Source organism: Enterobacter sp. P82, assembly GCF_037053385.1.
Lineage (GTDB): Bacteria > Pseudomonadota > Gammaproteobacteria > Enterobacterales > Enterobacteriaceae > Enterobacter.
This window is the reverse complement of record NZ_JBALHX010000001.1, coordinates 2,590,669-2,648,339: the sequence shown is the minus strand read 5'-3', so window position 1 is coordinate 2,648,339 and position 57,671 is coordinate 2,590,669. Positions and strand designations below refer to the sequence as shown.

General features: G+C 51.6%; 52 protein-coding genes, 1 tRNA gene and 3 pseudogenes (2 of these 56 only partly in view). 35 read left to right on the top strand and 21 right to left on the bottom strand.

Annotated elements, in window-relative coordinates; genetic code table 11:
- The 7 genes in view from WB237_RS12680 to WB237_RS12650 are tightly spaced (at most 18 nt apart) and all read left to right on the top strand, a layout consistent with a single transcriptional unit that may run on beyond the window.
- Positions 1-197 carry the end of a FadR/GntR family transcriptional regulator gene (locus tag WB237_RS12680; protein ID WP_108090747.1) on the top strand. 523 nt of this gene lie to the left of the window's left edge, so the window shows 197 of its 720 coding nt (coding positions 524-720); its start codon lies off the left edge, out of view; it ends in the stop codon at positions 195-197.
- A complete protein-coding gene (locus WB237_RS12675; protein WP_336213407.1) occupies positions 194-1,207 on the top strand; it encodes an ABC transporter ATP-binding protein in 1,014 nt (337 codons plus the stop codon). Before WB237_RS12680 ends, WB237_RS12675 begins: the two co-directional genes overlap by 4 nt.
- Positions 1,204-2,286: an ABC transporter ATP-binding protein gene (locus WB237_RS12670; protein ID WP_336213405.1), complete on the top strand. Its 1,083-nt coding sequence runs from the start codon at positions 1,204-1,206 to the stop codon at positions 2,284-2,286. Before WB237_RS12675 ends, WB237_RS12670 begins: the two co-directional genes overlap by 4 nt.
- 2 nt (positions 2,287-2,288) lie before the next feature.
- Positions 2,289-3,803 (top strand): ABC transporter substrate-binding protein, encoded by a 1,515-nt coding sequence (locus WB237_RS12665; RefSeq protein ID WP_336213403.1) that lies wholly within the window; start codon positions 2,289-2,291, stop codon positions 3,801-3,803.
- Positions 3,804-3,821: 18 nt separating this feature from the next.
- On the top strand, positions 3,822-4,763 hold the full coding sequence (locus WB237_RS12660; RefSeq protein ID WP_028017733.1) for an ABC transporter permease: 942 nt from the start codon (positions 3,822-3,824) through the stop codon (positions 4,761-4,763).
- A 2-nt stretch (positions 4,764-4,765) separates the two neighbouring features.
- Complete coding sequence (locus WB237_RS12655; RefSeq protein WP_108090744.1) at positions 4,766-5,641, top strand: ABC transporter permease; 876 nt, start codon at positions 4,766-4,768, stop codon at positions 5,639-5,641.
- A gap of 9 nt (positions 5,642-5,650) precedes the next feature.
- Positions 5,651-7,252: a gamma-glutamyltransferase family protein gene (locus WB237_RS12650; protein ID WP_336213577.1), complete on the top strand. Its 1,602-nt coding sequence runs from the start codon at positions 5,651-5,653 to the stop codon at positions 7,250-7,252.
- Positions 7,253-7,303: 51 nt separating this feature from the next.
- Here the strand turns inward: WB237_RS12650 and WB237_RS12645 are convergent, their stop codons facing one another.
- Together WB237_RS12645 and fadE are read right to left on the bottom strand one after the other, a co-directional pair.
- Positions 7,304-8,074, bottom strand: coding sequence for an amidohydrolase (locus tag WB237_RS12645; protein ID WP_336213400.1), 771 nt, complete (start codon positions 8,072-8,074; stop codon positions 7,304-7,306).
- A gap of 109 nt (positions 8,075-8,183) precedes the next feature.
- Positions 8,184-10,628, bottom strand: a complete 2,445-nt coding sequence (fadE, locus tag WB237_RS12640; RefSeq protein WP_336213398.1) for an acyl-CoA dehydrogenase FadE — start codon at positions 10,626-10,628, stop codon at positions 8,184-8,186.
- Positions 10,629-10,867: 239 nt separating this feature from the next.
- Between fadE and lpcA the strand changes: the two genes are divergently transcribed.
- Both lpcA and WB237_RS12630 read left to right on the top strand, forming a co-directional pair.
- Entirely contained in the window at positions 10,868-11,446 is a 579-nt protein-coding gene (gene lpcA, locus WB237_RS12635; RefSeq protein ID WP_336213395.1) for a D-sedoheptulose 7-phosphate isomerase, read from the top strand.
- 46 nt (positions 11,447-11,492) lie between these two features.
- Complete coding sequence (locus tag WB237_RS12630; protein WP_028017727.1) at positions 11,493-12,260, top strand: class II glutamine amidotransferase; 768 nt, start codon at positions 11,493-11,495, stop codon at positions 12,258-12,260.
- On the opposite strand, the gene dpaA is transcribed toward WB237_RS12630, so the two are convergent.
- Entirely contained in the window at positions 12,231-12,971 is a 741-nt protein-coding gene (gene dpaA, locus WB237_RS12625) for a peptidoglycan meso-diaminopimelic acid protein amidase (protein ID WP_114977838.1), read from the bottom strand. The two genes, WB237_RS12630 and dpaA, sit on opposite strands and share 30 nt — an antisense overlap.
- A gap of 298 nt (positions 12,972-13,269) precedes the next feature.
- Between dpaA and WB237_RS12620 the strand changes: the two genes are divergently transcribed.
- From WB237_RS12620 to dinB, 8 genes are all read left to right on the top strand, one after another.
- Complete coding sequence (locus WB237_RS12620) at positions 13,270-14,613, top strand: Na(+)-translocating NADH-quinone reductase subunit A (protein WP_336213392.1); 1,344 nt, start codon at positions 13,270-13,272, stop codon at positions 14,611-14,613.
- A 3-nt stretch (positions 14,614-14,616) separates the two neighbouring features.
- Positions 14,617-15,852 carry an NADH:ubiquinone reductase (Na(+)-transporting) subunit B gene (locus WB237_RS12615; protein ID WP_114977840.1) on the top strand — a complete coding sequence of 412 codons (1,236 nt, stop codon included), beginning with the start codon at positions 14,617-14,619 and terminating at the stop codon, positions 15,850-15,852.
- Complete coding sequence (locus WB237_RS12610; protein ID WP_336213390.1) at positions 15,845-16,639, top strand: Na(+)-translocating NADH-quinone reductase subunit C; 795 nt, start codon at positions 15,845-15,847, stop codon at positions 16,637-16,639. The genes WB237_RS12615 and WB237_RS12610 overlap by 8 nt, the downstream gene beginning before the upstream one ends.
- Positions 16,632-17,270, top strand: coding sequence for an NADH:ubiquinone reductase (Na(+)-transporting) subunit D (locus WB237_RS12605; protein WP_336213388.1), 639 nt, complete (start codon positions 16,632-16,634; stop codon positions 17,268-17,270). The genes WB237_RS12610 and WB237_RS12605 overlap by 8 nt, the downstream gene beginning before the upstream one ends.
- A 6-nt stretch (positions 17,271-17,276) precedes the next feature.
- Entirely contained in the window at positions 17,277-17,873 is a 597-nt protein-coding gene (nqrE, locus tag WB237_RS12600) for an NADH:ubiquinone reductase (Na(+)-transporting) subunit E (RefSeq protein WP_114977843.1), read from the top strand.
- 10 nt (positions 17,874-17,883) lie between these two features.
- Positions 17,884-19,107 carry an NADH:ubiquinone reductase (Na(+)-transporting) subunit F gene (gene nqrF, locus WB237_RS12595; protein ID WP_114977844.1) on the top strand — a complete coding sequence of 408 codons (1,224 nt, stop codon included), beginning with the start codon at positions 17,884-17,886 and terminating at the stop codon, positions 19,105-19,107.
- Positions 19,108-19,109: 2 nt separating this feature from the next.
- On the top strand, positions 19,110-19,310 hold the full coding sequence (nqrM, locus tag WB237_RS12590; protein WP_072095035.1) for a (Na+)-NQR maturation NqrM: 201 nt from the start codon (positions 19,110-19,112) through the stop codon (positions 19,308-19,310).
- Between the two features lie 109 nt (positions 19,311-19,419).
- Entirely contained in the window at positions 19,420-20,478 is a 1,059-nt protein-coding gene (gene dinB / locus WB237_RS12585) for a DNA polymerase IV (RefSeq protein WP_336213385.1), read from the top strand.
- A gap of 55 nt (positions 20,479-20,533) precedes the next feature.
- Here dinB and pepD read toward each other — a convergent pair whose 3' ends face one another.
- Positions 20,534-21,991, bottom strand: coding sequence for a cytosol nonspecific dipeptidase (gene pepD / locus WB237_RS12580; protein ID WP_114977846.1), 1,458 nt, complete (start codon positions 21,989-21,991; stop codon positions 20,534-20,536).
- 260 nt (positions 21,992-22,251) lie between these two features.
- On the opposite strand from pepD, the gene gpt reads away from it, so the two are divergent.
- The 3 genes from gpt to crl all read left to right on the top strand — a co-directional run bounded on the left by gpt (position 22,252) and on the right by crl (position 24,520).
- Complete coding sequence (gpt, locus tag WB237_RS12575; protein ID WP_003863205.1) at positions 22,252-22,710, top strand: xanthine phosphoribosyltransferase; 459 nt, start codon at positions 22,252-22,254, stop codon at positions 22,708-22,710.
- Between the two features lie 106 nt (positions 22,711-22,816).
- Complete coding sequence (gene frsA, locus WB237_RS12570) at positions 22,817-24,061, top strand: esterase FrsA (protein ID WP_336213383.1); 1,245 nt, start codon at positions 22,817-22,819, stop codon at positions 24,059-24,061.
- A gap of 57 nt (positions 24,062-24,118) precedes the next feature.
- Complete coding sequence (gene crl / locus WB237_RS12565) at positions 24,119-24,520, top strand: sigma factor-binding protein Crl (RefSeq protein WP_114977848.1); 402 nt, start codon at positions 24,119-24,121, stop codon at positions 24,518-24,520.
- Between the two features lie 95 nt (positions 24,521-24,615).
- Here crl and phoE read toward each other — a convergent pair whose 3' ends face one another.
- On the bottom strand, positions 24,616-25,668 hold the full coding sequence (gene phoE / locus WB237_RS12560; protein ID WP_236920951.1) for a phosphoporin PhoE: 1,053 nt from the start codon (positions 25,666-25,668) through the stop codon (positions 24,616-24,618).
- A 304-nt stretch (positions 25,669-25,972) separates the two neighbouring features.
- Here phoE and proB point away from each other — a divergent pair, with 304 nt between their 5' ends.
- The 3 genes from proB (at position 25,973) to WB237_RS12545 (ending at position 28,528) form a co-directional block, all read left to right on the top strand.
- Entirely contained in the window at positions 25,973-27,076 is a 1,104-nt protein-coding gene (gene proB / locus WB237_RS12555; RefSeq protein ID WP_008501877.1) for a glutamate 5-kinase, read from the top strand.
- Between the two features lie 11 nt (positions 27,077-27,087).
- Positions 27,088-28,341, top strand: a complete 1,254-nt coding sequence (gene proA, locus WB237_RS12550; protein WP_336213379.1) for a glutamate-5-semialdehyde dehydrogenase — start codon at positions 27,088-27,090, stop codon at positions 28,339-28,341.
- A gap of 111 nt (positions 28,342-28,452) precedes the next feature.
- Positions 28,453-28,528, top strand: a tRNA-Thr gene (locus WB237_RS12545).
- A gap of 14 nt (positions 28,529-28,542) precedes the next feature.
- Here the strand turns inward: WB237_RS12545 and WB237_RS12540 are convergent.
- Positions 28,543-28,653, bottom strand: a pseudogene (locus WB237_RS12540) (hypothetical protein); the annotation flags it as partial.
- A gap of 596 nt (positions 28,654-29,249) precedes the next feature.
- Here WB237_RS12540 and WB237_RS12535 point away from each other — a divergent pair.
- Positions 29,250-30,605 (top strand): hypothetical protein, encoded by a 1,356-nt coding sequence (locus WB237_RS12535; protein WP_336213376.1) that lies wholly within the window; start codon positions 29,250-29,252, stop codon positions 30,603-30,605.
- 67 nt (positions 30,606-30,672) lie between these two features.
- Positions 30,673-31,572, top strand: coding sequence for a hypothetical protein (locus WB237_RS12530; RefSeq protein WP_336213374.1), 900 nt, complete (start codon positions 30,673-30,675; stop codon positions 31,570-31,572).
- A 434-nt stretch (positions 31,573-32,006) separates the two neighbouring features.
- On the opposite strand, the gene WB237_RS12525 is transcribed toward WB237_RS12530, so the two are convergent.
- Positions 32,007-32,678, bottom strand: a complete 672-nt coding sequence (locus WB237_RS12525) for a hypothetical protein (protein WP_336213372.1) — start codon at positions 32,676-32,678, stop codon at positions 32,007-32,009.
- A 287-nt stretch (positions 32,679-32,965) separates the two neighbouring features.
- On the bottom strand, positions 32,966-33,148 hold the full coding sequence (locus WB237_RS23040; RefSeq protein ID WP_442892509.1) for a hypothetical protein: 183 nt from the start codon (positions 33,146-33,148) through the stop codon (positions 32,966-32,968).
- On the opposite strand from WB237_RS23040, the pseudogene WB237_RS12520 reads away from it, so the two are divergent.
- A pseudogene (locus WB237_RS12520) lies at positions 33,062-33,427 on the top strand (radical SAM family heme chaperone HemW); the annotation flags it as partial. The gene WB237_RS23040 and the pseudogene WB237_RS12520 sit on opposite strands and share 87 nt — an antisense overlap.
- A gap of 105 nt (positions 33,428-33,532) precedes the next feature.
- Here the strand turns inward: WB237_RS12520 and ansB are convergent.
- A complete protein-coding gene (ansB, locus tag WB237_RS12515; RefSeq protein WP_336213370.1) occupies positions 33,533-34,579 on the bottom strand; it encodes an L-asparaginase 2 in 1,047 nt (348 codons plus the stop codon).
- A 176-nt stretch (positions 34,580-34,755) separates the two neighbouring features.
- Between ansB and WB237_RS12510 the strand changes: the two are divergent.
- A pseudogene (locus tag WB237_RS12510) lies at positions 34,756-35,010 on the top strand (antirestriction protein); the annotation flags it as partial.
- 347 nt (positions 35,011-35,357) lie between these two features.
- The gene (locus WB237_RS12505) at positions 35,358-35,672 is read left to right on the top strand and encodes a hypothetical protein (protein WP_336213368.1); all 315 of its coding nucleotides are present in this window, start codon (positions 35,358-35,360) and stop codon (positions 35,670-35,672) included.
- On the opposite strand, the gene WB237_RS12500 is transcribed toward WB237_RS12505, so the two are convergent.
- From WB237_RS12500 to WB237_RS12460, 9 genes are all read right to left on the bottom strand, one after another.
- The gene (locus WB237_RS12500) at positions 35,669-36,475 is read right to left on the bottom strand and encodes a DUF4225 domain-containing protein (protein ID WP_336213366.1); all 807 of its coding nucleotides are present in this window, start codon (positions 36,473-36,475) and stop codon (positions 35,669-35,671) included. The two genes, WB237_RS12505 and WB237_RS12500, sit on opposite strands and share 4 nt — an antisense overlap.
- Before the next feature lie 620 nt (positions 36,476-37,095).
- Positions 37,096-39,027, bottom strand: a complete 1,932-nt coding sequence (locus WB237_RS12495) for a putative bifunctional diguanylate cyclase/phosphodiesterase (RefSeq protein WP_336213364.1) — start codon at positions 39,025-39,027, stop codon at positions 37,096-37,098.
- Between the two features lie 17 nt (positions 39,028-39,044).
- On the bottom strand, positions 39,045-39,539 hold the full coding sequence (locus WB237_RS12490) for a molybdopterin-dependent oxidoreductase (RefSeq protein ID WP_336213362.1): 495 nt from the start codon (positions 39,537-39,539) through the stop codon (positions 39,045-39,047).
- A 397-nt stretch (positions 39,540-39,936) separates the two neighbouring features.
- Entirely contained in the window at positions 39,937-40,524 is a 588-nt protein-coding gene (locus tag WB237_RS12485) for a cytochrome b (protein WP_336213360.1), read from the bottom strand.
- On the bottom strand, positions 40,521-41,594 hold the full coding sequence (locus tag WB237_RS12480; protein WP_336213358.1) for a catalase family peroxidase: 1,074 nt from the start codon (positions 41,592-41,594) through the stop codon (positions 40,521-40,523). Before WB237_RS12480 ends, WB237_RS12485 begins: the two co-directional genes overlap by 4 nt.
- A gap of 162 nt (positions 41,595-41,756) precedes the next feature.
- Positions 41,757-42,368, bottom strand: a complete 612-nt coding sequence (locus tag WB237_RS12475) for a flavin reductase family protein (RefSeq protein WP_336213356.1) — start codon at positions 42,366-42,368, stop codon at positions 41,757-41,759.
- 400 nt (positions 42,369-42,768) lie between these two features.
- Positions 42,769-44,313, bottom strand: a complete 1,545-nt coding sequence (locus tag WB237_RS12470) for a DHA2 family efflux MFS transporter permease subunit (RefSeq protein ID WP_336213353.1) — start codon at positions 44,311-44,313, stop codon at positions 42,769-42,771.
- A 13-nt stretch (positions 44,314-44,326) separates the two neighbouring features.
- Entirely contained in the window at positions 44,327-45,469 is a 1,143-nt protein-coding gene (locus WB237_RS12465) for an HlyD family secretion protein (RefSeq protein WP_336213351.1), read from the bottom strand.
- 48 nt (positions 45,470-45,517) lie between these two features.
- Entirely contained in the window at positions 45,518-47,014 is a 1,497-nt protein-coding gene (locus WB237_RS12460) for an efflux transporter outer membrane subunit (protein ID WP_336213349.1), read from the bottom strand.
- Positions 47,015-47,193: 179 nt separating this feature from the next.
- Here WB237_RS12460 and WB237_RS12455 point away from each other — a divergent pair, with 179 nt between their 5' ends.
- Both WB237_RS12455 and WB237_RS12450 read left to right on the top strand, forming a co-directional pair.
- On the top strand, positions 47,194-47,838 hold the full coding sequence (locus WB237_RS12455; protein ID WP_114977879.1) for a TetR/AcrR family transcriptional regulator: 645 nt from the start codon (positions 47,194-47,196) through the stop codon (positions 47,836-47,838).
- Positions 47,839-47,961: 123 nt separating this feature from the next.
- The gene (locus WB237_RS12450) at positions 47,962-48,366 is read left to right on the top strand and encodes a helix-turn-helix domain-containing protein (protein ID WP_236920301.1); all 405 of its coding nucleotides are present in this window, start codon (positions 47,962-47,964) and stop codon (positions 48,364-48,366) included.
- Here the strand turns inward: WB237_RS12450 and WB237_RS12445 are convergent.
- Positions 48,363-49,568, bottom strand: a complete 1,206-nt coding sequence (locus WB237_RS12445; RefSeq protein WP_336213346.1) for an L-dopachrome tautomerase-related protein — start codon at positions 49,566-49,568, stop codon at positions 48,363-48,365. The two genes, WB237_RS12450 and WB237_RS12445, sit on opposite strands and share 4 nt — an antisense overlap.
- A gap of 109 nt (positions 49,569-49,677) precedes the next feature.
- Here WB237_RS12445 and WB237_RS12440 point away from each other — a divergent pair, with 109 nt between their 5' ends.
- On the top strand, positions 49,678-50,571 hold the full coding sequence (locus WB237_RS12440; protein ID WP_336213344.1) for a LysR family transcriptional regulator: 894 nt from the start codon (positions 49,678-49,680) through the stop codon (positions 50,569-50,571).
- Here the strand turns inward: WB237_RS12440 and WB237_RS12435 are convergent.
- Together WB237_RS12435 and WB237_RS12430 are read right to left on the bottom strand one after the other, a co-directional pair.
- Positions 50,568-52,352, bottom strand: a complete 1,785-nt coding sequence (locus tag WB237_RS12435; protein ID WP_336213341.1) for a diguanylate cyclase — start codon at positions 52,350-52,352, stop codon at positions 50,568-50,570. The two genes, WB237_RS12440 and WB237_RS12435, sit on opposite strands and share 4 nt — an antisense overlap.
- Positions 52,353-52,472: 120 nt before the next feature.
- Positions 52,473-53,582 carry an AI-2E family transporter gene (locus tag WB237_RS12430; RefSeq protein WP_028017702.1) on the bottom strand — a complete coding sequence of 370 codons (1,110 nt, stop codon included), beginning with the start codon at positions 53,580-53,582 and terminating at the stop codon, positions 52,473-52,475.
- A gap of 341 nt (positions 53,583-53,923) precedes the next feature.
- Here WB237_RS12430 and mmuP point away from each other — a divergent pair, with 341 nt between their 5' ends.
- From mmuP to tauB, 4 genes are all read left to right on the top strand, one after another.
- Positions 53,924-55,324 carry an S-methylmethionine permease gene (gene mmuP / locus WB237_RS12425; RefSeq protein WP_128348695.1) on the top strand — a complete coding sequence of 467 codons (1,401 nt, stop codon included), beginning with the start codon at positions 53,924-53,926 and terminating at the stop codon, positions 55,322-55,324.
- The gene (gene mmuM, locus WB237_RS12420) at positions 55,311-56,243 is read left to right on the top strand and encodes a homocysteine S-methyltransferase (RefSeq protein ID WP_028017700.1); all 933 of its coding nucleotides are present in this window, start codon (positions 55,311-55,313) and stop codon (positions 56,241-56,243) included. The genes mmuP and mmuM overlap by 14 nt, the downstream gene beginning before the upstream one ends.
- A 177-nt stretch (positions 56,244-56,420) precedes the next feature.
- Positions 56,421-57,383 carry a taurine ABC transporter substrate-binding protein gene (gene tauA, locus WB237_RS12415; protein ID WP_049007686.1) on the top strand — a complete coding sequence of 321 codons (963 nt, stop codon included), beginning with the start codon at positions 56,421-56,423 and terminating at the stop codon, positions 57,381-57,383.
- Between the two features lie 10 nt (positions 57,384-57,393).
- Positions 57,394-57,671 carry the 5' end (the start) of a taurine ABC transporter ATP-binding subunit gene (gene tauB / locus WB237_RS12410; protein ID WP_336213336.1) on the top strand. It continues 490 nt past the right edge of the window, so the window shows 278 of its 768 coding nt (coding positions 1-278); its start codon is at positions 57,394-57,396; its stop codon lies off the right edge, out of view.

Sequence of the window (57,671 nt, the reverse complement as noted above, 5' to 3'; positions counted from 1 at the left end):
CGGGCTGGCAGCATCTGCGCGAATTAGCCCGCACCCCCGAACGCGTCGATAGCTACAACGACCACCATCACAAGATCATGTCTGCGATTATCCATCGCCAGCCTAATGAGGCCGCGGCCGCCATGCGCGAACACCTGCTCAGCCTGCAAACCGCCCTGATCCATGCTATCCACCTTGAGGACGACTTCACGCTATGACGACGATCCCGTTTAAGGACACTGCGCCTGTACTGAACCTGCATAATCTCAACGTTAAATTCACCGGCTCGCCGGTGAGCGTCCTTGATGGTATTTCACTGATAATTAAAGCGGGCGAAACGCTGGCGCTGGTGGGAGAGTCTGGATGCGGAAAAAGTATCACCTCACTGGCACTAATGGGGTTACTGCCCGCCAGCGCGCAGATCGTCAGCGGTGAGATGCAGTTTCGCCGTCATGATCTCCGCAAGCTTTCGCCACGGGAATACGCCGATCTGCGTGGTAGCGAGCTGGCGATGATTTTCCAGGAGCCAATGACCTCGCTTAATCCGGCGTTTACGCTGGGGGACCAGCTTAGCGAAGCGGTTATGCGACACCAGAGTGTCTCGCGTGCAGAGGCGATGAATGTCGCGCTGCAGATCCTCGAGAAGGTACAGATCCCGGCGGCAGAGATGCGCCTGAAAGCATATCCCCACCAGCTTTCCGGCGGTATGCGCCAGCGCGTGATGATTGCGATGGCGCTGATTAACCACCCGAAACTGTTGATTGCCGATGAACCGACCACAGCCCTTGACGTGACGATCCAGGCGCAAATTCTCACCTTGCTGAACACCCTCAAAGAAGAGACCGGCACGGCGGTCCTGATGATCACTCACGATTTAGGCGTGGTGGCAGAAGTCGCCCAACAGGTGGCGGTGATGTATGCCGGTCAGGTTGTGGAGCAGGGGAGCGTTGAGGCCATCTTTGCCGATCCGCAGCATCCGTACACCATTGGCCTAATGGGGTCGATTCCTTCTCTTGGGGCACGTAAGGGGCAGCTCTCCACCATTCCAGGCTCGGTGCCACTGCCAGAATCTATGCCGAAAGGCTGCCGTTTCGCTACTCGTTGCCCGTTTGCGCAGTCGCGCTGCCATGATGAAAAACCTTCGCTCAATACGCTCGGCGCGGGTCATCAGGTTGCCTGTTTCCGTGCGCCGCTGGAGCAACACATTGCCCTGGGAGAAATTGCATGACTACGCCCATTCTTGAAGCCCGTGACCTGAGCAAGCTTTTCCCCGGCCCGAAAAAACTGTTTACCCCGGCGAAGTTTGTCACGGCAGTCGATCGCGTTTCACTTTCCGTTATGCCGGGGGAAACGCTGGCGATTGTGGGTGAGTCTGGTTCCGGAAAATCCACCCTCGGTCGTCTGCTGCTGCGTTTGCTGGCCGCCAGCGAAGGGCGCGTGTTTTACCAGGGGGAGGAGATCACGCATGCCTCGGGTGCTCGTCTGAATCAGCTTCGGCGCGAGCTGCAGATTATCTTTCAGGATCCCTTCGCTTCGCTGAACCCGCGTATGACGGTGGAGCAGATCGTCGGTGAACCGCTGTGGCTACACCAGAACATGAAGAAAGCGGACCGTCAGTACCGCGTTGCCGAGTTGCTTAAAACCGTTGGCCTCCCTGCCGCCTGGGCCGGGCGCTATCCACATGAGTTTTCGGGAGGACAGCGTCAGCGTATTGGCATTGCTCGCGCGCTGGCCTCGGGGCCGAAACTGCTGTTGGGCGACGAACCCGTCTCGGCGCTGGATGTCTCGGTGCAGGCGCAGGTGGTGAACCTGCTCGAAAGCCTGAAGCACCAGCTGGGGCTGACGATGGTGATTGTCGCCCACGGCCTGGCGGTTATCCGCCACATGAGCGACCGCGTGGCGGTAATGTATCTTGGGCAAATCGTTGAGCTTGCGACTGTTGACGAAATTTTTGATGCGCCGCTGCACCCCTATACCCAGGCACTTATCGCCTCTGCGCCGCAGATGCAGCCAGGCATTGAACGTGACGCGCCGCTGCTGCAGGGGGACTTACCGAACCCGTCCAGCCCACCATCTGGTTGCCGGTTCCACACCCGTTGCCCGTACGTCACCGACGAATGCCGCCAGGTGGAACCGATAAATCAGGTACTGGACGGCGGACGTCAGGTGGCCTGCCATCGCTGGCAGGAGATCAACCGCGATCGCAGCGTTATCCAGATTGCTCCGCCATCTGCTGCCTTTCTGCGCCGCCGCGCGCTGTTTGAACACGCGGCATCTCACTCCTCCCTTCCTTCAAGGAACTCATGATAATGACAATGCGTAATTCTCTTTTGACCGTACTGGGAAGTGTAATGTTGCTCGGCGCGGCGCTGCCCGCCCATTCTGAAAGTGTGCTGCGAATTGGTCTGGGCGCTGATCCGGACATGCTCGACCCGCATCTGGCGCGCACTTACTACGGCCGTTTTGTTTTCGCTTCATTGTGCGACAGGCTGGTGGACGTGGATGAAAATCTGAAGGTTATCCCCGGTCTGGCGAAAGACTGGGCGTGGAGCGACGACGGTAAAACTCTCACCCTGAATTTGCGCGAGGGCGTCACCTTCCACGACGGTGAGAAATTCGATGCTGCCGCCGCAAAATACAACCTCGACCGTGCCCTGACCTTAAAAGGCTCCCTGCGTAAAAGCGAGATTTCCTCCGTGGAGTCCGTTGAAGTCACTGGCCCGATGCAGATTGCCCTGCACCTGAAAACGCCGGACGCCGCGCTGCTGATGCAACTCACCGACCGCGCGGGCGCGATGATGGCACCCGAAGCGGCAAAAAAAACGGATTTTGCCGCGCATCCCGTCTGTTCCGGTCCGTATAAATTCGACAGCCGCGTATCGCAGGACCGCATCGTTCTGACGCGTTTCGACAATTACTGGAACAAAGACGCTTACCACTTCGACAAAATTATCTATCTGCCGATCCCGGATGCCTCCGTGCGTCTGGCGAACCTGCGGGCAGGCGATCTCGATCTGACTGAAGGGATTGCCGCCAGCGACGTGAAGACTGTGGAAGCTGACAGCAAGCTGGCGCTGGCGAAGGTCACCGGTCTGGGTTATCAGGGCATTACCTTCAACATTAATAACGGAAAGGTGCCAGCGAACGATCCGTTCAAGGACGCCCGCGTGCGTGAGGCGTTTTCTCAGGCAATTGACCGCGATGCGCTAAACCAGGTGGTCTTTGAAGGGCTGTATTCGCCAGCCAACCAGGCGTTTTCAACGGTGAGCCCGTATCACGTCAACCTGCCGGTACCACCGCGCGATGTCGACAAAGCCAAAGCGCTGCTGAAAGCGGCAGGCGTCACCACGCCGCTGACCGTCAACCTGCTGGTGCCGAACAACCCAACATCGCAGCAGGTCGGTCAGGTGCTGCAGGCGATGGTCGCTGAGGCGGGCTTTAACCTGAACCTGCAGATGACTGAATTCGCCACGCTGCTGGATCGCCAGCAGAGCGGTGACTATCAGCTGAGCTTCTCCGGCTGGTCTGGTCGTCCCGATCCGGATGGCAGCATCTTTGGCTTCATTAACAGCAAAGGCACTTTAAACGACGGCCGTTACAGTAATGCTCAGGTAGATGAATGGTTGACTCAGGCGCGTCAGAGCACCGATCAGGCCGCACGCCAGCCGTTGTACGAGAAAGTGGTGAAGCAACTGCAAACCGATATGCCGATTGCCTACCTCTACTTCGAGCCGCGCATTTTTGGCCTGAACAAAAGCGTGCAGGGCTTTAAGCCGTACCCGGACGGCATCGTGCGTCTGGCCGGTTTGACGCTGGCGAAATAAACGTCCTGAGGAGAACCCATGCTGGAACTGATTTGCAAACGTCTGCTGCTGGCTATACCAACCCTGCTGCTGGTGAGCATGATGGTCTTCGGGCTACAAAAGCTGCTGCCCGGCGACCCGCTGATTGCCATGGCTGGCGAGGAGCGCGACCCGGCAGTCATCGCCCAGCTGCGTGCGGAGCTGAACCTCGATGCGCCAATCCCCGTGCAGTATTTTAACTGGCTGACGCGTGCGCTGCAGGGCGATCTGGGCGTCTCCTTACGCACGCACGAACCGGTGACGCAGCTGATTGCCAGCAAGCTGCCGGTCACGCTGGAGTTGTCACTACTGGCGATGATTATCGCGCTGGTGTTTGGCATCAGCATGGGGATCCTCGCGGCGGTGAACAAAAACAGCTGGGTCGATCATGGGGCGAACTTTGTGGCGATCTCGGGGATCTCAATACCGCACTTCTGGCTGGGGATCCTGCTGATTCTGGTCTTCTCGGTAAACCTGCAGTGGCTACCCGCGTCCGGCTACGTGCCGTTCAGTGAAGATCCGCTCCAGAACCTGCGCACGTTGCTGCTGCCCGCGTCCGTGCTCGGAACCGGCCTGGCGGCGACGCTGATGCGCCATACCCGTGCGTCGATGATTGCGGTCCTGAAAGCAGATTACATCCGTACTGCACGGGCTAAGGGGCTGCTGCCAAAAGCGGTGATCTTAAAGCACGCGTTTCGCAATGCACTGGTGCCGGTGATCACTCTCACCACGCTGCTGTTTGGTGAGCTGCTGGGTGGCGCGGTGCTGACCGAGCAGGTCTTCACTATTCCGGGCTTCGGCAAAATGATCGTCGATTCGGTGTTTAACCGTGACTACGCGGTGGTGCAGGGCGTGGTGCTGATCGTGGCGATTGGCTTCCTGATGCTCAACCTGCTGGCCGACGTGCTCTACGTTCTTATCAACCCGAAAATGCGAGGTTAACCATGGCGGAACTGTCGACTCAAACCGTTGTGCCTGCACTGCCGCGCGCGCAGAACCGGGTGCTGAAGAAATTCCTCGCGAACAAAAGTGCAGTGATTGGTGCGGTGATTGTGGGCTTCTTTGTGTTGCTCGCGCTGCTGGCGCCGTGGATTGCGCCGTTCGACCCGGTCAAAGCCAACTTCCTGGCGGTGCGTAAAGCGCCGTCGGCGATGTACTGGTTCGGCACAGACGAGCTGGGGCGCGACATTTTATCCCGCATTATCTGGGGAGCACGCACCTCGCTGATGGCAGGCTGTATGTCGGTGGTGATTGCCGTTGTCATCGGCGTTCCGCTGGGGCTGGTGGCGGGTTACTTCCAGAAGATGTGGGATGGGGTGATCTCGCGCGTTATCGAGGCGCTACTGGCCTGTCCGTTCCTGATCATGGCGATCGCGCTGGGGGCGTTTTTGGGCCCGAGCCTGACCAACGCCATGATCGCCATCGGTCTTTCGGCGATGCCGATCTTCGCCCGCCTGACGCGCGGGCAGGTGATCGCGATTCGCAACGAAGAGTACATCGACGGTGCGCGGGCGATTGGCCTGCCGGACCGCTGGATCATCATCAAATACATCCTGCCGAATGTAATGTCACCGATCCTGGTGCAGGCCACGCTGGCGATTGCCTCGGCGATTATCGCCGAAGCCAGCCTGTCGTTTTTGGGGCTGGGACAGCAGCCGCCAAATCCGTCCTGGGGCTCGATGCTCAATACCGCGAAAGGTTTCCTGGAGCAGGCTCCGTGGATGTCCGTTTTCCCCGGCGTAGCGATTTTCCTTGCCGTGCAGGGCTTTAATTTACTCGGCGACGGGCTGCGCGATGCGCTCGATCCGCGCCACGACTAAGGAGTCATGATGACCAAAGCGCTTGATTTCACATCCGGTTATGATTCACGACGCCCACCGATGATGGGGCATAACGCCGTTGCTACCTCGCAGCCGCTGGCGGCACAGGCGGGGATGCGCATGTTACAACTGGGCGGTAACGCCGTCGACGCGGCCGTTGCTACGGCGATGGCGCTGACGGTGGTCGAGCCCACCGGGAATGGTATTGGTAGCGATGCCTTTGCCATTGTCTGGGATGGGGAAAAGCTCCACGGTCTTAATGCATCGGGCCGCTCACCTGCCAGCTGGCATGCCGATCTGTTTGCTGGCAAAACCGCGGTGCCGGAAATTGGCTGGGACGCAGTGACCGTGCCGGGCGCGGTATCCGGCTGGGTCGCACTGGCGGAACGCTTTGGCACGCTGCCGCTGACCACCCTGGCGCAGCCTGCGATTGATTACGCACGTAACGGTTTCCCGGTCTCGCCGCTGATTGGTCATCTGTGGCAACGGGGCTACAACAAGCTGAAAGACCAGCCGGGCTTTAGTGCGTGTTTTGCCCCTGAGGGACGCGCCCCGCGCATTGGCGAAATATTCCGTAACCCGGCGCAGGCAAACTCGCTGGAGCTGATTGCCAAAACCAACGGCGAAGCGTTTTATCGCGGCGAGCTGGCGCAGAAAATTGCCGGCTTTGCCAAAGAACATGGCGCACATCTTACCGCCGACGATCTGGCAAACCATCGTGTAGACTGGGTTGAACTGTTGTCACGTGATTTTGCGGGCGGTTCGGTGCAGGAGTTGCCGCCAAACGGGCAGGGGATCGCCACGCTGATTGCGCTCGGCATTCTGGAGCAGTGCGGTATCGAAAAACACCACCCGGATTCCGTTCAGGCGCTGCACTTGTCTATTGAAGCAATGAAACTGGCGCTGGCCGATCTTGATCGCTACGTGGCGGATGAAGAGCACATGGAATTCGCTGCCAAAGCGCTGCTGAGCGATAGCTATCTGAAATCGCGTGCAGCGCTTATCGATCAGAATAACGCCTCTGATTTCGTCTATGGTTCGCCGACGCAAAGCGGGACGGTCTACATCAGCACAGCGGATGCCAACGGCATGATGGTTTCGTTTATTCAGTCTAACTATATGGGCTTTGGCTCCGGGATTGTGGTGCCGGACACGGGGATCAGCCTGCAAAACCGGGGCTGTGGTTTTTCGCTGGATCCGAATCACCCGAACGCGCTGGCGGGTGGCAAGCGTCCGTTCCACACCATCATTCCTGGCTTTGCGATGGACGGCAACGGCCAGCCGCTGATGTCATTCGGCGTGATGGGCGGGCCAATGCAGGCGCAGGGGCACATGCAAATGGCGTTACGTATCATGCTGCACGGGCAAAACCCGCAGGCGGCGATTGACGCGCCGCGCTGGCGCGTGGTGCAGGGGAGAGAGGTGATCGTTGAGTCGACGTTCGCTCGCAACACGATTGCGGCGCTACGCGAACGCGGGCATCAGATCGTGGTAGAAGATCCGCTTCAGGATTACAACTTTGGCGGTGCGCAGGTGATTTACCGTCTGCCGGAAGGGCACTACGTTGCCGCAACGGAAAGCCGCAAAGACGGGCAGGCATTAGTGAGTTAATGTTTTATCCGCCCTCTCCCAATGGGAGAGGGCGGTGGTGAGAGGAAAATTTCAGCCAATGCTAAACGGATCCGCATCCTGCCATGCCGGAAACTTCTCCCGGTACTCCTGCAACGCCGTCAACGACAGCTCCGCATCAATGCGCGTCGCCTGATGCGGCTCGGCGGTGGCAATGATCTCGCCCTGCGGGTTCACCACCCGGCTGTCGCCGCGATAGTGATGTCCATTGCCGTCAGTCCCCACGCGGTTACAGCCCACCACGTATGCCTGGTTCTCAATCGCGCGCGCCACCAGCAGGGACTGCCAGTGGAGGGAGCGTGGCGCAGGCCAGTTGGCGACATACAGTGCTACGTCGTAATCGTTGCGGTTGCGTGACCACACCGGGAAGCGCAGGTCATAGCAGACCAGCGGCAGAATACGCCAGCCGCGCCATTCAAACACCACGCGCTCATTTCCGGCTTCATAGTGATGATGTTCATCCGCCATACGGAACAGATGGCGTTTGTCGTAAAAATGCACTTTCCCTTCTGGCTCAACCAGCAGGAAGCGGTTTACCGGCCCGCGCTCGGTTTGCAGGGCGGCGCTGCCCGCGATCATCGCGTTGGTCTGCTGCGCTTTGGCATGCATCCAGGTAACCACCTCTTCCTGCGGCATCGACTGTTTAGCCGCTTCCATCGCGAAGCCGGTGGTGAACATCTCCGGCAGGACAATCACATCACGCCCGGTAATACCTTCCAGTTGACGATCAAAGTGACGCAGGTTGGCGGGGCCATCCATCCACACTAACGGTTGCTGCAAAATCGAAATCTTCAGACCAGGCACAATTCAGACTCCTCAAACGACCACTTTTTGACACTGTAGCACGACATAACGAGAAAATGTGGCAATAAAAAAACCCCGCGCATGGCGGGGTTCGTGCAAGCGAAACGCGTTACGCAGCTTCAGGTTTGCGGTGTTTCTCCGGCAACTTTACCGGCTGTGTCGCCAGCTCGTCCGGTTCGAAATCATCCACGTTAATACTGCGCAGACGGCTCTCTTCAGCTTTCACCAGCAGGGCAGCTTCATCTTTATTGATAATGCCACCTGCGAGTGCCTGTTTTGCCAGTTCGTCCAGACGGGTAAACGGCAGGTTTTTGCCCAGCTGTTTGCAGATCTTCTGGTGAATCGGATCGGCAGCCATCACGTCCAGCAGCGCCTCTTCCAGCAGACCCACCGGGTTATGCAGGGTTGGAGCCAGATACTGACCACGACCGATACGTGAACGGGTTGCGCTCGGAACCTGCAGGATCTTCGCTACTTTGTGATCCAGCTTGTCGGATGGTGCCTGGTGATGGCGACCGGTCGGGAAGATCACCACGCGCAGGGCCCCGGCCACAAAACGGTTCGGGAAGTTCGCCAGCAGATCGTCAATGGCCTGTTCTGCCTGATACATCGCATCCTGTACGCCCCAGTGGACCAGCGGCAGATCCGCTTCCTGACGACCTTCATCGTCGTAGCGTTTCAGGACCGCAGAGGCCAGGAACACCTGACTCAGCACATCTCCCAGACGAGCAGAGATACGTTCGCGACGCTTCAGGCTACCACCCAACACCGCCATAGAAACGTCAGACAGCAGAGCCAGGTTAGCGCTCAGACGGTTCAGCTGTTGATAGTAACGTTTCGTCGCATCACCGGTTGGCGTAGCGCTGGTACGGCCATTGGTCAGACCGAGCCAGAAGCTGCGCATCTTATTGCTACCCACATGACCAATATGTTTGAACAGCAGCTTATCGAAGGCATCTACGTCGTTGTTCTGCGCAGCGGCCATCTCTTCCAGCACGTATGGATGGCAGCGAATGGCGCCCTGACCGAAGATCATCATGCTGCGGGTCAGAATATTCGCCCCTTCAACGGTGATCGCGATAGGCGCACCCTGATAACCACGGGCGAGGAAGTTACCTTCGCCGAGCATAATGCCTTTACCGCCCGCGATATCCATCGCGTCAATGATCGACTGCTGCGCACGGTGAGTACAGTGGTACTTCACGATTGCGGACAGTACAGCTGGTTTCTCGCCCAGCATAATGCCGTAGGTAATCAGGGAAGCTGCTGCATCCATCACATAGGCGTTACCCGCGATACGTGCCAGCGGTTCTTCAATACCTTCCATCTTGCCGATGGAGATTTTGAACTGACGGCGGATGTGGGCGTACGCACCAATCCCCATCGCCACAGATTTCAGACCACCAGTGGAGTTTGACGGCAGGGTAATACCGCGACCTACAGACAGACATTCCACCAGCATGCGCCAGCCCTGACCGGCCATTTTCGGGCCACCGATGATGTAATCAATCGGTACAAAGATATCCTGACCACGCGTTGGACCGTTCTGGAACGGCACGTTCAGTGGGAAGTGACGACGACCAATTTCAACGCCCGGGGTAGAAGTTGGGATCAGCGCACAGGTAATGCCCAGATCTTCTTCTCCACCCAGCAGTTTCTGCGGGTCAGAGAGTTTAAACGCCAGGCCGAGCACGGTGGCGATAGGTGCCAGCGTGATGTAGCGCTTGTTCCAGGTCAGGCGCATCCCGAGCACCTGCTCACCCTGCCATTCACCCATGCAAACCACGCCGGTATCCGGGATCGCACCCGCATCGGAGCCCGCTTCCGGGCTGGTCAGTGCGAAGCAAGGGATTTCCAGACCGCGTGCCAGGCGCGGCAGGTAGTGATCTTTCTGCTCTTCCGTACCGTAATGTTGCAGCAGTTCGCCCGGGCCTAAGGAGTTAGGTACGCCGACAGTGATGGCCAGGATCCCAGAGACGCCAGCCAGTTTTTGCAGGACACGGGCCTGAGCGTAAGCGGAGAATTCCAGACCACCGTACTCTTTCTTAATGATCATCGCGAAGAAGCGATGTTCTTTCAGGTACGCCCACAGTTCTGGCGGCAGATCGGCCATTTCATGGGTGATGGCGAAGTCATTTGCCATACGGCACGCTTCTTCCACAGGGCCGTCAATAAAGGCCTGTTCTTCAGCAGTCAGACGTGGCTGTGGGTAGTTATGCAGCTTTTTCCAGTCCGGATTACCCTGGAACAGGTCGCCTTCCCACCAGGTGGTGCCCGCATCAATCGCTTCTTTTTCAGTACGCGACATTGGCGGCATCACTTTGCGGAAACCTTTGAACACCGGTGCAGAGATCATGGATTTACGCATTGGGGCAAAGTTAAACGGCAGAAGAATGATGGCAAGAGGGACTAAAAGCCAGATATTCCAGAGACCTGCGACGCCAAGCGCAGCCGTCCAGGCCAGAAGAATCAGGCTGCTCAGGAATAAACTTACACGGTGATAGAACAACACACCGAGCAGAACAACGGTTGCGAGAATGCTCAAAATCATCATAAAGAAAAGCTCCCTTGCTTGTAGGAGGTCTGACCACTTGTGATGATATGGTTGTAGTTGATGTGAATTCTTTTAGCAATGTGTTTACAAAATAATTACAACCTGGTTCACATTGTTCGTGTTTTAGCCGGCACAAAAAATCAAAACGCCGGGCGATTCGTATGGCTTTAGCTTCTCGCTTTTCCCGCTATCCGGTACACTCCACTGTGTTATTTCATCAATACTGAAGGATTATCCTCATGTACCAGGATCTTATTCGTAACGAACTGAACGAAGCGGCGGAAACGCTGACTAACTTTCTGAAAGATGATGCCAACATTCACGCTATTCAGCGCGCGGCGGTCCTGCTGGCCGACAGTTTCAAAGCCGGGGGCAAAGTGCTCTCTTGCGGTAACGGTGGCTCCCACTGCGACGCCATGCACTTCGCAGAAGAGCTGACCGGGCGTTATCGCGAAAACCGTCCGGGTTACCCGGCGATTGCGATCTCTGATGTGAGCCATATCTCCTGCGTGAGCAACGATTTTGGTTACGACTACGTCTTCTCCCGCTATGTTGAAGCGGTCGGACGTGAAGGCGACGTGCTGCTGGGTATCTCTACCTCTGGTAACTCCGGTAACGTGATCAAAGCGATTGCTGCTGCACGTGAGAAGGGAATGAAGGTCATCACCCTGACCGGTAAAGATGGCGGTAAAATGGCGGGTACCGCGGATATTGAAATTCGTGTTCCGCACTTCGGTTATGCTGACCGCATTCAGGAAATTCACATCAAAGTGATCCATATCCTGATCCAGTTGATCGAAAAAGAGATGGTTAAGTAAGACTTCGCTGGGGGCTGAATTGCCCCCGCTGTTGTGGAGGTGATGTATGTGCGAATTGCTCGGGATGAGCGCCAATGTGCCAACCGATATCTGCTTTAGTTTCACCGGGCTGGTTCAGCGTGGTGGAGGGACCGGGCCGCATAAAGACGGCTGGGGCATCACTTTTTACGAAGGTAAAGGGTGTCGCACGTTCAAAGATCCACAACCCAGCTTTAACTCACCGATAGCTAAACTGGTGCAGGATTATCCCATTAAATCCTGTTCGGTGATTGCCCACATCCGCCAGGCAAACCGCGGCGAAGTGGCGCTGGAAAATACCCATCCGTTTACCCGTGAACTGTGGGGCCGTAACTGGACCTATGCACACAATGGGCAACTCACGGGTTATAAGTCACTGGAGACGGGCAATTTCCGCCCGGTTGGCGAAACCGACAGTGAAAAAGCCTTCTGCTGGTTACTGCACAAGCTGACGGAGCGCTATCCCCGCACGCCCGGTAACATGGCCGCCGTGTTTAAATACATCGCGACGCTGGCGTCGGAGCTACGCGAAAAAGGCGTGTTTAACATGCTGCTCTCTGACGGGCGCTATGTGATGGCGTTCTGCTCGACAAATCTGTTCTGGATCACCCGTCGCGCACCGTTTGGCGTTGCGACCTTGCTCGATCAGGATGTGGAGATTGATTTTCAGAAGGAGACCACACCGAACGATGTGGTCACTGTCATTGCAACGCAGCCGCTGACGGGCAACGAAACCTGGCAAAAGATTATGCCAGGCGAGTGGGTGCTATTTTGTCTCGGGGACCGTGTAATTTGACGCCAGCTGTGGATGGACGACTTCGTGGCTCAGCGGTTTGCTGACCACGTAACGGCCATCTACGATAGAGACCACCGGCGGCTTGTGGGTCTGCTCAAAGTAGTCGTAACCGGGTTTCAGCTGTTTCCAGAAGTCCGCGTAGTAAGAGTACTTGTGGCGTGCCATGTTGGCATCGGTCATGCGGAACGGATAGATGCTGACCTGAACGTTAGGTTGCCCAAAGACCAGCGCACCTGTCACGAACTGGAAAATCTCATCAATGCCGGAATCGGTCATCGCATAACAGCCGATAGACACGCAGGCACCGTGGATCATCAGGTATTTACCTTCATAACCGTGAGCACGGTCATAGGCATTCGGAAAGCCGATGTTAATGGCTTTATAGAAGCGGCTGTCAGGTTTGAGCTGGTTACGCTGAACGCTGTAAAACCCTTCCGGACTTTTGAAATCGCCCTGACGCTGTTTTGGCCCCAGCCCACCGGAGTAGTTACAAATTTTGTAGCTATCAAGCAGCTGATAAGTCTCGCCCATTTTTACAAACAGATCGAGAGTGCGCTCTTCCTTGAAGATCTGAATATAAACCGGCGATCCCATTAACTGCTGTTTATATTCTTTGCTGATCGGCGTCGTTGAGCTATTACTGCTGAGCAGTCCGGCAAACGACATGCACGGCATCAGAAGCATCGCAATGAACAATGCGATTTTACGCATACTACTAGTTCCTTGATAAAACTATGACCAACTTGCCAGGACGGCAAAAGAGACCCGAAATCAGATTATTCTGTTAGGAGCGCTCACATTAGCACCGCCAGAGATTTTCGCAAGAGCCGGGCGGTGAGTTTACAAATTAGTTTTACTTTATAAACCATCACAATCACGTTTGCGCCAGGAACTTTGCGTAATACCTCGCACTTTGGCGTAAGCAAACGCGGATTTCGTCCCCGACAAAAGGCGAAAATGGTACACTCCACCCCTTCTGGATTGTTGTTCATGGAAACCTGCTAACCACATGTTTAAAATCAAAAAAGGACTTGAACTGCCGATTGCAGGCGTGCCAGTGCAGCACGTTTCGACAGGCGCAAGTGTTCGTCATGTCGCCATTTTGGGCGACGACTATCTGGGAATGCGTCCTTCTATGCTGGTACAGGAAGGCGATCGTGTTATCAAAGGCCAGGTGCTCTTTGAGGACAAAAAAAATCCTGGCGTCATGTTCACGGCACCCGCAAGTGGCACCGTGGTGGCGATCAATCGCGGCGAACGCCGTATTCTGCAGTCGGTGGTTATCCGCATTGAAGGCAATGAGCAGTGTGAATTTGCTCATTACGACGCCGCAGACCTCGCATCGCTAAGCCGTGACGCTGTTCAGGCTCAGCTTCTGGCGTCCGGTTTATGGACCGCGCTTCGCACGCGTCCCTTCAGTAAATCACCTGTTCCGGGTACGGAACCGGCCGCTATTTTTGTTACGGCAATCGACACCAACCCGCTCAGCGCAGACCCGCAACCGGTGATTCTGGCTCAGCGAAAAACCTTTGATGCCGGGCTGACCATTTTAACCCGCCTGACGTCAGGGAAGGTCCACGTCTGTCAGTCTGGTGGCGGTAAGCTCGGTGGACACCCGCAGGGGCAGGTGACATTTAATGAGTTTGCTGGCCCGCATCCCGCTGGTCTGGTCGGGACGCATATTCACTTTCTTGAGCCCGTGAGCCTGACGAAACAAGTCTGGCACCTGAATTATCAGGACGTCATTGCCATAGGTAAGCTGTTTACCACGGGTGAACTCAGCGCTGAACGGGTGATCGCCATCGGCGGGCCGCAAGCAGCCAACCCGCGTCTGGTGAAAACGCTGCTGGGCGCAGACATTAATGAACTGCTGGTGGGGGAAATAAAAGAGGGCGAAAACCGCCTGATCTCCGGCTCGGTGCTCAGCGGCCGTCATGCCGTGAATGCGCACGCTTATCTGGGGCGTTTCCATCTGCAGGTCAGCATTGTACAAGAAGGACGTGAGAAAGAGCTGTTCGGCTGGGTTCTTCCGGGAGCCGATAAGTATTCCGTGACCCGCACAACGCTTGGGCACTTCCTGCGCCATAAACTCTTTAATTTCTCGACCAGCACGAATGGTGGAGAGCGCGCGATGGTACCCATTGGCAACTACGAGCGCGTCATGCCACTGGATATTCTGCCGACCATGCTGTTGCGCGATCTGCTCGCCGGAGATACCGACAGCGCGCAGGCATTGGGTTGCCTGGAGCTGGACGAAGAAGATCTGGCGCTTTGTACCTATGTTTGTCCGGGAAAATACGAATACGGACCCGTATTGCGCGAGGTGTTAACCCGCATTGAGCAGGAAGGATAACCGATGGGCTTAAAACACCTCTTTGAAAAAATTGAGCCGCACTTTACCGAAGGGAAGCTCAAAAAGTATTACCCGTTATATGAAGCCACGACGACCATTTTCTACACACCGGGGCTGGTGACGAAGGGGGCGGCGCACGTTCGTGACGCTATCGACCTGAAGCGAATGATGATCCTTGTGTGGTTTGCGGTCTTCCCTGCCATGTTCTGGGGCATGTACAACGTGGGGCTGCAGACCATTCCTGCACTGCATCATCTGTACGATGCTCAGCAGTTGGCGCAGGTGATCCAGTCTGACTGGCACTACCGTCTGGCGCAGTCGCTGGGCGTGAGCTTTGCGCCAGACGCGGGCTGGGTCAGCATGATGACGCTGGGGGCGGTGTTCTTCCTGCCGATCTACATCACGGTATTTATCGTGGGTGGCTTCTGGGAAGTGCTGTTTGCCATCATTCGTAAACATGAGATCAACGAAGGCTTCTTTGTTACTTCCATTCTTTTTGCCCTGATTGTTCCGCCAACGTTACCGCTCTGGCAGGCTGCGCTGGGGATTAGCTTTGGTGTGGTGATTGCGAAAGAGATCTTCGGCGGGACCGGGCGTAACTTCCTTAACCCAGCGCTGGCGGGACGTGCGTTCCTGTTCTTTGCCTATCCCGCGCAAATCTCCGGCGATCTGGTATGGACGGCGGCGGATGGTTTCTCCGGTGCGACACCACTGTCTCAGTGGGCGGCACACGGGGGCGAAACGCTGGTTAACAACGCGACAGGCCAGCCTGTTACCTGGTTTGATGCCTTTATTGGCAACATACCGGGCTCTATTGGGGAAGTCTCTACGCTGATGATTTTGCTGGGTGGTGCGATCATTCTTTTCGGTCGCGTGGCCTCCTGGCGGATTGTTGCCGGTGTGATGATCGGCATGGTGCTGACCGCCACGATGTTCAATGTGATCGGTTCGACTACCAATCCGATGTTCTCCATGCCCTGGTACTGGCATCTGGTGTTGGGGGGCTTCGCATTCGGCATGATGTTTATGGCGACCGATCCCGTCTCTGCCTCGTTTACCGATAAAGGTAAATGGAGCTATGGCGTGCTCATTGGTGCGATGTGTGTCCTGATTCGTGTGGTCAACCCGGCGTATCCGGAAGGGATGATGTTGGCCATTCTGTTTGCCAACCTGTTTGCGCCACTCTTCGATTATCTGGTCGTGCGAGCCAACATTAAGCGGAGGAAGGCGCGTGGCTGAAATCAAAAATAACGACAGCATCGGTAAAACGCTGCTGGTGGTAGTGGTGTTGTGTCTGGTCTGTTCCATTGTGGTGGCCGGTTCTGCCGTGGGGTTAAAGCCGCGACAGCAGGAGCAGCGCGCACTGGATAAACAGCGCAATATCCTGGCTGTCGCCGGGTTGATGCAGGAAGGAATGAGTGCAGACGATGTCTCTGCAGTCTTTGCTGAGCGCATTACCGCGCGTCTGGTGGATTTAAAAACCGGGCAACTGCTGGATAAAGATCCGGCGAAATACAACCAGTCGCTGGCATTAAAAGACCCGCAGATGAGCCTGACGCTGGACGCCTCACAGGATCCGGCTGGCATCAAGCGTCGCAGTAATCTTGCCGAAGTCTATCTCGTGCGCGATGAACAAAAACGGGTGCAGGAAGTGGTAGTGCCTATCTACGGCAACGGTCTGTGGTCGATGATGTACGCCTTTGTGGCGCTTGATACGGATGGTCGCACTGTGAAAGGCATTACGTACTATGACCAGGGCGAAACGCCGGGGCTCGGCGGTGAAGTAGAGAACCCTAACTGGCGGGCACAGTTTGTCGGCAAGAAAGTGCTCGACGATAACGGTCTGCCTGCGCTGAAGGTAATGAAAGGGGCTGCTCGTCCCGGTGACGACTACGCCGTCGACGGGCTTTCCGGTGCCACGCTCACCTCAAAAGGTGTGCAGCACAGTTTTGATTTCTGGATGGGCGAGCTGGGCTTTGGTCCTTTCCTGAAAAACGTACGTGAAGGAGCGCTGAACAATGGCTGATACCGGTGAACTGAAAGAAGTTAAAAAGGTGCTCATTGGCCCGTTGCTCGCTAATAACCCGATCACGCTGCAGGTACTGGGTGTCTGTTCAGCTCTGGCGGTGACGACCAAGCTGGAAACAGCGGTAGTGATGACGTTGGCAGTAACGCTGGTTACCGCGTTTTCCAGCATGTTTATCTCCATGATCCGTCACCACATTCCCAACAGCGTGAGGATCATTGTGCAGATGGCGATCATCGCCTCGCTGGTGATCGTGGTCGATCAGTTACTGCGCGCCTTCGCCTATGAAACCTCAAAACAGCTGTCGGTGTTTGTTGGTCTGATTATCACCAACTGTATCGTGATGGGACGTGCAGAAGCCTACGCCATGAAAATGCCGCCGCTGGCGAGCTTTATGGATGGCATCGGCAACGGCCTTGGTTATGGTGTGATCCTGCTGACCGTGGGGTTCCTTCGTGAGTTGATTGGCAGCGGTAAGCTGTTTGGCATCACGGTGCTGGACACGGTGCAGAACGGTGGCTGGTATCAGCCAAACGGCCTGTTCCTGCTGGCACCCAGCGCATTTTTCATTATCGGTTTGCTGATCTGGCTTATTCGTACTTTGAGACCAGAACAGCAGGAAAAGGAGTAACCGACAATGGCTCATTACCTGAGTTTATTTGTGCGTGCGGTGTTTGTTGAAAACATGGCGCTCGCGTTCTTCCTCGGCATGTGTACGTTCCTTGCCGTGTCCAAAAAGGTGTCGACGGCATTTGGCCTGGGCGTAGCGGTTACCGTGGTGCTCGGCTTATCGGTGCCGATCAACAATCTGGTATACAACTTTGTGCTGCGGGATAGTGCGCTGGTAGAGGGGATCGATCTCAGCTTCCTGAACTTCATCACCTTTATCGGTGTGATTGCGGCGCTGGTGCAAATCCTTGAGATGATCCTCGATAAGTATTTCCCGTCGCTCTACAACGCGCTGGGGATCTTCCTGCCGTTGATCGCGGTGAACTGCGCCATCTTCGGCGGCGTCTCGTTTATGGTTCAGCGTGATTACAACTTCAGTGAATCCGTGGTGTACGGTTTCGGTTCTGGCATTGGCTGGATGCTGGCGATTGTCACCATGGCGGGGATCCGCGAAAAAATGAAATATGCCAACGTGCCTGCAGGCCTGCGTGGCTTAGGGATCACCTTTATCACCACCGGACTGATGGCATTGGGGTTTATGTCCTTCTCCGGTGTGCAGCTATAAGGGCTAACTGATGGAAATTATGCTTGGCGTGGCGATGTTCACGCTGATTGTACTGGTGTTGTCAGGGCTTATTCTGGTGGCACGTGCGAAGCTGGTGAATTCTGGCGACGTGGTGATTGATATTAACGATGAGCCGCAGAACCAGATCCGCACGCCCGCCGGAGATAAACTGTTGAATACGCTCTCCGGCAACGGGATCTTTGTCTCTTCGGCCTGTGGCGGCGGTGGCTCCTGCGGGCAGTGCCGCGTTACGGTGAAAGAGGGCGGAGGAGATATCCTGCCAACCGAACTGGCGCATATCACAAAGCGTGAGGCAAAAGAGGGCTGCCGTCTGGCCTGCCAGGTCGCCGTACGTCAGAACATGAAAATAGAGCTGCCGGAAGAGATCTTTGGCGTTAAAAAATGGGAATGTGAAGTTATCTCTAATGATAACAAAGCCACGTTTATCAAAGAGCTGAAGTTGCGGGTGCCTGAAGGCGAGAGCGTTCCGTTCCGGGCGGGTGGCTATATTCAGATTGAGTGCCCGGAACACACCGTGGCATATGCTGACTTCGATGTCCCGCATGAATACCGGGCCGACTGGGACAAGTTCAATCTTTTCCGCTTTGTGTCGGAAGTGAAAGAGCCAGCGCTTCGTGCTTACTCCATGGCTAACTACCCTGAAGAAAAGGGTATCATCATGCTTAACGTGCGTATCGCCACACCGCCTCCGGCGGTACCGCATGCGCCGCCAGGGATCATGTCATCGTATATCTGGTCTTTAAAGCCGGGCGACAAGGTAACTATCTCCGGTCCCTTTGGTGAGTTCTTTGCGAAAGAGACGGAAGCCGAAATGGTGTTTATCGGTGGTGGCGCAGGTATGGCGCCGATGCGTTCGCACATTTTCGACCAGCTCAAGCGGCTTAGCAGTCAGCGTAAAATCAGCTTCTGGTACGGGGCGCGTTCGCTGCGTGAGATGTTCTACGACGATGAGTTCGAACAGCTGGCGCGTGAAAACCCGAACTTTACCTTCCATGTGGCGCTCTCCGATCCGCAGCCGGAGGATAACTGGACAGGCTATACGGGCTTCATCCACAACGTGCTGTATGAAAACTACCTCAAACAGCATCCTGCGCCGGAAGACTGCGAGTTTTATATGTGTGGCCCGCCAGTAATGAACGCCGCAGTCATTAAGATGCTTAAAGATTTGGGCGTGGAGGATGAGAACATCCTGCTGGACGATTTTGGAGGCTGATGATGCTGACGTTCCTGGCAACCTTTGTGGTATTCGTGCTTGTCATCCTCGGCATGTCGTTAGGCTGGATCATTAAGCGTAAAAGCATCCAGGGGAGTTGCGGCGGTATTTCTTCCATTGGCATGGAAAAAGTCTGTGATTGCCCGGAGCCATGCGATGCCCGGAAAAAAAGAATGGCCCGCGAACAGCAACGTATTATCTAAATTTTTACAGGCCGGGTAAGGCAAAGTCGCCACCCGGCATTTTTACATCTGCTTCTCAATCCTCATTTTTTTTACTGTATACTTATCCAGTGATGAGTGAGGGCTTACTATGCGCAAAATAATCCATGTTGATATGGACTGCTTTTTTGCCGCAGTGGAGATGCGTGACAATCCGGCGCTGCGGGATATTCCCATAGCCATTGGCGGCAGCCGCGTTCAGCGTGGTGTCATCAGCACCGCCAACTACCCTGCGCGTAAATTTGGCGTGCGTAGCGCCATGCCTACCGCAATGGCCCTGAAGCTTTGCCCTCATCTCACTCTTTTGCCCGGTCGCTTTGACGCTTACAAAGAGGCCTCAATTCATATTCGGGAAATCTTCTCCCGCTACACCTCTCGGATAGAACCGCTGTCACTGGACGAAGCCTATCTTGATGTGACCGACAGCGTACACTGCCACGGCTCAGCAACTCTGATGGCACAGGAAATCCGTCAGACCATCTTTAAAGAGTTAAATCTTACCGCGTCGGCAGGAGTCGCTCCGGTGAAATTTCTTGCCAAGATAGCCTCCGATTTAAATAAGCCCAACGGTCAGTACGTCATCACGCCGGAAGAGGTGCCTGCGTTCTTAAAAACGCTGCCACTTGGCAAAATCCCTGGTGTGGGGAAAGTATCTGCTGCAAAGCTGGAAAGTATGGGATTACGGACCTGTGAAGATGTGCAGCGAAGCGATCTGGCAATGCTGCTTAAGCGTTTTGGAAAATTTGGGCGCGTGCTGTGGGAGCGCAGCCAGGGGATTGACGATCGCGATGTGAACAGCGAACGGCTACGGAAATCCGTTGGGGTTGAGCGAACGCTGATTGAAGACATTCATGACTGGTCTGAATGCGAAACCATCATTACGGAACAGCTCTATCCTGAGCTGGAGCGACGCTTGCTCAAGGTGAAACCGGATCTGCTCATTGCCCGTCAGGGTATCAAATTAAAATTCAACGACTTCCAGCAGACCACGCAGGAACATGTCTGGCCGCGTCTGAATAAAGAGGATCTCGTTGCGACGGCGAAAAAGGCATGGGAAGAACGAAGAGGAGGGCGAGGGGTGAGGCTGGTGGGATTGCACGTCACGCTGCTGGATCCGCAGTTAGAGCGACAGCTAGTATTAGGGTTGTAGATTGTTTTAATCGTAGGCCCGGTAAGCGAAGCGCCACCGGGCATCAAACGACTAATTACTTAACAGGAATCGCTTTCAGCAGCTCAGTCAGCAGCGTCCAGTAATGACCCACGCTTTCGATATGAACCTGCTCATCCGGAGAGTGTGGCCCGGTAATGGTTGGCCCGATAGAGACCATGTCCATATTCGGATACGGTTTCTTGAACAGACCACATTCCAGACCCGCGTGGATCACCTGAATGTTCGGCGTGCTGTTGAACAGACGCTGATAGGTTTCACGGACCAGAGCCATCACCGGAGAACTTGCATCCGGCTGCCAGCCAGGGTAACTGCCTTTAGCAGATGTTTTCGCACCGGCCAGCGTGCCCAGAGATTCCAGCATGCTCACCACGTACTCTTTGCCTGTGTCGATAAGTGAACGGATCAGGCAGATGATCTCTGCGCTGTCGTCACTCATGGTCACCACGCCCACGTTCAGAGAGGTTTCAACCACGCCTTTGGCCACGTCAGAGTTGCGGATCACGCCGTTTGGCGTCGCGTTCAGCAACTGAACGAAGGTGTCACGAGACTGGGTCGTCAGTGCAGCTTTATCCGTGGATACGGGTTCCAGCACCACGGTCAGGTTCTTCTCTTTGGCTGACAGTTCGTTTTTCAGGATATCCAGATACACGCTGGAGAGTTTTTTCAGCTCGTCAGCTTTTGCTGCCGGGACTGCCACAGTAGTGAATGCTTCGCGCGGGATAGCGTTACGCAGAGTACCGCCGTTGAAATCCACCAGACGCAGATCCAGCTCAGCCGCATGGCCGGCCAGGAAGCGCGCCAGCAGTTTATTGGCGTTGCCCAGACCTAAGTGAATATCACCGCCGGAGTGACCGCCTTTCAGCCCTTTCAGCGTCAGCTTGAAGGTCTGGAAGCCAGCAGGAATCGCTTCGCGTGACAGCGGCAGGGTAGAGATGAAATCAATCCCGCCCGCGCAGCCCATGTAGATCTCGCCTTCTTCTTCTGAGTCGGTGTTGATCAGAATATCTGCCTGCAGCCAGTTCGCCTGCAGACCGAATGCACCGTCCATACCCGCTTCTTCGGTCATGGTCAGCAGCACTTCCAGCGGACCATGTTCAACGCTGTCGTCTGCCAGCACGGCCAGCGCAGAGGCCATACCGATGCCGTTATCCGCACCCAGAGTGGTGCCGCGTGCTTTCACCCAGTCGCCGTCGATATAGGGTTGAATAGGATCTTTGGTGAAGTCGTGAACGGTGTCGTTGTTCTTCTGCGGCACCATGTCCAGGTGCGCCTGCAGTACAACCGGTTTACGGTTTTCCATGCCAGCGGTTGCTGGTTTGCGGATCAGAATGTTACCAACCTGGTCACGTTCAGCATGCAGGCCTTTTTCCTTCGCCCAACCCATAATGTGTTCGGCAAGCTGTTCTTCATGGTAGGAAGGGTGTGGAATGGAACAGATTTTGGCAAAAATATCCCACAGTGGCTGCGGAGATAATTGAGACAGTTCAGACACGATAAGTCTCCTTGTCGATGCACTGCAAACAGGGTTGCAGGTCACAGAGTTAGCAGGTTAATAGTTACCACAAGTCAGACTTGCGAGATGAAACCGAGAATACCACTTTCTCCGCTGGCTGGTAGCATAAAGCATGTAAAAACTCGGGCTCAGGGCGCTAAACACTGGTTTTTAGTGCGTCAGATCTCTATAATCTCGCGCAACCTATTTCCCCCTCGAACACTTTTTAAGCCGTATAAAAACAGGCTGGGACACTTCACATGAGCGAAAAATACGTCGTCACCTGGGACATGTTGCAGATTCACGCCCGCAAACTGGCTGCGCGTCTGATGCCTTCCGAACAGTGGAAAGGCATTATTGCCGTTAGCCGCGGCGGTCTGGTACCGGGGGCGCTGCTGGCTCGTGAGCTGGGTATTCGTCATGTCGATACCGTCTGCATTTCCAGCTATGACCATGACAACCAGCGTGAGCTGAAAGTGCTGAAACGCGCGGAAGGTGACGGTGAAGGTTTCATCGTTATTGATGACCTGGTGGATACCGGTGGTACCGCTGTGGCCATTCGCGAAATGTATCCAAAAGCCCACTTCGTCACTATTTTCGCCAAGCCTGCAGGCCGCCCTCTGGTTGACGATTATGTGATTGATATTCCGCAGGACACCTGGATTGAACAGCCGTGGGATATGGGCGTGGTCTTTGTACCACCTATCTCCGGTCGTTAATTCCGAACCGACATTATTTTAACGCCCGGTGATACCGGGCGTTGTTTTTTTTAGTCTGGCGCGCGTTACAATAGTCTCTATATGACGATTCATGGAGGCAACGTAAATGACGCAGGCGAATCTCACCGAGACTCTCTTCAAACCCCGTTTCAAACACCCCGAAACGTCGACCCTGGTGCGCCGCTTTAATCCGGGGACCATGCCTGCCATCCAGTCTGCATTAGACGGTAAAAACGTGCCTCACTGGTATCGCATGATTAACCGCCTGATGTGGATCTGGCGAGGTATTGACCCCCGTGAAATTCTCGACGTGCAGGCGCGGATCGTGATGAGTGACGCTGAGCGCACCGACAGTGAGCTTTACGATACGGTAGTGGGTTACCGCGGCGGTAACTGGATCTACGAGTGGTCTAAACAGGCTATGCTCTGGCAGCAAAAAGCCAGCCAGGAAGAGGACGCCACGCTCAGCGGCAAGCACTGGCTGCATGCTGCAAACCTCTATGGCATTGCCGCGTATCCGCATTTAAAAGGGGATGAGCTGGCTGAACAGGCCCAGGCGCTGGCGAATCGTGCCTATGAAGAGGCTGCCCAACGCTTGCCGGGGCGGATGCGCGAGCTGGAGTTCACCATTCCTGGCGGGTCGTCCGTTACCGGATTCCTGCATATGCCTGAAGGGGAAGGCCCGTTCCCGACCGTCCTCATGTGCGGTGGGCTGGATTCACTGCAGATCGACTATTACAGCCTTTATGAGCGTTACTTCGCACCAAAAGGGATCGCGATGCTAACGCTTGATATGCCGTCAATTGGCTTCTCATCCAAGTGGAAACTGACTCAGGATTCCAGTTTACTGCACCAGCATGCGCTAAAAGCGCTGGAGAATATTCCGTGGGTGGATCACACCCGTGTTGCTGCATTCGGTTTCCGTTTCGGGGCGAACGTCGCGGTGCGTCTGGCTTACATTGAATCATCCCGCCTGAAAGCCGTTGCCTGTCTTGGCCCGGTCGTTCACGCGTTGCTAAGCGATCCCGCACGTCAGGGTAGCGTACCCGAAATGTATCTGGATGTGCTGGCCAGCCGTCTTGGCATGCATGATGCATCAGACGAAGCGCTACGCGTTGAACTCAATCGTTACTCGTTAAAAACGCAAGGTCTGCTGGGGCGTCGGTGTCCAACACCGATGCTATCGGGTTTCTGGAAAAATGATCCGTTTAGTCCGGAAGAAGAGTCCCGCTTAATCACTTCGTCATCTGCGGATGGTAAATTACTTGAGGTGCCGTTCAGTCCGGTTTATCAGAATTTTGACAAAGCCTTGAAAGAGATCACGCGCTGGATCGCTCAGAGATTGTGTTAATAGATTGCTAAATTTTTCTGGTTTGGTAAAACAGTGGCTTCACAAAAGGAGATCGCAATGACGTTACCGAGTGGACATCCGAAAAGTAGACTGATTAAGAAATTTATGGCTCTTGGCCCGTATATTCGAGAAGAGCAGTGTGAAGAGAATCGCTTTTTTTTCGACTGTCTGGCTGTATGCGTCAACGTGAAGCCTGCACCCGAAAAACGTGAATTCTGGGGCTGGTGGATGGAAATGGAAGCAGAGGAAAAACGTTTTACATATAGCTACCAGTTTGGCCTGTTTAATAAAGACGGCAAATGGCAGGCTACCTCCATTAAAGATCAGGAAGTGATTGACCGCCTGGAATATACCCTGAAAGAGTTCCAGGACAAGGCAAGCGCACTGCTGGCTACTTTGGATCTCAAGTTCGAGCCAGCGGATGATTTCTCCAGCGAAGCGGTGAAGCTGACTGCCTGATGGCTTTCTCTCTTTCCTTGTGGATGAGGGCATCATACCGCATTAATCCCGACCAAAAAAAACCGGCATTAAGCCGGTTTTTTTATTTCTCATAATCAGAACTGGTAAGTCATCCCCAGGGCAACGATGTCATCACTGCTCACACCCAGTTTATTATTGTCATCAATCTGGTTGATTTTATAATCAACAAACGCAGACATATTTTTGTTGAAGTAATAGGTTGCGCCAACATCAATGTATTTCACCAGATCTTCGTCACCAATACCTTCGATATCTTTGCCTTTAGACTGGACATAACCCAGGGACGGACGCAGACCAAAGTCGAACTGATATTGTGCGACAACTTCAAAGTTCTGAGCTTTATTCGCAAAACCACCTGAAATTGGCGTCATATTGCGAGTTTCTGAATACATTGCTGCCAGATAAATATCGTTAGCATCATATTTCAGACCGGTTGCCCACGCTTCTGCTTTGTCGCCCTGACCACGAGTCAGCAGGTTCTGAGCATTGGTACGGTCAGAGTTGGTGTAGGCGCCGCTGATGGCGAAATCGCTGCCACCGAAGTCATACGTCAGAGAAGTACCAAAGCCGTCACCGTTCTGCTTCTTGGCGTCACGGTTTTCGTTTTTACCCTGGTATTGCAGCGTCATATCCAGACCATCAATCGCACCGAAGAAGTCGGTATTACGGTATGTGGCGAGACCGCTTGCACGTTTGGTCATGAAGTTATCGGTCTGCGCGGAAGAGTCACCGCCGAACTCAGGGAACATATCGGTCCAGGCTTCCACGTCATACAGGGCACCCAGGTTACGACCGTAATCCAGTGAGCCGAAGTCTTTCAGTTTCAGACCGGCAAACGCCAGACGTGTTTTCTGAGTAGAATCGCTCTCTGCTTTGTTGCCTGAAAACTCAGCTTCCCAACGGCCATAGCCTGTCAGCTGATCGTTAATCTGTGTTTCGCCTTTAAAACCGAAACGAACATAAGTCTGGTCACCATCTTTGGTGGCATCATCACTGATGTAGTGCATGGCTTTAACTTTGCCGTACACGTCCAGTTTATTACCATCTTTATTATAAACTTCAGCTGCGTGAACAGATGCAGAAGCCACGACGCCCATAACCACTAATGCCAGAGTGCTCTTTTTCATTTTCGATCCTGTCTTATAAACGCGCTAAAAAATTCGCTGGACGATAAGCTCATGCTTAAGTCCCGTGAAAAAACAGGAAGGGTTTTATCGTTCTGGAGTGAAACTTTTATGACAAACTAAGAATAATTTTAAAAAACTGTGATTTATTATTTCAGTAATAAAATTGTCAAACTTTGCCGCTACGCTTCCTGATCCCGAGCAATAAAGTGTTTCGTGATGTGCTATGGCAGTTGGCAACGGGGCTGACTCCTGTTAAAACGTTCGTTTGACATTACTTTCCCTTATCGTTGAACGGCAGAGAATCATGAGTGACAGCCAGACGCTGGTGGTAAAACTCGGTACCAGTGTTTTAACAGGCGGATCGCGCCGCCTAAATCGCGCCCACATTGTTGAGCTTGTACGTCAGTGCGCTCAGTTACATGCCGCAGGGCATCGTATTGTGATTGTAACCTCCGGGGCGATTGCCGCCGGGCGTGAACACCTTGGCTACCCCGAGCTCCCCGCGACGATCGCCTCCAAACAGCTGCTGGCCGCCGTGGGACAAAGCCGACTGATTCAACTCTGGGAACAGTTGTTCTCTATTTATGGTATCCACGTTGGGCAGATGCTGCTGACGCGTGCGGATATGGAAGACAGAGAGCGTTTCCTGAACGCCCGCGATACCCTGCGCGCGTTGCTGGACAATAATATCGTTCCCGTCATTAACGAAAACGATGCCGTTGCCACCGCTGAAATCAAAGTGGGTGACAACGACAACCTCTCAGCGCTGGCCGCGATTCTGGCCGGTGCCGATAAATTACTGCTCCTGACCGATCAGCAGGGTCTGTTTACTGCCGACCCGCGCTCTAACCCTGAAGCCGAACTGATTACCGATGTACACGGCATTGACGATGCGCTTCGCGCCATCGCGGGCGACAGCGTGTCTGGCCTGGGAACCGGCGGCATGGGTACCAAGCTGCAGGCCGCTGATGTAGCGTGCCGCGCCGGTATCGACACCATTATTGCGGCGGGCAGCCGCCCAGGTGTGATTGGCGACGTGATGGAAGGTATCTCCGTTGGCACCCGTTTCCACGCGCAGGAATCCCCGCTGGAAAACCGTAAACGCTGGATATTCGGTGCGCCTCCTGCTGGTGAACTCGTCGTTGATGAAGGGGCGACAGCCGCGATTCTGGAACGAGGGAGTTCATTACTTCCTAAAGGAATTAAAAGCGTGACAGGCAACTTCTCCCGTGGTGAAGTGATCCGCATCCGTAACCTCGAAGGTCGCGATATTGCCCACGGCGTAAGCCGCTATAACAGCGATGCCTTACGCCGCATTGCCGGTCACCACTCGCAGCAGATCGACGCCATCCTCGGCTATGAGTATGGCCCGGTTGCTGTGCATCGCGATGACATGATTATTCGTTAAGGAGCCAGAACATGCTGGAACAAATGGGCGCAGCTGCGAAAGCCGCCTCTTACAAACTGGCGCTCCTTTCCAGCCGCGAGAAAAACCGCGTGCTGGAAAAAATCGCTGATTATCTGGAATCGCAATCCGCTGAGATATTGCGAGCTAATGAACAGGATCTGGCTGAGGCACGTGTAAACGGTCTGAGCGAGGCCATGCTTGACCGCCTGGCGCTGACGCCGGCGCGTCTGAAAGGTATCGCTGATGATGTCCGTCAGGTTTGCAATCTCGCTGACCCGGTTGGGCAGGTGATTGACGGTGGCCTGCTCGACAGCGGTTTACGTCTTGAGCGTCGCCGTGTGCCGCTTGGCGTAATCGGCGTGATTTATGAAGCTCGCCCAAACGTCACCGTTGATGTCGCCTCCCTGTGTTTGAAGACCGGCAACGCCGCCATTCTGCGCGGCGGAAAAGAGACCTGGCGTACCAATGCTGCGACGGTAAAGGTTATTCAGCAGGCGCTGGAAGAGTGTGGTTTACCGGCGGGTGCCGTCCAGGCTATCGAGAGCCCGGACCGCGCGCTAGTGAACGAAATGCTGCGCATGGATAAATACATCGACATGCTGATCCCACGTGGGGGTGCGGGGCTGCACAAGCTCTGCCGCGAGCAGTCGACCATTCCAGTAATTACCGGCGGTATTGGCGTGTGCCATATCGTCGTTGACGACAGTGCTGAGATTGAACCGGCGCTGAAGATTATCGTCAATGCGAAAACCCAGCGTCCAAGCACCTGTAACACCGTGGAAACGCTGCTGGTGCATCAGGGCATTGCGAGCACTTTCCTGCCAGCACTGAGCAAACAGATGGCGCAAAGCGGCGTGACGCTGCACGCTGATGCCGGCGCTCTGGCGCTGTTGAAGGATGGCCCGGCGACTGCGGTTCCAGTAAAAGCTGAGCAGTATGACGATGAATTCCTGTCTCTGGATCTGAATGTGAAGATTGTTGCCGATCTCGACGACGCGATTGCACACATCCGTGAACACGGTACGCAGCACTCTGACGCGATCCTGACGCGCACCCTGCGCAATGCCGATCGCTTCGTGAACGAAGTGGATTCCTCTGCGGTATATGTCAATGCCTCAACGCGCTTCACCGATGGCGGTCAGTTCGGACTGGGCGCAGAGGTGGCTGTCAGCACGCAGAAATTGCACGCGCGCGGCCCGATGGGCCTTGAAGCACTGACCACTTACAAGTGGATCGGCTTTGGTGACGATACGATTCGTGCGTAAATAATCACGGGTGATGCAAAAATAGCCGTTTGATTCAAAAGGGCATTGACGCATCACCCGGATAGATCTAACCTTTTGCCCCGTGGTTACACTCGTAACCGGCCTCTCAGGGCCGATATAGCTCAGTTGGTAGAGCAGCGCATTCGTAATGCGAAGGTCGTAGGTTCGACTCCTATTATCGGCACCATTCATATCAAGTAGTTACGCATCATTTGTACCTTCCTTATTTTCACTGTGGGACATATTTGGGATAGAAGACCCGAAAATAGAGTCAATTTGTCTTGCATGTTCGGTAAGATGATTGGGCGCCAGTCGATATAGCCCTTTGCATAGTCCTCAGTGGCACCGTAATGGCAAATCTGGAACTCTGAGAACTGCTTCACGCCACGCGCTAACGCCTGCATTTCAGCAATCCTCTTCTCTGCCTCTCTTGATTTATCCGCCCAGCGATTTCCAGCCATGAATGCTATTTGACGCTGTGATTCGAGTTCCTCAATGCGCATAGTCATTTCGGAGCAATATTCAAAGTTGCTTATCGCCTTCCGCTCCCACTCGTCGCGCTGCTCACGAAGATATCCGTTCTGGCGCTCTGCGGCTAGGTAATAATTTGAAATAGGCATGCGAACGCTATGAATCCTTCCTCTAAAAGCTCCGATAGTTAGTGCGGTTCTGTAAAGTAAGAAGCCTACTGGATGGAGATACAACATGACGTTCGAAATAATGCGTGCGACGAATATCTGTAGCAATGTATCAGATATGTGCAGGTGTAATGTAAATTTGATGATTCTTGTGATTTTTTGTTTTAGTATAAACTCACTACTTAAAGAGTGATTTTAATGAACTAAATCTATTAATCGTTAGATGCTCCGTAGTGTTTAAAATTATATTTTTTATTTAGGAGTCTGAATGTGAACAGGCAGCAAAAAGATCAAGTTATGGCATTGTTAGAGGTGTTTGATTCCGAAGTCTTTAAAAGGAATGTTGCTGAAAAATATAAGGATAGTGGTGATTACTCAGGGGTTTTAATAGGTGAGTTAAGCTTGGATTCTTATATTTTACTTGTTTGTAAGATATATGCGCATTTCAAACAAGAAATAACAGAAGAGAACTTTGCAACTTTGCCTCTGAACTATAATTTATCTGATGTTGGAAGCGGTAATCTTATCAATGATATCGGATATTTAAATAATTATAATGGTAGCGGGGATTTTCCTAATGCATTGGGTTATGCTTTGAGATTGGCTGCATACCAACGAATTTATGGTTTTTGGGAGTATAATTCAAGAAGGGTTTTAAGCGCGTCAACGAAAAAAATACAAAGCGATAATGAATTAATGGAGGCGAAGAAAATACTCATTGATTCACGTATTTCTGATCTGGATGAGTTGATTCGCAACATATCTAATGAACATGAGCGGCTAGAAAGTTTCAATGAGGAAAGCATTGCTAAAATTAAAACTTTAGAGGCTTCACTGCAAAATATAATGCAGCAAAGCGAAACGATAAATAATCTTTATAACAATGCTACAAATTCTGTGGAAAAAGTTAACACACAACTTACGTTAGCGGAAAGCAAAAAGAATGATTTAGATAAATTGTTTGACAAGGCCTCAAGTGAAATAGATAAAATTAATGTTGATATCTCTGATTATAAAAGTGAGTATGCGAAGATCTCAAAGAAACTCGAATTATTAACAGAGGATTTTGACAAGAAACTAACTTTTGTTGAAGAAAAGCAGAGTTATTTTATTGAAAGGAATTCATATTTAGATGATCTGATAGGTCGTGAGGTTGGTGCATCATTGTTTGAAACTTTTAAACAACGCAAAAATGAATTATCACCTTCGGTTAAATTTTGGCGCTGGACTGTTCCCTGTCTAGCAGTGGCTACAGTTGTATGGATATGGTTATTATTCCATTGGTCTTCCGATGAAGCAATGAGCTATCAATTGCTTATAATCAATTCAATTAAGGCACTACCTGCCATAGGTTTGCTTTTATTTGGAATTGCACAGTACAGCAAAGAGCGAAATTTTCAGGAGGAATATGCTTTTAAATCTGCTGTAGCATTAACATTAAACGCTTATGCTGAACAGTTATTAAGTGATGAGAATAAAGATGCATTAATCTTATCTTCTGTATCTTCAATATATAAATCCCCCATACATCATTCAAAGTTAAAAGTGGAGGATGGAAAAGGAGCTATTGATTCTGTTTCTGAATTGCTAGGAAAGTTCAAGGAAATAAACTTTACAAAGAAATGATTTTTACACATCTAAACATGATGAGGTTTTTATTTCTTGCTAATAGACTATCTAAGTGAGCCTGAATATGATTGATGAACAGAAGATTTTAAAGAGATTTAATTCATTAACAAAGAGTGAAAGGGATGAATTAACCTTAAAATCGCAAGAGGAAGGGTTGCGGCAATTTGATGAATTCAAAAAGTCTTATTTGGTTGGTGAATGCTACTTATGTGGTAAATCTTTCAAGACCATTAGTAAGGATAATCCATGTCTTCATTGGCTACTGAGAAGATGTAAATTCAAGACCAAGTATTTCCCTCAGCTGTATAATAAATACGGGTATATTAATATTGCTGCTTTTTTAAGGTGGTGTGCCAATATGGAAAAACCACTGGTCAATATTAATGATTTACCGCTAGAAATGCCTAAAGGTAAGGTATTATCGAGCACCATCAAATGGAATAATATTGAATGGACGTTTGATTGCTCTGAATCAGATTTTAAGGGACATTCTGGAACGGCGATAGAGTACCCACATTATCATTTTCAAATGAGAATTGATGGTATGCAGTTTATAAATTTTAATTCATTCCACTTACCTTTTAGCAACGATGACTTGTTCGCATTGACAATGAGCCGTAACCATCCTGACAAGTTTACGCATGATTTTGGATCGTTTGGTATGGGGATGGAGGCTGCAATGGAAATTGTCTCAGAAAATCCTGAAATGGCCTTAGATATTATGACTAGATCCGATGATGAAGCTGATGCAACTTATAGTATATCTACCCTGGCAATAGCTGGTGATGGAGAGAAAATTTCAGGGGATTTAATAGCAGAATTGATCGCAGAATCACGAGAAACTAAGGTCCCGTTGAGCAAATTGATGCAGGAGCGTTTGTCAAAGCAAACGACTATCAGAACTATGATTTCTCCTGGTGAAGCCGTTCCGGAGATAGCGAGTCGAACAGAGCATAAAAAATAAGCAATGGTTAAGTGCTTTCATTGAGGGGCATATATGGGGGCACTTTTCATTTTTTTGTTTAAAAGGATAATAGTAATCAATGAGTTACATTGTTATTTCATTCCTATCATCGACACTCACACAACAAAATCCATTAAAAACAATAACTTAAGACGATTTTTACTCTCAAGGTACAATCTTTTTTTAAGGGGTTCTATGTGACCTGCTCCCTGTTGATTAATACACACCGATGTTAGTAATGTCTTCATATTGAACCTTCTGGTGTGTTTTCTCTGGATATTTTCTGTAAAATCATTCTTGCGGGACGTTAATCTGTTAACCTTTTCTTGTCATGACGACTACGTAATAATGGATTCTTAATCGACTCGATGAAGAACTCATCGAGTCGTATTAAAAACAAAGTGAGAACACTGAGGTGGGTTCAGTAGAGGCTATTACTGTTTTAGCAAGCGTGGAAGCTGATTATTCAGTTCAAGCAGGCAGCTATTCATATATTTTTCAGTTTCGCTGACAACTTTCTTATAATTGTTTGCATTCCAGTCGCTCAATGGGGCCTCGACAGGTGTTGGGGCACATTCTGCTACTGTAAATGCAGAGAACATATTCCCGCTTTCCGGGCGTTTATAAAACAGAACTTTATATTTTAGCTGATAAAGCGGTGTTGCAGCATTCGCATCTTTATAGATTAATGCCCAGGTCGCCTTACCAATATACAGTGGTTGTTTATAGAGGTGGCCATTCCCTTTTTCATTCATCCACTGAGTAATATTTTGTTTGGCTTTTGGAATAAACCAGTTGTTTGTTGGGTTCTCCAGGGTTTCGACTGTTGTTCCTTTATAGTTCTCTTTATCAAAATCACTACTGTTGATACTTCCGAGTAATGCACCTACCACCGCGATCCCCATACCAGCCGCTACATGACCCGGAGTCACTTCGCGTAAGTGACTATCGGCCACTCGATTGTTATTCAGCTCTGGAATGGCGGACACGCTGTAAATTTCAATTGAGCTACCATTTGCCGCCTTTACAGTGTCTGGTTTTACCGACCCTGCGCAGCCAGCAAGAATTAAAGATGCGGATACCATTGCTAAAAGACGTACTTTCATTTTATCTCCATATAATAATTTAACTTAAATGGCCGTGTCGATTATCTGTGCCAGATATATCAGCTGATTTAACAAAGGGCTCTGTTCAGCCATGTAAGGTGTGCTGACGTATTTTCATATTGAGTATCGACTTGCCCGTTAATTACTTGAGTCATGTAGTCATATTTCTTTGACGGGCATCAAATTTGCTGGTGATATTAGTAACCACCGCTGTGTCTCAGCAATCCGCCCTGGTACCACCAGTAGAAAGCCTTTGGCAAGAGAAGCCAACGGTTGCGGGTTAACGATTACCCCGTCTCCAGCATCGTGAAGCTCACAATCCTCGCTTTTCCCAGCTCTTTTGCCTGGTACAGGGCCACATCCGCCGCGCGCAGTATATTACTGGCGATCATCCCGGCATCAGCTGCGGCGCGTATGGTAAAGTCACGTTCCCCGATAGCCGCATTCTGCGCACCACCAAAACGCGCCATCCGCGTGGCTATATGCAGGGGCGTTATATGAAAAGCCTGCTCAATGTGGAGCAGGTCAATAAACCGTTTGAATTTTTCATGAACCGATTCCGTCTGCCGGAAGTGGCCCCGTGGGCTGAATTTACGCAATATACGGGGTTGTCGGAGACGGTGATTCGTCAGCCGCTTGATGAGGCCATTGCTCAGGGGGATCTGACCGAGAGTGAGACGCACTGGCAGATCACCCAGCACGGAAAACTGTTTTTAAACTTGCTGCCTGTACTGTTTCTCACCGAATAAGATCCTAAGTGCATTTGCCGGATAAAGCCATCCGGCAAACTGCCTGAAAGCGCTGCGCTTATCAGACCTAAAAGTAAAAGTGGTAAGCGCAGCCGCCTTCAGCGATTAAAACTGATTAAACATTGTCTGGATCTGCTTCGGATCTTTAGTCTGCGTCAGCGCCAGTTGCAGCAGTACGCGTGCCTTCTGTGGGTTCAGGGAACCAGAGGCAACGAAACCGTACTTCGCATCATCGATTTCAGCATCCTGCGTGGTTGAACCCGTCGGTACGCGGGAAGAACGCACCACAACAGTCCCTTTGTGCGCTGCAGTTGCCAGCGTATCGAAGACTGTTTTGTACAGGTTGCCGTTACCCACACCCGCGCTCACAATCCCATCATAACCGGCATCCACCAGCGCTTTTGCCGGCAGATCTGAAGCATTCGCGTAGTTATAGACGATACCGACCTTCGGCAGTTCATTCAGTTTAGAAACGTCGAACGGCGTGGAGGTGGTGTGCTTACGCGCAGGCGTACGCTGGTAGTCGATTTTACCGTTATGAATGTAGCCCAGCGGTCCGTAGTTTACGGATTTGAAGGTCGCAACATCGGTGGTGCTGGTTTTGGTCACGTCGCGCCCGTCAAGCACGGTGTCATTCATCACCACCAGCACGCCACGGCTGGCAGAGGCTTTATCTGCTGCGGTCACCACCGCGTTATAGAGGTTGAACGGACCGTCCGCGCTCATCCCGGTAGACGGACGCATTGCGCCAACCAACACCACTGGCTTGTTGCACTTAACGGTTAGATCGAGGAAGTAAGCGGTCTCTTCCATGGTGTCTGTACCGTGGGTAATCACGAAGCCGTCGGTGCTGTCACACTCGTTATTGATCTTTTTCGCCAGGGTTAACCAGACGTCGTCGTTCATATCCTGCGAACCGATATTGACGACCTGCTCACCCTTAACGTTAGCGATATCCTTAAGTTGAGGAACGGCTTTGACCAGATTCTCTACGCCAACTTTGCCCGCCGTATAGTTAGATTTGGTTGCGGAGTCACCGCCACCGGCAATCGTCCCGCCGGTCGCTAAAATGGTGATGTTCGGTAAGGCGAGCGCTGCACCGCTGAAACCCATTACCAGTGCTGCCAGTGCCGTTTTCCTGAAAAACTCCATGTTATTTCTCCAGTTACGTGAATTTATCGCATTATCCCCACCTCTTAGCTGAATAATGTGATTTCATCCAATTAACCAGACAAATGTATTTTTTAGATTGTTAAATTTAGAGGTGGATGTCGCTTCTACCCGGACTACCAGCAAAATCGCCGTTGCTACGTTTCTGAAAAACCTGCCAGTTCTTCGCCAGGATGGACCGCTTCTGCGCAGACTACTGCGGGGGTATCTGGAATTTTTACACACTGAGTAACGGCGGTGCGTTTATGGCTCCGGAAACAAATGGAGATACCGATGAGAAGTTGGCGCTGTTTAACACAATGAACGGCAATGGCGCAGAGATTACCAGTGAAGCTGCAGGGATAGTCGCCTGTCTGATGGCTTACAGCCACCACGCTTGTCGTACTTTTCATTGTAATGTCACTCTGCTGTACGGTGAGCGCTGGCAGATTCAGGGAGGGGATACTATGTCAAAAGCCAACAATGCAGCAACGACGAAGCGCAAGAGGAAATCAAATTAGCGCGAGCGGCTAACAACATATTTTAACCTACCGATCACGGCGCTAAATAGTTTGTATTGTTAGTAATCTAATAAATTGTACAAACATCATGTGATCGTTAACCTTCAATGGCCGAAACGGCCTGGCACCACCCAGAAGACAATAAAGGGGATAGAGTCTGCCGAAAAGTTTCGGCTGGATTGCTATAAAGTTCATCAGTATGATTGCTGGCACAATCAGTGATTGAGAAACAACTTCTGAGTGATAAAGGACGATACGAGATGAAAGTGACTGATGAGGCGTTGTTACGTTCAGGGTTTACACCATCGGATTTGCAGAAGATAAAAAACAATGTTGAAAGCTATGGTGGAACGTTGGGGGAAGCGATTCAGGATCTGGCTAATCGATTCAGGGTTGTTTTATGGATAACATCGGTATGTCTGATGGTTTTTATCATTTTAGTGTTGTTTTCTGCGAAAGAAACCGTCGTAGGCGGTGGGATATCAATTCTGATCGCAATAGTCATCGTTGCATTTATTCAGCCGCCAGTCCTTTCTTACAAATCCTGGCGGTTCTGGAGAAAATTCAGAGGCTAATGGTTCGATGTGTCAGTAGAAAGCAGGTCAAATATTACTTTGGCCTTAAGTCCATACCCGACTATTTTCATTGTTAATTTTGGACGGCTCATCGTATCGACTTTTCGATAGAAATCACGGGGCATCCATTTAAATAGCCTCCATGCTTCGGGTCTTCTGGCTAATCCAAAGATGCTATATACACTTGCAGTTAACGTAATGGCGTTATAAGTCGCAAGCCCTGCTTCAGGCTTGAAACCCATAAATTGGGCCGCTTCCATAGTGCCATCAGCCACAAATCCCTCTGTTTTATATTGTTTTCCATATATACCAGGAATAATTTCTTTTGACAGACCGTTAATGCCATCTGTGACAAGGATAGCCCCTGCCAGCATACCTAAAGGTGTCATTGTAGCGACCATCAACGCACCGCCAGCAATTGCCATTCCAGAAACCACAATGTGAATAACTGAAATCATGTAGCCGACGATTTTATTATTTTCCTTAACAAACTCGACCTTCGCGTAAAGCTGTGCGGACCTGGTTCTTAACAGACGCTCTTGTTCAAGCAGGTTGTCTGTTTCAGCACGCAGATTTTTGATGCATACGATACATTCTTCATCGGTTTTAGCCCGTCGCGCTGTTTCAAATTCTTTCTCTACAACCTGTTTTATCTCTCCAACAAACTTGATACGTGTTATCCCATCTTGCAAATAGAATGCTGATAACCGATTTGCTGTTTCGACGAGTTTCCGGGCTTCCAGATTCACCATGGTATCTGACCATGTTCTGTTCCAGCCCCTGTTGAGCAGTGCGATATCCATTAAAGACTCCTTCCCAAAATGTATCTGGTTATTTTACGTGCAATAAGGTCGAAGACAACAGGCAATGCTTTCCCAACGTCTGATTTTAGCGGAACTGTAGTGGCACACTGAATTTGGCCACCTGAACAGAGGTGATTTGCTCACCTAAGAACAACACCTGTGCTCCAGTGAAAAGAAGAAATTTCAGCGCAGAGTTTAAACGTGTATCCGCTCACATGGCCCTTGACCAGTACTGGACCGTAGCAGCGGTCATGAAAGAGCAGGGCTATGAGTTGTCAGTATCTCACCTGTAAGCACCCGTTTTAGTACGGCTTTCCCTATATACGAACAATCACTGCAGTTTCCCCTGACGCTGTGAAGTCGGAGAGGCAGGCATCGGCTGGAACTCCGCATCAGGTATTACCCATTTTGGTAGCTGATGGGACTCTCCTGCTGTGAGATAATGCGTACGCAAACGGTTTCGTACCGTTTTCGACACATATATCTTGATGGAATTGATGCCTGGTTTTTTCATTCTGGACGCCGCCGTTCCCTGACGAGGCGTCTTTTTTTCCGTTACTAAAGCGTGAACGGATAATGAAAAAGTGCTGTGTAAGGCAGGAGAAAACGCTAAATCTGATTTAGCCGTTTTTGATTTTTAGGTCGACTTGAGATTGAGGTTTTCCGAACAGATACCCCTGCAGCAGATCGCAACCCAGAACCTGAAGACGTTCCAGTTGTTCTTCGGTTTCAACGCCTTCGGCAATGACCTTCATATTGAGGCTCTTTGCCATACCCGCAATGAGCTTGACGATATTAAGAGCATCCTCTTTCGTAGATATAGAATTCACAAAGGATTTATCGATTTTTATTTTATCGAAATTAAGCTCACTGAGCCTTGATAGTGAAGAATATCCTGTCCCAAAATCATCAATGGAAATTTTCACACCCGTAGTTCTTAGTTTTTTGAGTATATTTATTGGGGCATTGATGTCCGTGAAGAGTGACGACTCAGTTACCTCTAACTCAAGACGGTTAGGCGGTAAACCCGTTTCTTTCAGGACAGACTGTACCATCGCAGTAAACGATTTGCTGCTCAACTGAACAGGCGAGACATTCACGGAAATCCTTGCCGGAACCGCCCATGAGGCGGCTTCTCTGCAGGCAAGTTCAAGCACATATTTACCAATTTCGTTAATCATTCCTGTTTTTTCAGCGACAGAAATAAAGTAATCAGGTGACAGAATTCCTTTTGCAGGGTGTATCCAGCGAATCAACGCTTCATAGCCGTAAATTTCCTTGCTGAATGAATCGACAATAGGCTGGTAATAAACAACGAACTCATTGTTTTCTAATGCCAATACCATATCATGTTCAAGGGTTCTGCTTTCAAGCAGCTTTTGTAGCATCCGTTGGCGGAAGACTTTTATTTGTTGCGGGCCTTCTTTTTTGGCTTCATAGAGCGCCAGATCGGCAAATTTATAGAGATAATCAGAGCGTCGTTCATTGTCTGATAAGACGATACCCACACAGGTGGCAATTTTTATCAGTTGATTGTTAATCGTATAGGGCTGGCTAATCTCATCGCAGATTTCTTTGGCTCGTGAGAGTGCTGCTGTTTCGATTAAACCGCTGGACAGAAGCGCAAACTCGTCTCCGCCCAGACGGTAAAATGTCTCTGAATCGCAACTCATTGAAGTCAGACGACGGGATACCTGACGTAACAGTAAATCGCCAGTATCATGGCCGTAGGTATCGTTAACCTCTTTAAACCGGTCTAAATCAAATAACATTACCGTTACAGGGATATGGTTTTTATCTGCCTGAAGATTAATTTTGTTGAGATCGTCCCAGAAGTAAAGTCGGTTTTTCATCCCGGTTAGGGAATCATGGTAGACATCATATTCCAGCTTCGCATTCTGAATTTGCAGTGTTTCTTTTGATAACTGGAGTTCTTCCGCAAGGCTTTTAACCTGCATATGTGCTTTGAGAATATTTTTGTTCTGATAAATCATTAAAAACCCCAGGATGAAACTTAATATCACCAGGAGCAATGAAAGTGCAGAGTAAATATAATAAAGAATCTGTATTTTATAGTTCGATTCATTAACCGTGTTAATGTCTTTTGTTAATGCTGTTGCAGAAAGTTGACTCAGTGGCGCATCGAGCATATGCATATTTTTCAGGTATGCCTGTAACTCAGGATGGCTCATTTTTTCAAGATTACCATCCAGATAGTTCAGTATTTGCTCTAAGCGTGAAGCGAGTTCCTGGTGCGCTTTATCACTGTCAATATAGCGACCTAAATCCCCCCCTTTCATTAAATCGCCCTGGCTCAGCATAATTTCAAGGCGCATGCGGACCTGGTCTATCGTAACGTCATCGGTATCGGTTGCGTATAGACCAAGCCATGATTCAAAACGGTAATACTCAGATACCAGTTGGGCCACCGACCAGGACTCAGTGTATTGAGTCAGTTTTTGCAACTCCTGCTGACGATCATAAACAAGGTATGCAATATATCCTGTCGTGATAAAAAGAGAAAAAATGATACCAACCAGTATCCTGTTCATTATGTTCTCCTGAACTACTACTCAATCTTCATTTTGCTAACCTGCCATGCTGATCGTGAGTAATAAATCTGATTATTCAACTCAGGAAGACTGTCATAGGGGTATACAATGAATGATGGACCTTTATCGCGGATGCGCATATATTCGCCATTGACCTTTAAGGCAAGTATGGCGTTGTATTTTTTGAAGTCACTGAGTGGGATGATGGTAGAGTAATCATTGAGCGCGATAACATTAATGTTTGACCCCTTCGCACCCACATAATCCATGAGTTTACTCATTGGAACACCCTCAAACTTAGTGCGGCCATTATACCAAGGGGATGTTGTCTCAAAACTCACCATACCCAGTTTTTCAAGGCTGGCGAGATCAAACACTGCTTTTCCATTTTCATTGGTATTTTCTATATTACCGTAAATCGTTAAAATGGGTTTACCGACTGGTTTTGGCAGGTCGCCAGCCCAGGTTACACTCTGCACCAGACAGCATAACAGCAGTAGCATTAATCGCATTTTGACCTCCACTTTTTACCAGAAGTATATGAATTATAATTTAGATATCACACGAGTTGATATATTTTGTTGGGGAGTAAGGGATTTTATCGTTTTTATTGATGTAAACTCATTTTAATCAATGAGTTAAGTGTGGTGGGTGACAGGGTGTTTGATACTCGAACGACGCTTAAGTTTTTGATAAAAGCTAAAATTGCGGCATAAATACTCTTTTGTCTAAAAATTAATCACTTTATTTGATTGATATTATCTTCCACGACAATCGTGGGGGCAGTGGCTTTTTGGAGCGCGAATTTGCAGACTAAATACGCGCCCCCGGTAGTGTCCGTTGTTTCAGGATGACGATGATAAGCGAGGATACGAACATTCCGTTTGTGCGTGTTCCATACCGCTTTCTTTACTTCATGTCATTCTGGATGGCTGACGCTGACTTACCCCCTTTCGCCATGCTGGCAAACACTGCGTCCCGGTAGATCCATGCATGAACAAGTGCGGCAGAGAGATGGACCAGCACCACAGCAAAAAGCAACTTTGCCAGAAGGCTATGGGCGTCGTGACACCAGGCATACAGTGCTGGACTGGTCGGGGCAATCGACGGCAGGTTGACGCCATCAAACATCACAATCGGCAGGCCCGCTGCCGACAGTTGCGCCCAACCCAGCAGTGGCATTGCCAGCATTAACCCATACAGCATCCAGTGTGATACCTTTGCTGCAAGTACCTGCCAGACGGGCAAATCGGCAGGAAGTGGGGGCGTCCGGCTAAGGAGCCGGTTGACCAGACGAACCAGTGCCAGCAGTAAAATGGCGATACCCAGCGGCCGGTGCAGGTCGATTAACCAAATCCGATGATCTAACGACGTCATCATCGCGGCACCGATGAAAAGCATGGCCAGGATCATCACTGCCATCAGCCAGTGTAGGCTTCGCGCCAGGGTATTGAAATGCTGCGGCGCGTGCTCTCGCATATCTTTATTCGGGCTCATTTTACCTCCTTCTTTTGCACGGCTTCGGTGGCCTTGCCGTAGCCGATTTCCCGCTCACGGCGACTGAAAGAGTGGGAGTAGGCAGCGGAACGTGCGTTTAATATGGGATCATCAGACACCGCAACGCCTGCCGGAACGATCGAAGGGTCAAAGTTAACGTCTCGGCACGCCCCCTCGGATTGTGCTTCGACACGCGTCACTTCCAGCGTGCCGGCTACCCTCTGTTTGCGATCATCCGGCCATGGTTGGGAAGGATCATCCACCGGATCGCCCGGATGTGCGAGCTGCAAAACGTAATCCCAGTAGAGTGGCTTCTGCGCAAGGCGCTGACGCAGGTTTTCAAACAGAAAGTTGTCATCGGCTTTCTGTCGTTGTTCATCGCTTATCGAAAGAAAGGGCTCGTGTGGACGCATCATCCAGCGAACGGCTTGACGATCCCCCAGTGCATTCACAAGGTAAAAGGCGTTAATGCTGTAAAACGTCGCGCCCGCGAAGCTGCCGGGCGCGGGTTTTTGTGCCGCCCATTTAAGGTATTTCTCCGCCTCCGGGTACGCTTTCAAAAAGTCTGCGAGACGCTGTGGATCCGGTTTGCCGGTGGCCGCATCAACGGCCGTGGCTTTTCGCAAGGCCAGAAAACCTTCCGGGTTGTGTGTGGCGAAGAAAGGCTCGTTGTTCATCGCCATCCGCCATTGTTGCTTGTCATCCGTTTTCAGCAACAGCGCCATGCTCAGGGTTTTGGTTGTGCTATCCGGGGCATGGGGATCGCCAGTACCAATTGAGAATCGGCCTACCACGGGGATTTCCGGCTGCGAGAAGAGCCGGGAGATTGACAGAGAAACCGCTGAGCCGTTTGGCACAAAGGTGCCGGCAAAGCAGATGCCTTTGCCATGCGCACGGCGAAAGCCTGGCGGAAAGGGTTTCGGTGTTTCATCCACCAGTGCCTGGCTGACCGTGCGTGACCCAAGCCAGCCCGCTGTCCATGCAAAAGCAGATGCCAGTGTACCGGCGACAACGGCGATCGATGCCAGAGCGCCCCAGGTTTTTTTGGATCTCAAATCCAGTTTCGACATAGACGTTTTTCCATAACAAAATATCATCACATGTCATGCACAATGTATTGCGCGTAACATGTGTTAATGCAGTGGCGAATATGGCTCGAGTATATGAGTTAAGGGGCGTAAAGAAAGAATATCACGAAAAATTTAAAACTTTCCGCTGTCAAAAAGAGCGGATCACTCATTGTGCCGGAAGTTGTGACCGAGTCGGTTACCCACCGAGAAATAGTGGCGAAATATGTAGTAGAGGGGGTTCCATTTCTCCACATTAAATTTTACTCCTCTCTGAGTAAGAATTAATAATGCCTCAGATATGTGGACGCAGGTTATCGTGGCATCAACGGACACCAGGCTTCCCTGCGAACCAGCCAGAGGAGTTATTCCGCAAACCTTAGCCTCTATTTGTACAGGGCACTCTTTAATTCTCAATGAGTTAATCGTCACTGCCTTCTCTTTATTAAAATTACCACAGCTAAACTTGTCCTGTTCAAATACATATCCCATCTTTTTCTTCCATTCGGGTAGATCTGTTTTTCCCGTTTTATTTGCTATAGCCTCAATGTTCGGCCATAACCTGCTATCCGGGATGTTCAGAACAATATCGGGGTTATCCTTGATATTTTCATAACACTTTCCGGATGTGCCAAGCCCGAATACGATATTTCGGTCAAGGATCCACCACGACGAAACCGGGCTCAGGTTGGTTGAACCGTCAGGATTTTGGCTGGAGATAATGGCGACCGGTGTACCAAAATATAAAGAAGCAAAATCGACCTGCTGGGTTTTCATTTTATCATCCTCTGATTAGCGGAGACCCAGTCTACGTTGTGCAAACGTGCGTTACTTCGGTGAAGCACGAAGTAACGCACGCGACCTGAACGTCCCCGGCGAGAAGGCGCAGGGTGAGGTAAATGGGCTGTGTTTTTTCTTCTGCGATGGCAGAAAATGTAAATAATGAACAGAAGGGAGTATGCGATATTATCGATGAGATCGTCAGTTAACGGTTTCAATCTGTGTCTGAATAATTGCCTGATTTAGGACGCTTCTTCCACTGGGAAGCGTCCACTTTTTATATATTGAAAAATATATTTCTGATATAAGCAACGCTTTTCCTGAACAGAAATCCTGGTTTTTCGTCCTTCAAATGTTCTCTTTTATTTGACGCTCACATCCCTGTGCTGAATAACGATTAATGCCCTACAGATGCGGCATCAACAACGCGTGAAGGTTTCGGTGCTAATGCAATCGCAAATGCAGCGATAAAAAAAATGATGCCGATCGACATCATCAGATTATTGGTCGAAAGCATCATGCTTTGGCTGTTGACCATCTTGTCAAAAAGCTCGCGAACAAATTGTCCACTTTGCTGAGGAGCTGAACTAATGTAATGCGAAAGATCGCCAGTAGGGTCGACGACGGATGCCAGCTTGTCATGTGCTATATATCGCTGATCCTGCCAGGATGTGGTCACGAGTGATGTGGCAAATGCACCCGATAACGTTCGAACAAAGTTCATTAACCCCGCTGCTGAAGGCATTTCCGATTCATCTACAGAGCCCATTGCAAGCCCCGTAATCGGGACATAATACAATGGCATACCAACGCCCATGAATAACAAAGGTACACAGATGGACCAGTAGTCCATATCGGTCGTCGCATAGGACCGCCAGAAGGTGTCGAGACCTAGCCAGGCGCAGCCAAAGAAGATAAGAATGCGCGGATCGATTTTGTTGGAAAGGTTAGCGGCAACCGGAGAAAATACCACCTGAAGAAGTCCGCCCCAGGCAACCACAATACCTGCCCATGTTGTTGTATATCCTAAGTTGTATTGTAGCCACAAAGGCGTGAGGACATTCAGACCAAAAAAACATCCAAATGCGAGTGCGAGAACAAACATGCTGGCCGAAAAACCACGATGGCGAAAAACTCTGATATCAACGATCGGATGTTCAGCGGTTAGCTCCCAGATACAGAAACTTAAAAAGCCAACACAGGCAACAATCGCCAGAACACATATTTCTTCTGAGGCAAACCAGTCAAGGTCTTTCCCTTCATCCAGCATGATCTGCAGCGCGCCAACCCAGATAACCAATAAAATAAATCCAACGATATCTATAGCGTTATTAATCAGTTTATCTTCGAAGACTTTCAATACTGACCACGCAACTAATGAAAAAGCGATTGCCATTGGAACGTTGATGATAAACACCCACGACCAGCTGTAATGATCGCAAATCCATCCCCCGAGAACAGGGCCTATTACGGGGGCCAGCAATGTTGTCATTGCCCATAATCCCGTTGCCTGCATGGATTTTTCTTTAGGGAAAATACGCAGCAGTAACGTTTGTGATAAGGCCATCAGCGGGCCGCCTGCCATTCCCTGAAAAACCCTCATCAGCAGCAGCATTCCCAGCGAAGTGGAAAGGCCACAAAGCAAAGAAAAAATACCAAACATGAACACAGAAACGGAGAAAACGCGCACGCCGCCGAACCGTGTTGTTAACCATCCTGATAGCGGTACCGTGATGGCTTCAGCAACGGCATAGGCCGTGATGATCCATGTTCCCTGGCTGGTTCCTGCGCCCAGGGCACCAGCCATGTTGGGTTGATTGACGTTTGCAATGGCCATATTGAGCACAGCTAAAAAGTTCGCCATTGCAAGCACCAGGGCACCAATCCATAACATACCGCCTTTCAGCGAAGGAGGCTGATTATCGATAACTAATGTAGACATGGACTGGTTTCCGTTATTCACTTTTTAAATTAACTGTCGCTTTCATGGACAACCCAACCCGCAGCGGATGTGCTGCAAGCTCGTCAGCATTGAGTTTGATGCGCACGGGCAAACGCTGTACGACCTTAATCCAGTTACCCGTTGCGTTCTGCGCAGGAATAATTGAAAACGCGGCGCCAGTGCCACCATCAAATCCTTCTACTGTTCCATGGAAAGGCACGTTATCGCCATACAGGTCGCTCACCAGTTCGACTTTCTGTCCCACTTTCACATGCTGGAGCTGAACTTCTTTGAAGTTGGCATTGACATGAATTTGCTGCACCGGCACCACAGACAATAACGGTGTGGAAGGCTGGACACGTTGTCCAAGCTCGACCTGGCGACGCGCAACCACACCATCAACTGGCGAACGGATCACGGTTCTTTCCAGATCCAGTCTGGCTTGATCGCGCTTCGCTCTTGCGAGAGCAACTTCAGGGTTGGTCTCGGTATTTGCATCCTCAATCATCACGGCATTCGCCTGTCTTGCGCCCACAGCCGCCTGTTTCGCGGCATCTGCTTGCGCCACAGCGGCTTTCGCGGCATTCAGGTTTGCCAGTGCGGAAGCATAAACGTTTTGGATTCGTGTCAGTTCGTCGCCTGAAATCGCGCCTGTCTGCATTAACGCTTCGCGTCGCTTGAGGTCAACCGTCGCGCGCTGGAAGTCAGCGTTTGCGGCATCAACCTGGGCCAGCAGACGTTTTTGCTCTTTTTCATTCGCCACAACTTCTGCGCCGAGTTTTGTATCAGTGGCCTTATATCCATTCACCCGCCGAATGGACAGGTTCAGGTTTGCTTCCGCCTGATTAAGGGCTAACTCTGCGTCGGTGGGATCCAACTGGATCAGAACATCGCCTTTTTTTACCACCTGAGAATCCGTCACCAGGATGGCACTTACTGTGCCGGTGATTGCAGAAGAGAGTTGAGCGGACTCGACATCGGTATAGGCGTTATCGGTTTCAACATATCGGGAACCCACTAATTCCCAATATGCGAACGAGCCTGCACCAGCAAGCGCGATACTGAATGCAAGATAAGAGAACAGGCGTTTTCTTTTTGTCTTTTTGATCTCGGATGATTCAATATTTTGATTTTCTATAGCTGCAGAATGACTCATTTTATTTCCTTTCTTTCCACTATTTAGTTATTAACCTGGTATTAAAAATTACTGTTTGCTCGAGGTATATCCACCGCCCAATGCACGCGCTAATGCGACGTCAATGGTAAAGGCGCGAGAATTAACATCGGCTAATTTTCTTCGGGCAGCGACCAGTTCATCTTCCGAGGACAAGACGTCCAGATAATCAGCAACCTTTCCTTCATATCTTTGTTTGGTGAGTGAATAAGCCTTTTCTGCCGATATGACTGCACCCTGAGAATAAAGCCCCTCGTCTTTAAGAGAGGCTCTGCTGGTGAGTGCATCGCTCACTTCCCGAAGAGCATTCGCTAACGTGTCGTTATAAACTTGCACCGCAATGTCATATTCACCGTTGGCGTATTTCAAATCACCCTGTAGCTTCTGCGTATTAAATATTGGTAACGATATGGCCGGGCCAAAACTGCCAATGGCTGAGCCACTCCGGGTAAGGTTGTTAATACCCAATGACTGTAACCCGGCAAAGGCAACCAGATTAACGCTGGGGTAAAAACCGGCTTTTTTCTGCTTAATTTGCTCTGCTGCAGCCTCTGCGCGTAAGCGTGCCGCGACAATATCAGGACGCCGACCAATCAGATCCAGCGCAATATTGGGAGGAAGTTCCTCATGCGATAAAAGTGTTGCCTTAGGTGCGCTTATTGCCAGCGCTCTGTCAGGCCCGTCACCGATCAGTGCAGCTAGCTCATGTTTTTTGATCGCAATAGCTTCATCTATTGCCACCAGGTTTGCTTTTGCGTTGAGTTGACGCGTCTCGACCTGTTGAAGACTGGATAAATCTTCAAGCCCCGCGTCATGTCGTTGCTGGAACAACGCAAGTGTATTGGTTCGTATCGTGAGGGTATCGTTAAGCGTTTCGCGAACGGTGTATAAATGCGCCAACTCCGCGTAAACGGTAACAATAGACGAAGAGAGCACCAGTCTTGTTTGTGCTTCTTCCGCTACCGCCGCCATTTCACCTGATGTTGCAGCCGCGAGCGCAGCGCGGTTTTTACCCCAAAAATCGATTTCCCAGCTCATATCAAGCGTGGTGCGCCCATAGCTGTTCCAGTTTTGAGGCGTTGCGCTTTCAGGCGTCACATAGTTGTAACTCATTTTGTCCCGCATAAAGCTGGCGTTTGCGGTGACCTCAGGGAAAAGTGATCCGCTTGCACTTTGTGTCATCGCCTGCGCTTGTTTCACGCGAGCTTCGGCGATGTTAAGCGTGGGGGAATTTTTAAGCGCGTCATCAATCAGCCCGTTGAGCTGCCCATCACCGTATTTCTTCCACCAGTCATCTTTCGGCCACTGGCCGTTCTGATGGGGAAAACTTTGATCGCTTTTAAGTTGTGTGACCGTCTTCACAGGAGGAGGAGGGGCAAGATCGGGGATCATGGCGCATCCGCTCATACTGATGGCGGAAATGACAACACAGCTCATCACTATCCTGGACCGGGTTAAGCCGGAAATACGACACGTCGGGAGTGTCTCCTGAAAACCTTTCATCAGTACGCTCATCATGCTGTTCATAGAGTAGTCCAAATACAGTACCGTACAGTACGGTACACTTTATATCTTGACTTCTGATTACCGTCAAATGAAAATGTACTCGTCAGTACGATTACAAACCCTACTAACAGACGTGATTCCGAAATCAGATAACAAAAGTGTTGGTCAACGGCCAAACACCTAAACTACAGAGGAAACATATGGATAAAAGAGCGCTTAAACGGCAACAGATTCTGGAAGTTGCATCCGGACTGTTCCGACAAAAAGGATTTGATGCCACGTCTATCTCAGAGATTAACGCGATTGTGGGTGGCTCAAAATCGACAATTTACAGTCACTTTTCTTCGAAAGAAGAACTATTTGTAGAATGCATGTCTTCTGAAACAGAACAGTATATTAAGAGCATGACTATCGAAACTGCAGGGCAGGTGCGCCTTTTCAGAAAATCACCGCAACTGGTCATCGAGCAATTTGCCGTTGCCTTTTTACGTTATATTTGCTCCCCGGATATTGTGGATTTGCAAAGATTAATGATTTCTGAGGCCGGAAGGTCGGGTATCGGAGAATTATATTATGCGCGAATGCAAAAACTGCGTTCAAATGTATCAGCGCTTTTTACCGATTTAATGAATCAAAACATCTTAAGAAAAGATGATCCTGTGCTGGCCGCTGAGTATTTCCGTTCTCTTCTCCAGGCCGACATACTGGAACCCTTGCTTTTAAAAGCAAGGAAGGACCAACCTGACGAAAGTGAAATTGTCATGAAAGCGCAGGCCTCCGTTAATGCGTTTATGAAACTGTATGGACCTGAAAAAAACGAGGATGTTGCAAAGACATCTTTCTAAAATACAGTAAGCGTTCTTTCACCCTATTATTAGGGTGATTTTCTTTTGGGAAATATTTATTTTCAATTGTCATTGTATGACTTTGCCAGCGGCCTTCTTGTAAATAAAATTTCGTGGATACTTATGTGTATTAAATTTACTCTTTTAAAAGATCGTGAAGCTGTAATTAAGTCCCTTACTCACTGGATTGACTCGAATTTATACAGGCCTATTACCGTTTTAGATGTGGCACGGAAATCCGGTTATTCATTGGCTTATATTCAACGAAACTTTCGCCAGGAGTGTGGCATAAGTATAGGTCTCTATATCCGAAGCAGGAAACTTGAAAAAGCCGCGCATATGCTCAGACATACGCAGCTTTCTGTTTCAGATATATTCACGATGTTAGGCTACGAGGAGCCATCAACGTTCAGCAGAGCGTTCTCGAATCAATATGGACTTTCCCCAACCAAATATCGTGAGCTGGCAAAAAAAAGTCATTACCTGAATGGATTGTCGATGCTGATTACTGAAGTGACACGCGACTAATCCTTTGAGGCACTGAGCGGTAAGCGCCATAAATCATAGCGTTCCTCTCCAGATTTAACGGCTCCCGCGAAGTGGTCATTGAGGCGACTCGAGGTAAATATCAGATCCCCGTTCGGGCCAATTGCCGGTGTGTCTGGCCAGTGTATGTCTTCACTTGCCGCAATCAGCGACATGGAAAGGGTCTTAGGATCGTATCTGACGATACCATTGCGTGTGACATCGGTGATGTAGAGGTTGCCTTTTTCATCTGTCACAATACCGTCGGTATTGCCTCCCACTCTACCCAGATCGCGGATCTGTTCGGCGATTTGCACATCGGTTGAAGCTGGCTGTCTGAGTATTGCGGTCGGTACCGCATACGCACGCGTTCCGGTTGTCACTGTCCAGTAAAGCGTGTTCGCATCGGGAGAAAGTGCAATGCCATTGATACCAATCAGTAATGGCTTACCCGGCCATACTTCAGCCCCATGCGAGACAACGTTAACGCCAGGCTCAATCTGCAGCGCAGGGTGACGATCGAGTACGCGTCGTGCCGTACCGGTGGCGAAATCGACGACAATAACGCCTACACGGTTTTCCGGTGCACTCCGCGAGCCGCTGTCGGAGATATAGGCGACACGGCGGTTCTCGTCGACAACCACATCATTAAGGAAGCTGGCCTTACGGTCCGCTACACCATCCAGGGCGATACGTTTAATGGTTCGGCCAGAGTCGAGATCCAGTACGAGCAGTTTCTGCGACCCTACAGGGGATTCTGTTTCGCCTGCAACAAACCCCATATCCAGCGCCCATAACCAGTTGTTTTTACGGTCAATATAAAAGCCGAGTACGTTGCGCAGGTTTTGCTCTGGAGCGGAATTCACCGCATTCGCCAGACGGGACGGAAATGCCGTCAGGCGGGCAGGACCGGACTGAACCGTCGTATCCAGAATGCTCAATGTAGCGGGAGCCGCAGCTGACACCAGCCGGGGCGTGCTGACAAAAGCCCGGCCCTTTGCATCAAAATGGATACCAGCAATCGGGGCATTGACTGAACCAGAGAACGGCGCAGAGATCTGTCCGTCCTGAGGGGAATCCCAGCTTACACCAGCGTAGCTTCGCCAGCGTTCAAGAGGCGCGTGGTTCGCTGCATTGACAACGCTCGGGAAAGAGAACAACGCCGCTATCGCAATGGCGGGCAGATTAAGGGGGTGGTTGAACATTGACAGGCTCCAGTGGCACGTTCAGATGATGAATGCTGGTCACTTTACTCATCGCTCAACGGGAGATAAATTAGCCAAATTGAAAAAGATTTGTTCCTGAGAGAGCAAAATGAGCCGGAAATTCGATTACCTCGGAGATGTTGAAGTCTTCATCGCAGTTGTTGAACACGGCTCTTTTACAGCCGCAGCGGTTGCACTTTCAACTACCCCTTCGGTATTGAGCCGTGCGGTTTCCCGCCTGGAGGCGCGTCTTGGACGGCAACTGTTACAGCGCACTACTCGTCGTGTGGGGCTGACTGAAGCAGGGCGCGTCTATCTTGAGCAGGCGCGCTCAGCGTTTTCTCTGCTTGATGATGCTGAACGCGATGGACGGGGTCAGGAAGGTGATTTGACCGGTCGTGTGCGAATGAGTGTCCCCACTACCTATGGTCACTACCGCCTGCCGCCACTGCTGGCACGCTTTACCCAACAATACCCACGCGTTCAGGTTGAATTGAACATTACCAATCGCAACGTTGACATGATTGCCGAGGGATTCGACCTGGCGATACGCCTGGGTCACCTGCCTGACAGTGGATTTGTGGCACGCAAGCTGGAGGATGCTGCACTGCTTTTGGTCGCATCACCCGATTACCTGCATCGAATGGGCATGCCGCAGACGCTGGATGGGCTGCAACAGCATTTATGCTTGCCTTTTATCATGCCGCGTACTGGCCGCGTCGCCCCTTGGGTGTTCCGTGATGAGGGGCGCGATATTGACTGGTTGCCGGGTTCAGCCATCGAAATATCAGACGATGTACTCGGCGTGGTTTCGCTCGCGGAGCAGGGGATGGGGATCTGCCAGAGTTATGAATTTATTGTCCGCGACAGGATACAACGCGGCCAGTTAGTCGAGGTTTTGCCGCAACTTCGTGGGCGGTCACGACCCTTCTCAGTGATCTTTGCGCCTCACAGGCGGCAATCAGCAGCAACCAGAGCCATGATTGATCTATTGACTGGCTAACCTGCCTCCAGCATCCCAAAACTTACAATCCGCGCGCGGCCCAACTCTTTCGCCCGATATAAGGCCACATCTGCGGCGCGCAGCAGGTTGTCACTCTGGGCATGTTGCGGGTAGCTGGCAATACCAATCGAGACATCCACCGGCCCAATTTCTGAAAGCCCGTAGCGAAGCGACAGCTCATGCACGCCGTTGTAAATCTTCTGTGCGCAGGTGTGAGCCTCTTCCTCACCAGCACCGGAGAGCAGAACCAGAAACTCTTCCCCCCCATAGCGGAACGCCAGTCCGTTATCATGTGCCGCCCGCTGAACAATCGACGCCACGCTTTTGATCACCTGATCGCCCGCTTCGTGGCCGAAGCGGTCATTGATGCTCTTGAAGTGATCGATGTCGATCATCATGCAGCTTAACGGTTCACCGTTACGCATCGCCTGCGTCATTTGGGTCTGCAGGGTATCTTCCAGATGATGACGATTACGCAAACCGGTAAGCGGGTCAAACAGGGCTTTTTCCAGCAATGCGTCGCGTAGTCGCTGGTTGGCGAGCGCCAGACCGAGTGCTTCGGCCATCAGTTCCAGATACGCGCGGGAAGGGGCATTATCCGCAGTGATATTCTGGAAGGAGAGCAAACCAATCGCCTCGCCCTGGGCGATAAGCGGCACGCACAGTGAACTATTCGACTGTGACTCCGGCAGGTGGTAGCAGGCGATATCTGGCTCACCATTCACCGGCGGGTGGCTCTGTCCGCGACGCACGGCCCAGCACTCATCCGGATGGAACGTCGTCTTTTCCCCGATCGGTGAAAGCCATTGTGCGACACAGCGCATCTGCCACGGATCGCGGTCAAGCACGTAGAGTTGGCCCGCTATCCCTGGCGCAATATTCGGTGCAAACAGCTCCGCCACGTTAATCACATCGTTAAAGTTCTCGCACCCTTGCAGTCGCTGGGTCATGCGCGCCAACAGCTCGCGGATGACCCAGTCGGCATCGCGCTCTTTTTCCAGACGTTGTCGCGCCAGGCCGTTTTCACGGAAGATGCGGATGGCTTGTGCCATATCACCGATCTCATCAATCTGGTTGAAGTTCGGCGTTTCAACCGCGTAATCCTGTGAGGCCAGGCGGTGTACCACATCACTCAGACGTACCACGGGGCGCAGGACGCGGCGTTTCAAGATAAAACCGAGAACAAACAAGAACAGCAGGGCGGTCAGACCAACCATCATTTCAGAGGCCGTACGCAGCGCTTTCGATTTTTTGGTTGCATCCTGAACGGAGGCGATGACGCGTTTGTCGAGGATCTGACGAAAATGATCAATCTGGTTCTGCGCGCGCTCCAGCTCCTGCTCATACGGGGTGCCATAGAGCAGGGCCACGGCCTGAGCGTCTTCTCCTCGTTCCAGGCTGGAAAGCGCGGTTTGCTGCTCATCCTGCAGCTCATCAATAATTTTTATCCCTTCACGCAACAGAGACAGCTCATCATCCGATGCACCATTGTCCCGTAATTTTTCCAGCCGGAATTCAATGTTCTTCAGATAGCCCTCTGACTGTTGGTATTCCCTGAAGGTTTGCGGATCTTTTTTAATGACGTACAGGCGTGCCAAATCGGACTGCGCCCAGGCGTCGGTCTCCACATCTTCAGTAAGCTCATCAAAACGCTGGCGTTGTTCCACCGCCTGACGTTCTGCGGTGTCGGCATTGGACGCCATTAGCATGATGATGCCTGAGGCAATGGTCAGGCAGACCGTGGCACCATAGGCCCAGTTTGTTATCGTCGCGATTCGCACCTGGTGATCCTTTTACGACATGAGTAGGAGGGCGTTTTTTCAAATTATAGAAAACGTCTGATTTAAGGCGAAAAAAAAGGCGGCACAGTGCCGCCTGGTGTGGTCTTTATCGTCACATCCTCACAAATCTGGAGGGTTTTTTCCTTCTTCGATGAAATCCGCGTCCAGCTCTTCAGCGTTACCTTCGTGATCGCGCCCGGAGAAGAGGTTCCAGCAGGCAATAAACAGCGCGGCGATCAGCGGGCCAATTACAAAGCCATTAATGCCGTACAGCTCCATGCCACCAAGAGTGGAGATCAAAATCAGATAGTCCGGCATTTTGGTGTCTTTTCCCACCAGCAGCGGGCGCAAGATATTGTCTACCAACCCAACGATGATCACGAAGAAGCCCACAATAAACAGCCCCTGCCAGATCTGATGCGTGGCGAACAAGAAGATGGCGGCAGGCACCCAGACAATCGCCGAGCCGATGGCGGGCACCAGCGAGAGGAACGCCATCAGCGCGCCCCAGAGCACGCTACCGTCAATACCCGCGATAGCAAACGCAATCCCGCCGAGGATGCCCTGAACCACCGCCACCGCCGCTGTTCCTTTTACCGTGGCACGCGACACGCCGACAAATTTGGCGAACAGGTGCTGCTTGGCGAAATCCGACAGAGGGAGGGAGTCGAGGATCTGGCGCACCAGATACGGGCCGTCTTTCAGCAGGAAGAACAGCAGATAAAGCATGATGCCGAAGCTAATCGCAAAACCAAATGTTCCTTTGCCAATCAGAAACGCGCTGCCGGCCAGATACTGTCCACCCTGCAGGGCGACATCCGAGAGTTTTTTCTGGATCTGTGCCGCGTTGTTCAGGTTGTGATCCGCCAGGAAACCGCTGGCCCAGTCTGGCAGGTGGTTGAAGATGCTTGCCACTACTTCCGGGAATTGCGTGTTGTTCTCCTGTAGCTTGGTGTAAACCACGTTCAGCTCAATGGCGAGTGAGGAGAGGATCACCATCAACGGGATAAACACTATCAGGCAGATGATGCCGATGGTCAGCAGCGAGGCCAACCCGTTGCGATCCCCTAGCGCGGCGCGCAATCTGTTTTTTACCGGGTTAAAAATGACCGTCAGGATCGCGGCCCACAGTATCGCGGAGAAGTAGGGCGACAGCACATCGAAGAAGGCCCAGGTGACAAGGGCAAGAATAAAAATAAAGAAACCTTTGGTCAGTCCGTTAAAGCGCATCAGTCAGTCCTGGTTACTAAGAAACTGTGTCGACTATAGAACTGATTGTGAGAATTACCAACCTTACGCCGGGTGGCGGGCAGTGTTACGGTATGAATCCGCTCTTCACGGATACCACTTTCGACTGACCGAAGATCGCCTCTTCCCGCACCATGCTGTAAGTATCTGCTTGCGGAGGTGCTTATGGCCTGGCGTCCGATTCTTTATGTGATCCTCACCACCCACCCCAGACTCAGTGCGCGGCGTGCCCGTTTGCGTCTGGTCATCTAGCTTTTTATTAACAATCGCGGTATAACACACCTTCTTTGGATGTTTAGATGTCCATACGTATAGAAGGTAATATGCAAACACAACAAGAAAATGGGCAGCTTAAACGCACCATGAAAACACGTCACCTGATTATGCTCTCGCTGGGTGGCGTGATTGGGACAGGGTTATTCTTCAATACCGGATACATCATTTCAACCACCGGGGCGGCGGGCACGCTGCTGGCGTACCTGATAGGCGCGCTGGTGGTCTGGCTGGTGATGCAGTGTCTGGGCGAGCTTTCCGTGGCGATGCCGGAAACCGGCGCATTTCACGTCTACGCCGCACGCTACCTGGGTCCGGCGACGGGTTATACCGTGGCATGGCTCTACTGGCTGACCTGGACGGTAGCGCTCGGGTCGAGCTTTACTGCTGCCGGGTTCTGCATGCAGTACTGGTTCCCACAGGTGCCCGTCTGGGCGTGGTGTGTCGTGTTCTGCGCGGTGATTTTTGGTCTGAACGTGATCTCCACGCGCTTCTTCGCTGAGGGCGAGTTCTGGTTCTCGCTGGTCAAAGTGATCACCATCATTGCCTTTATTATTCTTGGCGGTGCGGCAATCTTTGGTTTTATCCCGATGCAGGACGGTTCGCCTGCGCCAGGCTTAACCAATATTACGGCTGAAGGCTGGTTCCCGCACGGTGGCCTGCCGATCCTGATGACCATGGTGGCGGTGAACTTTGCTTTCTCCGGGACCGAACTCATCGGCATCGCAGCGGGTGAAACGGAAAATCCACATAAGGTGATTCCGGTCGCTATCCGTACCACCATCGCGCGCCTGATTATCTTCTTTATCGGTACCGTATTTGTACTGGCGGCGCTGATCCCGATGCAGCAGGCGGGAGTGGAAAAGAGTCCGTTCGTGCTGGTGTTTGAGAAGGTCGGCATTCCTTATGCGGCAGATATCTTTAACTTTGTGATTTTGACGGCGATCCTCTCGGCGGCCAACTCCGGGCTGTATGCTTCGGGCCGCATGCTGTGGTCGCTTTCGAACGAGAAAACGCTGCCGCGCTGTTTTGCTCGCGTTAATAAGAACGGCGTACCGCTGACGGCGCTATCCGTTTCTATGCTTGGCGGCGTGCTGGCGCTGTTCTCAAGCGTGGTGGCACCGGACACGGTGTTTGTGGCGTTGTCGGCGATTTCTGGCTTTGCGGTGGTGGCGGTGTGGATCAGCATCTGCGCGTCGCACTTTGTTTTCCGTCGTCGTCATTTACAGTCCGGCCAGCCTCTCTCGGCTTTGCAGTACCGCGCGCCATGGTATCCGCTGGTTCCCGTGCTCGGATTTATCCTCTGTGTGGTGGCCTGTGTTGGGCTGTGGTTTGACCCAAGCCAGCGCATTGCCCTTTATTGCGGGCTTCCGTTTGTTGCCCTGTGTTATGGTGCGTACTACCTGACCCGAAATATGACATCGCAGGAGCCTGAACATGTCGCAGAATAATCCGCTTACCGCCATCCTCGAAAAACAGCCATTTGTGGTGCTGGATGGCGCGATGGCAACGGAGCTGGAAGCTCGTGGTTGTAATCTTGCAGACAGCCTCTGGTCTGCCAAAGTGCTGGTCGAAAACCCGGATCTTATCCGTGAAGTTCACCTCGACTACTACCGGGCAGGCGCGCAGGTGGCGATCACCGCCAGCTATCAGGCCACGCCTGCGGGCTTTGCAGCGCGAGGTCTGGACGAGGCGCAATCTCGGGCGTTAATTGGCAAAAGCGTGGAACTGGCGCGTAAGGCGCGTGAAGCGTATCTGGCTGAAAATCCACATGCGGGTACGCTGCTGGTGGCCGGTTCCGTTGGACCGTATGGTGCGTATCTGGCGGACGGCTCTGAGTATCGTGGCGACTATGTACGCAGCGAAGAAGAGTTCACCACCTTCCACCGTCCACGCGTAGAAGCGCTACTGGATGCGGGAGCGGATCTGTTGGCCTGCGAAACGCTGCCGTCTTTTGGGGAAATCAAAGCGCTGGCGGCACTCCTGGCCGAGTATCCCCGCGCCCGGGCGTGGTTCTCCTTTACCCTGCGGGACAGCGAACACCTGAGCGACGGTACGCCGCTGCGGGAAGTGATTGCGGAGCTGGGGCATTATCCGCAGATTGTCGCGCTGGGCATCAACTGCATCGCCCTGGAAAACACCACCGCGGCGCTGAAACACCTGCAAAGTCTGACCTCGCTGCCGCTGGTGGTTTACCCGAACTCGGGCGAGCATTATGACGCGGTAACCAAAACCTGGCACCACCACGGTGAAGCGTGCGAGACGCTGGCAGGGTATTTGCCGCAGTGGCTGGATGCAGGGGCCAAATTAATCGGTGGATGCTGTCGGACCACGCCGAAAGATATTGCTGAGCTGAACGCGCAGCGCTGATGCCCTCACCCTGACCCTCTCCCACCGGGAGAGGGAAAAGCAACACCGCACAAAATCAACTATCCTTTCCCGCTTTTTATCTAAAAACGAATCGTTATGAGCGATTCATTTTTATTCCTTTATCAAAATTCCCGCGCCGGAAATACTGCCCTCATAACAACAAGGGGAGCAGGCACTATGGCAATTTCATCGCGAATCACACTTCTCGGCGCACTGGCGCTGTGGGCATTTCAGGCGCAGGCGGTGGACGTCACCGTCGCGTATCAAACCTCTGCGGAACCGGCGAAAGTCGCGCAGGCGGACAACACCTTTGCCAAAGAGAGCGGGGCGAAAGTCGACTGGCGTAAATTCGACAGCGGCGCGTCCGTCGTGCGCGCGTTAGCCTCCGGCGATGTGCAGATCGGCAATATCGGATCCAGCCCGTTGGCGGTAGCCGCCAGCCAGCAGGTGCCGATCGAGGTTTTCCTGCTCGCCTCGCAGCTCGGTAACTCTGAAGCGCTGGTGGTGAAGAAAAACATCACCAAACCGGAAGATCTGATCGGCAAACGCATCGCCGTGCCGTTTATCTCCACCACCCACTACAGCCTGCTGGCGGCGTTGAAACACTGGGGCATCAAACCGGGTCAGGTACAAATTATCAACCTGCAGCCGCCGGCAATTATCGCGGCCTGGCAGCGAGGCGATATTGACGGCGCATACGTCTGGGCACCGGCTGTCAACGAACTGGAAAAAGACGGTACCGTGCTGACCGACTCTGAAAAAGTGGGCCAGTGGGGCGCACCAACACTCGACGTGTGGGTCGTGCGCAAAGACTTCGCCGAGAAACACCCTGAGGTGGTGAAAGCCTTCGCCAAAAGCGCGATTGACGCCCAGCAGCCCTATATCAGCAACCCGGATGAATGGCTGAAGCAGCCCGCCAACCTGGAAAAACTCTCTCGCCTGAGCGGCGTGCCGCAAGCGGACGTACCGGGGCTGGTGAAAGGCAATACCTATCTGACCCCCGCACAGCAGGTGCAGCAGCTGACCGGGCCGGTGAACAAAGCGATTGTGGATACCGCCACCTTCCTGAAAGAGCAGGGCAAAGTGCCTGCGGTGGCCGCTGATTACAGCCAGTACGTGACCGATCGTTTTGTGAAATAAGGAGTCCGCCATGCTGAATATTACGAACCTGTACGCCGATTACGGCGGTAAACCCGCGCTGGAGGATATCAACCTGACGCTGGACAGCGGTGAACTGCTGGTGGTGCTGGGCCCGTCCGGGTGCGGAAAAACCACGCTGCTGAATCTGATCGCCGGGTTTGTCCCTTATCAGCATGGCACCATTCAACTGGAAGGCAAAAAGGTGGAAGGCCCGGGCGCCGAGCGCGGCGTGGTCTTCCAGAACGAAGGATTACTTCCCTGGCGCAATGTGCAGGAAAACGTGGCGTT

Coding starts and splice junctions, on each gene's coding strand:
- WB237_RS12675 (WP_336213407.1), top strand. CDS start 194: ATGACGACGATCCCGTTTAAGGACACTGCGCCTGTACTGAACCTGCAT.
- WB237_RS12670 (WP_336213405.1), top strand. CDS start 1,204: ATGACTACGCCCATTCTTGAAGCCCGTGACCTGAGCAAGCTTTTCCCC.
- WB237_RS12665 (WP_336213403.1), top strand. CDS start 2,289: ATGACAATGCGTAATTCTCTTTTGACCGTACTGGGAAGTGTAATGTTG.
- WB237_RS12660 (WP_028017733.1), top strand. CDS start 3,822: ATGCTGGAACTGATTTGCAAACGTCTGCTGCTGGCTATACCAACCCTG.
- WB237_RS12655 (WP_108090744.1), top strand. CDS start 4,766: ATGGCGGAACTGTCGACTCAAACCGTTGTGCCTGCACTGCCGCGCGCG.
- WB237_RS12650 (WP_336213577.1), top strand. CDS start 5,651: ATGACCAAAGCGCTTGATTTCACATCCGGTTATGATTCACGACGCCCA.
- fadE (WP_336213398.1), bottom strand. CDS start 10,628: ATGATGATTTTGAGCATTCTCGCAACCGTTGTTCTGCTCGGTGTGTTG.
- lpcA (WP_336213395.1), top strand. CDS start 10,868: ATGTACCAGGATCTTATTCGTAACGAACTGAACGAAGCGGCGGAAACG.
- WB237_RS12630 (WP_028017727.1), top strand. CDS start 11,493: ATGTGCGAATTGCTCGGGATGAGCGCCAATGTGCCAACCGATATCTGC.
- dpaA (WP_114977838.1), bottom strand. CDS start 12,971: ATGCGTAAAATCGCATTGTTCATTGCGATGCTTCTGATGCCGTGCATG.
- WB237_RS12620 (WP_336213392.1), top strand. CDS start 13,270: ATGTTTAAAATCAAAAAAGGACTTGAACTGCCGATTGCAGGCGTGCCA.
- WB237_RS12615 (WP_114977840.1), top strand. CDS start 14,617: ATGGGCTTAAAACACCTCTTTGAAAAAATTGAGCCGCACTTTACCGAA.
- WB237_RS12605 (WP_336213388.1), top strand. CDS start 16,632: ATGGCTGATACCGGTGAACTGAAAGAAGTTAAAAAGGTGCTCATTGGC.
- nqrE (WP_114977843.1), top strand. CDS start 17,277: ATGGCTCATTACCTGAGTTTATTTGTGCGTGCGGTGTTTGTTGAAAAC.
- nqrF (WP_114977844.1), top strand. CDS start 17,884: ATGGAAATTATGCTTGGCGTGGCGATGTTCACGCTGATTGTACTGGTG.
- nqrM (WP_072095035.1), top strand. CDS start 19,110: ATGCTGACGTTCCTGGCAACCTTTGTGGTATTCGTGCTTGTCATCCTC.
- dinB (WP_336213385.1), top strand. CDS start 19,420: ATGCGCAAAATAATCCATGTTGATATGGACTGCTTTTTTGCCGCAGTG.
- gpt (WP_003863205.1), top strand. CDS start 22,252: ATGAGCGAAAAATACGTCGTCACCTGGGACATGTTGCAGATTCACGCC.
- frsA (WP_336213383.1), top strand. CDS start 22,817: ATGACGCAGGCGAATCTCACCGAGACTCTCTTCAAACCCCGTTTCAAA.
- crl (WP_114977848.1), top strand. CDS start 24,119: ATGACGTTACCGAGTGGACATCCGAAAAGTAGACTGATTAAGAAATTT.
- phoE (WP_236920951.1), bottom strand. CDS start 25,668: ATGAAAAAGAGCACTCTGGCATTAGTGGTTATGGGCGTCGTGGCTTCT.
- proB (WP_008501877.1), top strand. CDS start 25,973: ATGAGTGACAGCCAGACGCTGGTGGTAAAACTCGGTACCAGTGTTTTA.
- proA (WP_336213379.1), top strand. CDS start 27,088: ATGCTGGAACAAATGGGCGCAGCTGCGAAAGCCGCCTCTTACAAACTG.
- WB237_RS12530 (WP_336213374.1), top strand. CDS start 30,673: ATGATTGATGAACAGAAGATTTTAAAGAGATTTAATTCATTAACAAAG.
- WB237_RS12525 (WP_336213372.1), bottom strand. CDS start 32,678: ATGAAAGTACGTCTTTTAGCAATGGTATCCGCATCTTTAATTCTTGCT.
- WB237_RS23040 (WP_442892509.1), bottom strand. CDS start 33,148: ATGGCGCGTTTTGGTGGTGCGCAGAATGCGGCTATCGGGGAACGTGAC.
- ansB (WP_336213370.1), bottom strand. CDS start 34,579: ATGGAGTTTTTCAGGAAAACGGCACTGGCAGCACTGGTAATGGGTTTC.
- WB237_RS12505 (WP_336213368.1), top strand. CDS start 35,358: ATGAAAGTGACTGATGAGGCGTTGTTACGTTCAGGGTTTACACCATCG.
- WB237_RS12500 (WP_336213366.1), bottom strand. CDS start 36,475: ATGGATATCGCACTGCTCAACAGGGGCTGGAACAGAACATGGTCAGAT.
- WB237_RS12495 (WP_336213364.1), bottom strand. CDS start 39,027: ATGAACAGGATACTGGTTGGTATCATTTTTTCTCTTTTTATCACGACA.
- WB237_RS12490 (WP_336213362.1), bottom strand. CDS start 39,539: ATGCGATTAATGCTACTGCTGTTATGCTGTCTGGTGCAGAGTGTAACC.
- WB237_RS12485 (WP_336213360.1), bottom strand. CDS start 40,524: ATGAGCCCGAATAAAGATATGCGAGAGCACGCGCCGCAGCATTTCAAT.
- WB237_RS12480 (WP_336213358.1), bottom strand. CDS start 41,594: ATGTCGAAACTGGATTTGAGATCCAAAAAAACCTGGGGCGCTCTGGCA.
- WB237_RS12475 (WP_336213356.1), bottom strand. CDS start 42,368: ATGAAAACCCAGCAGGTCGATTTTGCTTCTTTATATTTTGGTACACCG.
- WB237_RS12470 (WP_336213353.1), bottom strand. CDS start 44,313: ATGTCTACATTAGTTATCGATAATCAGCCTCCTTCGCTGAAAGGCGGT.
- WB237_RS12465 (WP_336213351.1), bottom strand. CDS start 45,469: ATGAGTCATTCTGCAGCTATAGAAAATCAAAATATTGAATCATCCGAG.
- WB237_RS12460 (WP_336213349.1), bottom strand. CDS start 47,014: ATGAACAGCATGATGAGCGTACTGATGAAAGGTTTTCAGGAGACACTC.
- WB237_RS12455 (WP_114977879.1), top strand. CDS start 47,194: ATGGATAAAAGAGCGCTTAAACGGCAACAGATTCTGGAAGTTGCATCC.
- WB237_RS12450 (WP_236920301.1), top strand. CDS start 47,962: ATGTGTATTAAATTTACTCTTTTAAAAGATCGTGAAGCTGTAATTAAG.
- WB237_RS12445 (WP_336213346.1), bottom strand. CDS start 49,568: ATGTTCAACCACCCCCTTAATCTGCCCGCCATTGCGATAGCGGCGTTG.
- WB237_RS12440 (WP_336213344.1), top strand. CDS start 49,678: ATGAGCCGGAAATTCGATTACCTCGGAGATGTTGAAGTCTTCATCGCA.
- WB237_RS12430 (WP_028017702.1), bottom strand. CDS start 53,582: ATGCGCTTTAACGGACTGACCAAAGGTTTCTTTATTTTTATTCTTGCC.
- mmuP (WP_128348695.1), top strand. CDS start 53,924: ATGCAAACACAACAAGAAAATGGGCAGCTTAAACGCACCATGAAAACA.
- mmuM (WP_028017700.1), top strand. CDS start 55,311: ATGTCGCAGAATAATCCGCTTACCGCCATCCTCGAAAAACAGCCATTT.
- tauA (WP_049007686.1), top strand. CDS start 56,421: ATGGCAATTTCATCGCGAATCACACTTCTCGGCGCACTGGCGCTGTGG.